At 56.8% G+C, this 53,793-nt stretch carries 68 protein-coding genes, 1 tRNA gene and 2 pseudogenes; 17 read left to right on the top strand and 54 right to left on the bottom strand.

The window, feature by feature from the left end:
* Positions 1-310: 310 nt before the first annotated feature.
* The 4 genes from AC2FIS_RS21295 to AC2FIS_RS21280 all read right to left on the bottom strand — a co-directional run bounded on the left by AC2FIS_RS21295 (position 311) and on the right by AC2FIS_RS21280 (position 4,007).
* Positions 311-387, bottom strand: a tRNA-Arg gene (locus AC2FIS_RS21295).
* A 64-nt stretch (positions 388-451) separates the two neighbouring features.
* Entirely contained in the window at positions 452-1,834 is a 1,383-nt protein-coding gene (locus AC2FIS_RS21290; RefSeq protein WP_282120566.1) for an ATP-binding protein, read from the bottom strand.
* An 18-nt stretch (positions 1,835-1,852) separates the two neighbouring features.
* The gene (locus AC2FIS_RS21285) at positions 1,853-3,271 is read right to left on the bottom strand and encodes a dihydrolipoyl dehydrogenase family protein (RefSeq protein WP_496775262.1); all 1,419 of its coding nucleotides are present in this window, start codon (positions 3,269-3,271) and stop codon (positions 1,853-1,855) included.
* Positions 3,272-3,275: 4 nt separating this feature from the next.
* Positions 3,276-4,007 carry a TVP38/TMEM64 family protein gene (locus AC2FIS_RS21280; RefSeq protein WP_058276315.1) on the bottom strand — a complete coding sequence of 244 codons (732 nt, stop codon included), beginning with the start codon at positions 4,005-4,007 and terminating at the stop codon, positions 3,276-3,278.
* Between the two features lie 296 nt (positions 4,008-4,303).
* Between AC2FIS_RS21280 and rpmH the strand changes: the two genes are divergently transcribed.
* From rpmH to AC2FIS_RS21210, 14 genes and pseudogenes are all read left to right on the top strand, one after another.
* On the top strand, positions 4,304-4,438 hold the full coding sequence (rpmH, locus tag AC2FIS_RS21275; RefSeq protein WP_005632162.1) for a 50S ribosomal protein L34: 135 nt from the start codon (positions 4,304-4,306) through the stop codon (positions 4,436-4,438).
* Positions 4,439-4,463: 25 nt separating this feature from the next.
* Positions 4,464-4,890, top strand: a pseudogene (gene rnpA / locus AC2FIS_RS21270) (ribonuclease P protein component).
* Positions 4,887-5,126, top strand: coding sequence for a membrane protein insertion efficiency factor YidD (gene yidD / locus AC2FIS_RS21265; protein ID WP_282171074.1), 240 nt, complete (start codon positions 4,887-4,889; stop codon positions 5,124-5,126). Before rnpA ends, yidD begins: the two are co-directional and overlap by 4 nt.
* Positions 5,127-5,202: 76 nt before the next feature.
* On the top strand, positions 5,203-6,819 hold the full coding sequence (locus AC2FIS_RS21260) for an acyl-CoA dehydrogenase family protein (RefSeq protein WP_496775261.1): 1,617 nt from the start codon (positions 5,203-5,205) through the stop codon (positions 6,817-6,819).
* Between the two features lie 44 nt (positions 6,820-6,863).
* A complete protein-coding gene (gene ttcA / locus AC2FIS_RS21255) occupies positions 6,864-7,757 on the top strand; it encodes a tRNA 2-thiocytidine(32) synthetase TtcA (protein WP_496775260.1) in 894 nt (297 codons plus the stop codon).
* A gap of 71 nt (positions 7,758-7,828) precedes the next feature.
* A complete protein-coding gene (locus AC2FIS_RS21250) occupies positions 7,829-9,361 on the top strand; it encodes a putative bifunctional diguanylate cyclase/phosphodiesterase (protein ID WP_496775259.1) in 1,533 nt (510 codons plus the stop codon).
* A 123-nt stretch (positions 9,362-9,484) separates the two neighbouring features.
* Positions 9,485-11,314 (top strand): membrane protein insertase YidC, encoded by a 1,830-nt coding sequence (gene yidC, locus AC2FIS_RS21245; RefSeq protein WP_058276195.1) that lies wholly within the window; start codon positions 9,485-9,487, stop codon positions 11,312-11,314.
* On the top strand, positions 11,311-12,048 hold the full coding sequence (locus tag AC2FIS_RS21240; RefSeq protein WP_496775257.1) for an MOSC domain-containing protein: 738 nt from the start codon (positions 11,311-11,313) through the stop codon (positions 12,046-12,048). The genes yidC and AC2FIS_RS21240 overlap by 4 nt, the downstream gene beginning before the upstream one ends.
* Positions 12,045-12,698, top strand: coding sequence for a ribosome biogenesis GTP-binding protein YihA/YsxC (gene yihA / locus AC2FIS_RS21235; RefSeq protein WP_058276193.1), 654 nt, complete (start codon positions 12,045-12,047; stop codon positions 12,696-12,698). The genes AC2FIS_RS21240 and yihA overlap by 4 nt, the downstream gene beginning before the upstream one ends.
* The gene (locus tag AC2FIS_RS21230; RefSeq protein WP_496775256.1) at positions 12,695-13,063 is read left to right on the top strand and encodes a DUF2946 family protein; all 369 of its coding nucleotides are present in this window, start codon (positions 12,695-12,697) and stop codon (positions 13,061-13,063) included. The genes yihA and AC2FIS_RS21230 overlap by 4 nt, the downstream gene beginning before the upstream one ends.
* Positions 13,064-13,130: 67 nt before the next feature.
* Entirely contained in the window at positions 13,131-14,534 is a 1,404-nt protein-coding gene (locus AC2FIS_RS21225) for a PepSY-associated TM helix domain-containing protein (protein ID WP_496775255.1), read from the top strand.
* Between the two features lie 105 nt (positions 14,535-14,639).
* A complete protein-coding gene (argB, locus tag AC2FIS_RS21220) occupies positions 14,640-15,503 on the top strand; it encodes an acetylglutamate kinase (RefSeq protein ID WP_496775254.1) in 864 nt (287 codons plus the stop codon).
* An 18-nt stretch (positions 15,504-15,521) separates the two neighbouring features.
* Positions 15,522-16,208: a ferredoxin gene (locus AC2FIS_RS21215; RefSeq protein ID WP_496775253.1), complete on the top strand. Its 687-nt coding sequence runs from the start codon at positions 15,522-15,524 to the stop codon at positions 16,206-16,208.
* Positions 16,205-16,702 carry a SixA phosphatase family protein gene (locus tag AC2FIS_RS21210; protein WP_496775252.1) on the top strand — a complete coding sequence of 166 codons (498 nt, stop codon included), beginning with the start codon at positions 16,205-16,207 and terminating at the stop codon, positions 16,700-16,702. The genes AC2FIS_RS21215 and AC2FIS_RS21210 overlap by 4 nt, the downstream gene beginning before the upstream one ends.
* Positions 16,703-16,750: 48 nt before the next feature.
* On the opposite strand, the gene AC2FIS_RS21205 is transcribed toward AC2FIS_RS21210, so the two are convergent.
* From AC2FIS_RS21205 to AC2FIS_RS21165, 9 genes are all read right to left on the bottom strand, one after another.
* Positions 16,751-17,542 (bottom strand): amino acid ABC transporter ATP-binding protein, encoded by a 792-nt coding sequence (locus tag AC2FIS_RS21205; RefSeq protein ID WP_058272392.1) that lies wholly within the window; start codon positions 17,540-17,542, stop codon positions 16,751-16,753.
* A 12-nt stretch (positions 17,543-17,554) separates the two neighbouring features.
* The gene (locus tag AC2FIS_RS21200; protein ID WP_282153886.1) at positions 17,555-18,859 is read right to left on the bottom strand and encodes an amino acid ABC transporter permease; all 1,305 of its coding nucleotides are present in this window, start codon (positions 18,857-18,859) and stop codon (positions 17,555-17,557) included.
* Position 18,860: 1 nt separating this feature from the next.
* Positions 18,861-20,129, bottom strand: coding sequence for an amino acid ABC transporter permease (locus AC2FIS_RS21195; protein ID WP_282120551.1), 1,269 nt, complete (start codon positions 20,127-20,129; stop codon positions 18,861-18,863).
* Between the two features lie 126 nt (positions 20,130-20,255).
* Positions 20,256-21,272, bottom strand: coding sequence for an amino acid ABC transporter substrate-binding protein (locus AC2FIS_RS21190; RefSeq protein ID WP_282153884.1), 1,017 nt, complete (start codon positions 21,270-21,272; stop codon positions 20,256-20,258).
* Between the two features lie 208 nt (positions 21,273-21,480).
* Positions 21,481-22,188 carry an ATP12 family chaperone protein gene (locus AC2FIS_RS21185; RefSeq protein ID WP_496775251.1) on the bottom strand — a complete coding sequence of 236 codons (708 nt, stop codon included), beginning with the start codon at positions 22,186-22,188 and terminating at the stop codon, positions 21,481-21,483.
* A 4-nt stretch (positions 22,189-22,192) separates the two neighbouring features.
* Positions 22,193-22,864: an HAD-IA family hydrolase gene (locus tag AC2FIS_RS21180; protein WP_496775250.1), complete on the bottom strand. Its 672-nt coding sequence runs from the start codon at positions 22,862-22,864 to the stop codon at positions 22,193-22,195.
* Complete coding sequence (locus AC2FIS_RS21175; RefSeq protein WP_496775249.1) at positions 22,861-23,904, bottom strand: RluA family pseudouridine synthase; 1,044 nt, start codon at positions 23,902-23,904, stop codon at positions 22,861-22,863. The genes AC2FIS_RS21180 and AC2FIS_RS21175 overlap by 4 nt, the downstream gene beginning before the upstream one ends.
* Positions 23,905-24,110: 206 nt before the next feature.
* A complete protein-coding gene (locus AC2FIS_RS21170) occupies positions 24,111-25,421 on the bottom strand; it encodes a replication-associated recombination protein A (RefSeq protein WP_496775248.1) in 1,311 nt (436 codons plus the stop codon).
* A 4-nt stretch (positions 25,422-25,425) separates the two neighbouring features.
* Positions 25,426-26,805, bottom strand: a complete 1,380-nt coding sequence (locus AC2FIS_RS21165) for a trypsin-like peptidase domain-containing protein (RefSeq protein ID WP_496775247.1) — start codon at positions 26,803-26,805, stop codon at positions 25,426-25,428.
* 144 nt (positions 26,806-26,949) lie between these two features.
* Between AC2FIS_RS21165 and budA the strand changes: the two genes are divergently transcribed.
* Positions 26,950-27,738 carry an acetolactate decarboxylase gene (gene budA / locus AC2FIS_RS21160; RefSeq protein WP_496775246.1) on the top strand — a complete coding sequence of 263 codons (789 nt, stop codon included), beginning with the start codon at positions 26,950-26,952 and terminating at the stop codon, positions 27,736-27,738.
* Between the two features lie 84 nt (positions 27,739-27,822).
* Here the strand turns inward: budA and rplQ are convergent, their stop codons facing one another.
* From rplQ to AC2FIS_RS21105, 11 genes are all read right to left on the bottom strand, one after another.
* Positions 27,823-28,245 carry a 50S ribosomal protein L17 gene (gene rplQ, locus AC2FIS_RS21155; protein WP_058276182.1) on the bottom strand — a complete coding sequence of 141 codons (423 nt, stop codon included), beginning with the start codon at positions 28,243-28,245 and terminating at the stop codon, positions 27,823-27,825.
* Between the two features lie 118 nt (positions 28,246-28,363).
* Positions 28,364-29,380 (bottom strand): DNA-directed RNA polymerase subunit alpha, encoded by a 1,017-nt coding sequence (locus AC2FIS_RS21150; RefSeq protein WP_113791474.1) that lies wholly within the window; start codon positions 29,378-29,380, stop codon positions 28,364-28,366.
* Between the two features lie 114 nt (positions 29,381-29,494).
* A complete protein-coding gene (gene rpsK, locus AC2FIS_RS21145; RefSeq protein ID WP_037311698.1) occupies positions 29,495-29,884 on the bottom strand; it encodes a 30S ribosomal protein S11 in 390 nt (129 codons plus the stop codon).
* Positions 29,885-29,898: 14 nt separating this feature from the next.
* Positions 29,899-30,267 carry a 30S ribosomal protein S13 gene (gene rpsM, locus AC2FIS_RS21140; RefSeq protein ID WP_058272383.1) on the bottom strand — a complete coding sequence of 123 codons (369 nt, stop codon included), beginning with the start codon at positions 30,265-30,267 and terminating at the stop codon, positions 29,899-29,901.
* A gap of 201 nt (positions 30,268-30,468) precedes the next feature.
* Positions 30,469-31,137 (bottom strand): adenylate kinase, encoded by a 669-nt coding sequence (locus AC2FIS_RS21135; protein WP_496775245.1) that lies wholly within the window; start codon positions 31,135-31,137, stop codon positions 30,469-30,471.
* A complete protein-coding gene (gene secY / locus AC2FIS_RS21130) occupies positions 31,134-32,498 on the bottom strand; it encodes a preprotein translocase subunit SecY (protein WP_058276180.1) in 1,365 nt (454 codons plus the stop codon). Before secY ends, AC2FIS_RS21135 begins: the two co-directional genes overlap by 4 nt.
* Positions 32,499-32,607: 109 nt before the next feature.
* Positions 32,608-33,081, bottom strand: coding sequence for a 50S ribosomal protein L15 (gene rplO, locus AC2FIS_RS21125; protein ID WP_058272380.1), 474 nt, complete (start codon positions 33,079-33,081; stop codon positions 32,608-32,610).
* 138 nt (positions 33,082-33,219) lie between these two features.
* On the bottom strand, positions 33,220-34,062 hold the full coding sequence (locus AC2FIS_RS21120) for a hypothetical protein (protein ID WP_496775244.1): 843 nt from the start codon (positions 34,060-34,062) through the stop codon (positions 33,220-33,222).
* 186 nt (positions 34,063-34,248) lie between these two features.
* Positions 34,249-34,464 (bottom strand): DUF1127 domain-containing protein, encoded by a 216-nt coding sequence (locus AC2FIS_RS21115; RefSeq protein WP_113791477.1) that lies wholly within the window; start codon positions 34,462-34,464, stop codon positions 34,249-34,251.
* Positions 34,465-34,655: 191 nt separating this feature from the next.
* Positions 34,656-35,102 (bottom strand): hypothetical protein, encoded by a 447-nt coding sequence (locus AC2FIS_RS21110; RefSeq protein ID WP_496775243.1) that lies wholly within the window; start codon positions 35,100-35,102, stop codon positions 34,656-34,658.
* A 21-nt stretch (positions 35,103-35,123) separates the two neighbouring features.
* Positions 35,124-35,492: an antibiotic biosynthesis monooxygenase family protein gene (locus AC2FIS_RS21105; RefSeq protein ID WP_496775242.1), complete on the bottom strand. Its 369-nt coding sequence runs from the start codon at positions 35,490-35,492 to the stop codon at positions 35,124-35,126.
* A gap of 77 nt (positions 35,493-35,569) precedes the next feature.
* Here AC2FIS_RS21105 and AC2FIS_RS21100 point away from each other — a divergent pair, with 77 nt between their 5' ends.
* Positions 35,570-36,001, top strand: a complete 432-nt coding sequence (locus AC2FIS_RS21100) for a MarR family winged helix-turn-helix transcriptional regulator (RefSeq protein WP_496737490.1) — start codon at positions 35,570-35,572, stop codon at positions 35,999-36,001.
* Positions 36,002-36,103: 102 nt separating this feature from the next.
* Here AC2FIS_RS21100 and rpmD read toward each other — a convergent pair whose 3' ends face one another.
* The 14 genes from rpmD to AC2FIS_RS21030 all read right to left on the bottom strand — a co-directional run bounded on the left by rpmD (position 36,104) and on the right by AC2FIS_RS21030 (position 42,287).
* Positions 36,104-36,292, bottom strand: a complete 189-nt coding sequence (gene rpmD / locus AC2FIS_RS21095) for a 50S ribosomal protein L30 (protein WP_008757946.1) — start codon at positions 36,290-36,292, stop codon at positions 36,104-36,106.
* A gap of 12 nt (positions 36,293-36,304) precedes the next feature.
* Positions 36,305-36,874: a 30S ribosomal protein S5 gene (gene rpsE, locus AC2FIS_RS21090; RefSeq protein WP_058272455.1), complete on the bottom strand. Its 570-nt coding sequence runs from the start codon at positions 36,872-36,874 to the stop codon at positions 36,305-36,307.
* Positions 36,875-36,989: 115 nt separating this feature from the next.
* Complete coding sequence (rplR, locus tag AC2FIS_RS21085; RefSeq protein ID WP_010437103.1) at positions 36,990-37,349, bottom strand: 50S ribosomal protein L18; 360 nt, start codon at positions 37,347-37,349, stop codon at positions 36,990-36,992.
* Positions 37,350-37,360: 11 nt separating this feature from the next.
* Positions 37,361-37,894, bottom strand: a complete 534-nt coding sequence (gene rplF, locus AC2FIS_RS21080) for a 50S ribosomal protein L6 (protein ID WP_058272374.1) — start codon at positions 37,892-37,894, stop codon at positions 37,361-37,363.
* 12 nt (positions 37,895-37,906) lie between these two features.
* Positions 37,907-38,299 (bottom strand): 30S ribosomal protein S8, encoded by a 393-nt coding sequence (gene rpsH, locus AC2FIS_RS21075; protein ID WP_008757119.1) that lies wholly within the window; start codon positions 38,297-38,299, stop codon positions 37,907-37,909.
* 13 nt (positions 38,300-38,312) lie between these two features.
* The gene (gene rpsN / locus AC2FIS_RS21070; protein ID WP_010437098.1) at positions 38,313-38,618 is read right to left on the bottom strand and encodes a 30S ribosomal protein S14; all 306 of its coding nucleotides are present in this window, start codon (positions 38,616-38,618) and stop codon (positions 38,313-38,315) included.
* 19 nt (positions 38,619-38,637) lie between these two features.
* Positions 38,638-39,198 carry a 50S ribosomal protein L5 gene (gene rplE / locus AC2FIS_RS21065; RefSeq protein WP_472724504.1) on the bottom strand — a complete coding sequence of 187 codons (561 nt, stop codon included), beginning with the start codon at positions 39,196-39,198 and terminating at the stop codon, positions 38,638-38,640.
* On the bottom strand, positions 39,191-39,502 hold the full coding sequence (rplX, locus tag AC2FIS_RS21060; protein WP_058272372.1) for a 50S ribosomal protein L24: 312 nt from the start codon (positions 39,500-39,502) through the stop codon (positions 39,191-39,193). Before rplX ends, rplE begins: the two co-directional genes overlap by 8 nt.
* A 2-nt stretch (positions 39,503-39,504) precedes the next feature.
* A complete protein-coding gene (gene rplN, locus AC2FIS_RS21055) occupies positions 39,505-39,873 on the bottom strand; it encodes a 50S ribosomal protein L14 (protein WP_008757934.1) in 369 nt (122 codons plus the stop codon).
* Between the two features lie 76 nt (positions 39,874-39,949).
* Positions 39,950-40,180: a 30S ribosomal protein S17 gene (gene rpsQ, locus AC2FIS_RS21050; protein ID WP_058272371.1), complete on the bottom strand. Its 231-nt coding sequence runs from the start codon at positions 40,178-40,180 to the stop codon at positions 39,950-39,952.
* A gap of 4 nt (positions 40,181-40,184) precedes the next feature.
* Positions 40,185-40,391, bottom strand: a complete 207-nt coding sequence (gene rpmC / locus AC2FIS_RS21045; RefSeq protein WP_037311745.1) for a 50S ribosomal protein L29 — start codon at positions 40,389-40,391, stop codon at positions 40,185-40,187.
* Positions 40,392-40,520: 129 nt separating this feature from the next.
* A complete protein-coding gene (locus AC2FIS_RS21040) occupies positions 40,521-40,949 on the bottom strand; it encodes a hypothetical protein (RefSeq protein WP_496775241.1) in 429 nt (142 codons plus the stop codon).
* A 253-nt stretch (positions 40,950-41,202) separates the two neighbouring features.
* Positions 41,203-41,409 carry a cold-shock protein gene (locus AC2FIS_RS21035; RefSeq protein ID WP_010437077.1) on the bottom strand — a complete coding sequence of 69 codons (207 nt, stop codon included), beginning with the start codon at positions 41,407-41,409 and terminating at the stop codon, positions 41,203-41,205.
* Positions 41,410-41,666: 257 nt separating this feature from the next.
* Positions 41,667-42,287, bottom strand: a complete 621-nt coding sequence (locus AC2FIS_RS21030; RefSeq protein ID WP_496775240.1) for a 2OG-Fe(II) oxygenase family protein — start codon at positions 42,285-42,287, stop codon at positions 41,667-41,669.
* A 144-nt stretch (positions 42,288-42,431) separates the two neighbouring features.
* Between AC2FIS_RS21030 and AC2FIS_RS21025 the strand changes: the two genes are divergently transcribed.
* Positions 42,432-42,977, top strand: a complete 546-nt coding sequence (locus tag AC2FIS_RS21025) for a peptidoglycan-binding domain-containing protein (RefSeq protein ID WP_496775239.1) — start codon at positions 42,432-42,434, stop codon at positions 42,975-42,977.
* 197 nt (positions 42,978-43,174) lie between these two features.
* Here the strand turns inward: AC2FIS_RS21025 and rplP are convergent, their stop codons facing one another.
* The 16 genes and pseudogenes from rplP to AC2FIS_RS20945 form a co-directional block, all read right to left on the bottom strand.
* Positions 43,175-43,588 carry a 50S ribosomal protein L16 gene (gene rplP / locus AC2FIS_RS21020; protein ID WP_085823145.1) on the bottom strand — a complete coding sequence of 138 codons (414 nt, stop codon included), beginning with the start codon at positions 43,586-43,588 and terminating at the stop codon, positions 43,175-43,177.
* Between the two features lie 12 nt (positions 43,589-43,600).
* Entirely contained in the window at positions 43,601-44,311 is a 711-nt protein-coding gene (gene rpsC / locus AC2FIS_RS21015) for a 30S ribosomal protein S3 (protein WP_113791490.1), read from the bottom strand.
* Positions 44,311-44,691: a 50S ribosomal protein L22 gene (gene rplV / locus AC2FIS_RS21010; protein WP_039538267.1), complete on the bottom strand. Its 381-nt coding sequence runs from the start codon at positions 44,689-44,691 to the stop codon at positions 44,311-44,313. Before rplV ends, rpsC begins: the two co-directional genes overlap by 1 nt.
* A gap of 3 nt (positions 44,692-44,694) precedes the next feature.
* Complete coding sequence (gene rpsS, locus AC2FIS_RS21005; RefSeq protein ID WP_010437056.1) at positions 44,695-44,973, bottom strand: 30S ribosomal protein S19; 279 nt, start codon at positions 44,971-44,973, stop codon at positions 44,695-44,697.
* 3 nt (positions 44,974-44,976) lie between these two features.
* Complete coding sequence (gene rplB, locus AC2FIS_RS21000; protein ID WP_271951974.1) at positions 44,977-45,819, bottom strand: 50S ribosomal protein L2; 843 nt, start codon at positions 45,817-45,819, stop codon at positions 44,977-44,979.
* A 194-nt stretch (positions 45,820-46,013) separates the two neighbouring features.
* The gene (locus AC2FIS_RS20995; protein WP_496775238.1) at positions 46,014-46,625 is read right to left on the bottom strand and encodes a hypothetical protein; all 612 of its coding nucleotides are present in this window, start codon (positions 46,623-46,625) and stop codon (positions 46,014-46,016) included.
* Positions 46,615-47,673, bottom strand: coding sequence for a ParA family protein (locus AC2FIS_RS20990; protein ID WP_496775237.1), 1,059 nt, complete (start codon positions 47,671-47,673; stop codon positions 46,615-46,617). The genes AC2FIS_RS20995 and AC2FIS_RS20990 overlap by 11 nt, the downstream gene beginning before the upstream one ends.
* 256 nt (positions 47,674-47,929) lie before the next feature.
* On the bottom strand, positions 47,930-48,106 hold the full coding sequence (locus AC2FIS_RS20985; protein ID WP_050605905.1) for a hypothetical protein: 177 nt from the start codon (positions 48,104-48,106) through the stop codon (positions 47,930-47,932).
* Positions 48,107-48,252: 146 nt separating this feature from the next.
* A pseudogene (locus tag AC2FIS_RS20980) lies at positions 48,253-48,324 on the bottom strand (50S ribosomal protein L23); the annotation flags it as partial.
* Positions 48,325-48,351: 27 nt separating this feature from the next.
* Complete coding sequence (locus AC2FIS_RS20975; RefSeq protein WP_496775236.1) at positions 48,352-49,386, bottom strand: fatty acid desaturase; 1,035 nt, start codon at positions 49,384-49,386, stop codon at positions 48,352-48,354.
* 272 nt (positions 49,387-49,658) lie between these two features.
* The gene (locus AC2FIS_RS20970) at positions 49,659-50,669 is read right to left on the bottom strand and encodes an aldose epimerase family protein (RefSeq protein ID WP_496775235.1); all 1,011 of its coding nucleotides are present in this window, start codon (positions 50,667-50,669) and stop codon (positions 49,659-49,661) included.
* A 134-nt stretch (positions 50,670-50,803) separates the two neighbouring features.
* Complete coding sequence (locus tag AC2FIS_RS20965) at positions 50,804-51,100, bottom strand: 50S ribosomal protein L23 (RefSeq protein ID WP_058272362.1); 297 nt, start codon at positions 51,098-51,100, stop codon at positions 50,804-50,806.
* Positions 51,097-51,714, bottom strand: coding sequence for a 50S ribosomal protein L4 (rplD, locus tag AC2FIS_RS20960; protein WP_050605826.1), 618 nt, complete (start codon positions 51,712-51,714; stop codon positions 51,097-51,099). The genes AC2FIS_RS20965 and rplD overlap by 4 nt, the downstream gene beginning before the upstream one ends.
* Positions 51,711-52,436 carry a 50S ribosomal protein L3 gene (gene rplC / locus AC2FIS_RS20955; protein ID WP_058272361.1) on the bottom strand — a complete coding sequence of 242 codons (726 nt, stop codon included), beginning with the start codon at positions 52,434-52,436 and terminating at the stop codon, positions 51,711-51,713. The genes rplD and rplC overlap by 4 nt, the downstream gene beginning before the upstream one ends.
* An 18-nt stretch (positions 52,437-52,454) precedes the next feature.
* On the bottom strand, positions 52,455-52,769 hold the full coding sequence (gene rpsJ / locus AC2FIS_RS20950; protein ID WP_008756422.1) for a 30S ribosomal protein S10: 315 nt from the start codon (positions 52,767-52,769) through the stop codon (positions 52,455-52,457).
* Between the two features lie 947 nt (positions 52,770-53,716).
* A partial coding sequence (locus AC2FIS_RS20945) for an EF-Tu C-terminal domain-related protein (RefSeq protein ID WP_211198660.1) occupies positions 53,717-53,793 on the bottom strand: 77 nt, incomplete at its 5' end.

Below are 53,793 nucleotides of genomic sequence, written 5' to 3'. Positions count from 1 at the left end.
GATGTCGAACGTTCGCTGCTTTTCTGGTCCAACTATGACGGTTGGGTCAGATTCGTGTGACGTTCAACACCTGCGGGCCGCACCACTATTGTCGAATAGCATTGCCTCGCCCCCATCCGCGTTCGCCACGTGGCAGATCAGCAGGAACAGGCGCCTACGGCGTCTGATCTGCAAATCAGCCCTGATTTTTCCGAAAGGAGGTCAGGATCAACGAAATCGGTTTGGGCGATGGATGGAAGGTGTGAGGCCAGAAAAAGGAAAGGTTCTGTCGCTGGTGGCAGAACTATGTGTCGCCTCACAAGGGTTTAAATGGCGGACCGAGGAGGATTCGAACCCCCGACCCCTTGATTCGTAGTCAAGTACTCTATCCAGCTGAGCTATCGGTCCGCGTTGGTGAGGCGGTATTTAGACCCGGTGTTCGGGACACGCAAGTCGATTCTTCAAAAAGTTTTCAAAAAGTCCCATCGCCCCGCGGAAGCCTGATTTCAAAGGTTGTCCCCTCGGGCCCGGTATGCGCCAGTATCAGGTCTCCGCCATGCCCACGCACCAGCTCCTGCGAGATGGCAAGCCCCAGCCCAGAGCCTCCCTTACGCACCCCTCCCTGAAATGGAGTGAACAGGTTCTCACGTGCTTTGGGCGGTAATCCGGGGCCGTCATCCCTGATCTCGACGCACCAGTCGTCTTTATACTCGCAGCCGGCGATCGTGATGCTTCCCGGCTTCCCGGATGCCACCAAGGCCTGACGCGCATTGCGCACAAGGTTCATCATGACACGGAATATCTGCTCTGGGTCTGCCCGGGCCACAAGGTCTTTGGGCACGTCGTTCACGATCTCGACGCAGGCATCTGCAACAGCCAGCTGTTCGCTGGCGACGACATCTGCGGCGACATCGTGCATGCGCACCATGGTCAGTGTCGGCGCAGGTTCTTCTGCGCGTCCGAAGGCCAGCGTGCTTTCGCACAACGACACTGCCCGTGTGATCGAGTTCACCAGCTTGGGCGCCATACGCCGCACCAAGGGATCATCGCTGGTCTCAATCCGGTCGGTGAAGAGCTGTGCCGAAGTCAGTATGTTCCGCAAATCGTGGCTGACCTTGGCCACCGCGCCGCCCAGTTGCGCCAGCCGTTCACGTTGCTTCAAGGCCTGCGTCAGCTCGGTCTGCAATTGCTGCAATGCTTCCTCGGCCTCGCGAAGTTCGGTCACTTTGGAGTTGGGCGAGATGATTCCCCTCGCGTCTTCGGGCGCCCCTGCATAGCGCTGCATATAACCAACAACACTTTTGATCGGTTTCACCAGAACGACGCGCACGGCCAAAAACAAAAAGAACGCGGTGATGATGGAAATTACGAAGGACAGCCCCAGAATGCGCAGGCCATAATCGGTCATCGCCATTCGCAGCGGCATGCTTTCTATGGTGACTTCAATCAGCAGACCTGCCCCTTTGACGGGTTCGCCAATAACGCGGATGACTTCGTTCTCAGTAGTGAACAATCGCGCCAGCGCGTCGCGGATCAACACCCAAGGCCCTGCGTCGCGCAGATCGTAGGTCTTGGTGATCTGTTCCGGAATCGGCGAAGAAAGCATAAGCTGGCGCACCTCATCGCGGCGCAGCACGACGTTATAGACACCCGCGTTGGCCAGCAATTCGGCCTCAAGGTCTTCGGCCAGCATATCGTCAGCCAGCAGCGCCAATGACGCGATCTGCGCGCGCTCAAGCCGGTTCAGCAGGAAATCTTCGCGAAAGCGCGCGATTGAAGGAACAAAGATCAAAATCTCGGCCAACATCACGAAGACCGTCGTCAGGATCAGAAATCGGCCCGACAGCGAATTCAATCTGCTCTCCCTTCTTGGTTAGGGCATCCAGCGTTGGACGAACCTGACCACTTGTTTAACCATCTGATTCTCAAACAGCCTTGGCGAGAAATAGGCACCCGCCACCCGTTTGTTAAGCTCTCCGATCGTCGGATAGGGCGAAACCATCGCGGCGATCTGCCCCATCTTCAGGTTATTGGCCAACGCAAGCGACCACAAGTTGATCAGTTCTCCGGCCTGATGCCCCACGATTGTAGCCCCCACAGGCCGGCCCTTTACGACCATGACCTTGATGAACCCTTTGGTTTTACGCTCAGAAATTGCGCGGTCGTTATGGTGGTAGTCAAAGCGCGCGATTTCGACCTTGTCACCATGGTGTTCGCGAACCTGAGCCTCGGTCAGGCCTACCTGCGCCAATTCCGGGTCGGTGTAGGTCGCCCAAGGGATATGTGCGGTTTTTGCCTTCGAGGGTAGGCCAAACAACGCAGAACGGATGATGATCCCTGCGTGATATCCAGCGACATGAGTGAATTGAAGACCACCAGCAACATCGCCAATGGCGTAAACTTTGCGGTTCGTCGTGCGCAGCGTATCGTCGACCTTGATCCCGTTGCGGGTTGGTTCAATCCCGGCAGCCTTTAGGTTCAAACGGTCTGTGTTGGCCTTACGCCCGGCGGCCAACAACAGGTGAGACCCCGAATAGATCTCACCTGCCTCGGTCACAATTTCTATGGTCCCTTTGTTGTCGCGGATCTGGGCGACCATAGCCTGTTCATGGATAACCACCCCTTCGGCGCGCAAGCTGTCCAGAACGACCGCGGCGGCCTCTGGGTCATCCTTGCCCAGCGCCTTCAGGCCTTCGACAACCGTGACCTTACAGCCGAGTCGGACATGCGCCTGCGCCATCTCCATCCCGATCGGTCCGCCACCAATGATCAAAAGATGTTCAGGCTTGTCGCGCAGGTCAAAGATCGTCTCGTTGGTATAGAATGGCACCTGATCCAACCCCAGAATCGGCGGTACCAACGGCGAAGAACCCGTCGCGATCACCACGCGCCGTGCGGTGATCAAATTGTCGCCCGCCTGCACCTGTGTCGGAGAGACGAAGCTGCCGAATTCCCGGATCACATTTACGCCGAAACCTTCAAACCGTTCCTGACTGTCCATCGGCTCGATCTGAGCGATAACATCGTGAACGTGGTCTTTGGCGGCGGCGTAGTCGACCTGCGGTACTACGTCAGCCACGCCCAGCGCGGCAGAGTGTGCCTGACCGTAAGCTGCCTTGCCGCTGGCAATAAGGGCCTTGGACGGGACACAGCCGAAGTTGAGGCAATCGCCACCCATCTTGTGACCTTCCAGCAGGATCACATCGGCCCCCATCTGGCTGGCGCCCGCAGCGACTGACAGCCCCCCGGACCCGGCGCCAATCACCAGGATGTCGGATTTCAATTCTTGCATGATTTCAGCGGTCCTTTCGGCCACGCAGGGATTTGATGACAATTGGCAGCGTGGCCAGCACACACAAGCCGATGATCGGGCCAATCACAAATGGTTCCCATAACAGCGATACATCAGGTGTTTCGCCCCGGTCGAACACACCACCCAGCCCGACACCGATCCAGGTGTAGACGATTCCGCCAGGGATAATGCCCAGCGCGGTGGTGATCAGGAAATTGCGGAACCTCACGCCAACCAGCGCAGGCACCAAGTTGGCCACAAAAAACGGCACAACGGGAACAAGACGCAATAGAAACAGCACCGAGATCTCATTCTCGCGTAGCCCGTCTTTCAGTTTCCTGATCGTCCCTTCCGAGGACTCAAGCCGTTTGGTCAGGGATTCGCCCAACCCCCAGCGCGCCGCCAGAAAGATAGCAGAGGCTCCGATGGTTGCCGCAAACACGTTGAACACAGTTCCGGCGAACAGGCCGAAAAGAAACCCGCCGGTCATTGACGCCACTGCGGCACCCGGCAGCGAAAACGCGACGATGACAATGTAAATGCCAACGAAAGCTGCCGCCATTGCCCAATAGTTGGCGTCGCGCCAGGTCAATAGCGCCTCACGATTGTCGCGCAGGGTCTCAAAAGTCAGGTAGTCGCCCAGTGTGAAGAATCCCACCGCAGCGACGGCGAGAATCACCAGCAATGGAATATGCCGCGCCAACCCGTTGCGCGGTGCCTGAGTCGTTTCGCTCATAAGGCTGTCCGGTTTGTTACGTTTCATTCTGACCCCAACATGCGCTGCTTGCGCCCTACGCAACAGGGGGCTCACGCTGCCTTGATGTTTTTGGTAGGGAATGTGAGGGTTTGGGGCGATAATCCAGCTGTTTTGAAACCTTTTGCCCTACCCGATTACAGAATTGTTGCAAAAGCCACGAAAACCCCCACCTAGGGGTTTGACTTACCCCCCACTACCCAGTAGAGGACGGGCTTCGAACACCACGGGCAGGCGAATCCGCGCTGCACCCGACCGCATAGATTGGAGACGGAGCGATGAAACGCACCTATCAGCCTTCGAACCTGGTTCGCAAACGCCGCCACGGTTTCCGCGCGCGCATGGCCACTAAGGCCGGCCGCAAAATCCTGAACTCGCGCCGCGCACGCGGCCGCAAGTCGCTGAGCGCGTAAACCGCTCACCGATCAGGTTATGAACATGACGCCGCCGGAGGCCCCTCGTGGATGGTAAGAACCAGCCCGGGGAAACGCCCCCGGCGGCGTCCGTTTGCGCGCCTGAAACTTTGACCGTTCTCAGGAAACGATCTGATTTCCTTAAGGCAGCGCGTGCCCGCAGGCAGGGCACATCTTCGATGATGGTGCAGGCTCGCAAACGTACCCCGGACGAGGCGACCGGAATTCGGGTAGGCTTTACCTGTTCCAAAAAGGTTGGCAATGCCGTTGCCCGCAACCGCGCCAAGCGCAGATTGCGCGAAGCCGCGCGAGCTGTTCTGCCCGTCAATGGCCATGACGGGTGGGATTACGTCCTGATCGGCCGGGCTGAAACGACGGCCGCTCGACCATATGAGGCGCTTCTGGACGATCTGCGTTATGCGCTTCGCAAAGTGCACAGCGGGCGGAAATGACCCTCTTCTCTCATATCGTGGCTTTGCCTGTCAGGGCCTATCGGCTGGTCTTCAGTCCCTGGGTTGGCTTCAATTGCCGATACCAGCCCACCTGCTCGGCCTATGCGCTGGAAGCATTGGAAAAGCATGGGGCCATCAAGGGAAGCTGGCTGGCGGCACGGCGGATTGGCCGATGCCATCCCTGGGGCGGCGATGGGTACGACCCCGTGCCAAGCCGCAAGGAAGATGACAGCTGATCTTTATGACCCTCCGTCAGCCTTGACCCATTCGGACATGCGCTGAACACTTGAACCCGTACTGCCCGAGGTTCAGATGACATCCGACGCCCGCCATTCCCTGCCGACACATGACGTATTGAATCAGCCGCCTGTGCGCGGGGATTCTAACCTCTGGTCTTCAGATCCCGTTCTGCGAAACGCCGTTCATTTCACGGGCGGTCGCGAAGCGCCTTTAGCGGCTTACGGGGAAACGTTGGGACGGGTGGAAACCCGCGAGCTGGGGCGTGAGGCCAATCGGCACCTCCCCGAACTTCGATTGTTCGATCAGGGCGGTAGGCGCCTGGACGAGGTACGGTTTCACCCCGCCTATCATGAGATGATGCAGATCAGTCAATCTGCCGGCTATGCGGCCTTGGCCTGGGACGGTCAGTCCGGCGGCCACACGACCCACGCCGCGATGATGTATCTGGCCAGCCAGGTTGAGCCGGGCCATTGCTGCCCATTGACCATGACCTACGCGGCAATCCCGGCTCTTGCCGCAAATGAACAGATCGCCTCGGTCTGGCGGCCAAAGCTCATGGCGCGCAGTTATGATCCGACGACGAAACCGGTCGAACAAAAATCCAGCGCCACTCTGGGCATGGCAATGACCGAAAAACAGGGCGGTTCGGACGTGCGCGCCAATACCACCATCGCTACTCGAGACGGAGAGCACTGGCGTCTGCGCGGGCACAAGTGGTTCTGCTCGGCCCCGATGTCGGACGGATTTCTGACCCTAGCGCAAGCGCCGGGCGGGCTGACCTGTTTTCTCGTCCCACGCTGGCTGGACGGTGAACGCAACGCCATTCACCTGATGCGGCTCAAGGACAAGCTGGGCAACAGATCCAACGCCTCATCCGAGATCGAATATCACGATGCACTGGCTTACCAAATGGGCGACGAAGGCGCGGGTGTTCGGACAATTATCGAGATGGTCCATCATACCCGGCTGGACACGGCCGTGGCCCCGGCAGGCCTGATGCGCGCAGCGCTCACCGAGGCGCATCATTGGGTCACCCATCGCAGCGCTTTTCAGCGCCGGTTGGTCGACCAACCACTGATGCGCGCTGTTCTGGCGGATCTCGTGTTGGACTGGGAGGGCGCGCTGACGCTGGGGATGCGCGTCGCACAAGCCTTCGACGGCCAGTCACCCGAAGACAAGGCCTTTGCCCGTATCAGTGTCGCCTTGGCCAAGTTCCTAAATAACAAGCGATGCCCGGCCGTAGTCGTTGAGGCAATGGAGGTGCTGGGTGGCATGGGCTATGTCGAAGACACGCCCCTGCCCCTGCTGTATCGCGAAGCCCCGCTGAACGGTATTTGGGAGGGGTCGGGCAATGTGATCTGTCTCGACATTCTGCGCAGCCTGTCTCGCGACCCGCTGGCCGCTGAGGTCCTGCAGGCCGAACTGGATATAGCAACGGGTGTCGACCACGGCTATGACGCCGCGCTCAAGGCGCATCGTGATCGGTGGCCCGGGCTGCCGCCTGAGAGTGAAGCCCGTTGGTTTGCCGAACGTACTGCATTGCTGCTGACAGCAGCTCAGCTATTGCGTCGCGCACCCGCGGCCGTTGCAGACGGGTTCATCGCCACAAGGCTTTTGGGCAACAGCGGTCGCATTTACGGATCGGTATCCGGGCTGGACACGGACGCCCTGCTTGCCCGACTGGGCTGACCCGGCCACTTGCCCGGTTGGCTTAACTGCTGTAGGGGCAGCGCATGTTTGACGAAGCTGACGATATCCACCCGCTCTTTGCAGGCGCGCCCTCGACCACCGAGTTCAAAAAACTGCGCAAACGCATTGTGCGGCAGACCCGTGAAGCCATCGAGCACTATGGGATGGTGGACCCGTCCGCGCATGACAAGGACGGGAAACCGCCCCGCTGGCTGGTATGCCTGTCCGGCGGTAAGGACAGTTATACTCTGCTGGCCGTTCTGTACGAACTGAAATGGCGTGGCCTGCTGCCCATCGATTTACTGGCCTGCAACCTCGACCAGGGCCAGCCCGGATTTCCGGCCACTGTCCTGCCCGAGTTCCTGGAACGAATGGGCGTTCCGCATCGCATCGAATATCAGGACACCTATTCCATCGTCATGGACAAGGTTCCGCAGGGCCGCACTTTTTGCGCCCTGTGTTCGCGCCTGCGCCGAGGCAACCTGTACCGCATTGCGCGGGAAGAGGGATGCTCGGCCGTCGTACTGGGCCATCACCGCGACGATATCCTCGAGACGTTCTTCATGAACCTGTTTCACGGCGGGCGCTTGGCCACCATGCCGCCCAAGCTGGTGAACGAAGAAGGCGATTTGTTCGTCTTCCGCCCCCTCGCCCATGTGGCTGAGGCCGATTGCGAGAAATTCGCGACCTCGATGAACTATCCGATTATCCCCTGCGACCTCTGCGGCAGTCAGGATGGGTTGCAACGTCAGCAGGTCAAACAGATTTTGGATCAGTGGGAAAAGAACAGCCCCGGACGCCGTCAAGTGATGTTCCGGGCCCTGACAAATGCGCGTCCGTCGCATCTTTTGGACCAAAAATTGTTTGATTTTCAAAATCTTGCACTCAAACCGAATGAAAATGACGAAAATTCGGGCGAAATTCCGCAGCTCCGTTAACGAGTGACTCAGATTGGTTTCCTAGGGTCGACCTGAGCGTTTCAGACGCAAAGTAGAGGCCCGAAGATCCGATGTGGAAACATATCTCAGTCAGCAGAATTTTTGACTCTCTTGCCATGGTGCTAAGCGGCCCGCCCGCCTTGGCCTTCGCGCCTGCGATCAGTCTGGCCGCGTATTGGATTGGTGGTGAGCGGGCATTGGTTGTCGTGGCACTTACCCTGCCACTTGTGTTTGCCGCGGTTTCAACCGCGCACAGTGCCAGCAACCGGGAAAAAGACGATAACGGCCTCATGTCTCTCGATAGATTTGCCGCCGAGATGGAAACGCTGTTCACGGAAAACCAACGCACCGGTCACGAAGCTGCCTGCATGGTTGTCGAATTGGACGGGTTTTCTGAATGTCTTGATCTGCACGGCAATGCGGCCGGAAACCTGATGGCTGAGCAGTTCCGCGATCGCGTTCTCTCTGTCATCCGCTCCCATGATATTGCCGCGGGTCTGGACCAAGGCAAGATTGCAATCGGCCTGCATGCCGCACAGAATCTGGACCTGGAGGCTTGCATTCAGATGTCAGGGCGCATTCAGGCCGCTGTTGACGAGCCAATCATGCTGAATGGGACCAGCGTTTACATGTCATGTTCAATCGGGTTTTGTTTGCAATCCACTTTGCCCGACATCACCTTTGCCGAGTGGATCGATGCCGCCAACGCAGCCTTGGCCGAAGCGCAAAGAAACGGCCCTGCAACCATCCGCGCCTTTTCATCTGAAACGCAGCGGAGGGCTCGCGTGCGCGCCAACCTGCGCAATGAGTTTATTGCGGCATTGGATAGTGGCGAAATCCGCCCATGGTTTCAGCCGCAGATTTCCACCGACACCGGCCACGTTACCGGGTTCGAGGCGCTTGCCCGTTGGGAACACCCGCAGAAAGGCGTGTTGGGACCGCAGGTTTTCCTGCCTTTTGCCGAGCAAGCAGATCTGATGGAACGCTTGGGTCAGGTGATGCGCCATCACGCTTTCGCCGCCATGCACCAGTGGAACCGTGCCGGTGTCGTCGTGCCCCGGATTGGCGTGAATTTCTCATCAGAAGAACTGCGCGACCCGGCGTTGATCGACCGTCTGAAATGGGAGCTGGATCAAAATGACCTGACGCCCGACAGATTGACCGTCGAGATTCTTGAAACAGTGTTTTCCAGACGGCCCGATGACGTGATCACACGCAACGTGATAAGCATGTCCAAGCTCGGCTGCTGCATTGACCTCGATGATTTCGGCACCGGCCACGCGTCCATTGCGTCGATCAAGCGCTTTGACGTCTCACGCATTAAAATCGATCGGTCCTTCGTTGCAAAAGCGGATCGGGACGCAAGCCAGCAGCAGTTGGTCAGCGCGATTTTGACCATGGCGGAACGGCTGAATGTCGAAACTCTGGCCGAGGGGGTCGAGACACAAGGCGAACATGCACTTATGGCGCAATTGGGTTGCGACCACGTGCAGGGGTTTGGAATTGGCAAGCCCATGCCATTTGAAAAGACGTTGGACTGGATGGCCGCACATCAGAACAAACTCAACGGAATGCCAAAAATCGGGCGTCAGGCACGTCCTTAGGCGCGAATTAACGCCACAGAACCCCAATCGGTGATGAATTACAGGGCGATTCCGCTTGACCTTTGGGCCCGCACTCTGTTGAACCCAGCGGGTGTCTTTCACTGCTTAAGGTGGCTGTCCCCGATGGACGATCAGAACAAGAACCTCATCCTCGCAACCGCGCTCAGCTTTCTCGTGATCCTGGTTTGGTTCGTGCTGTTTCCACCGCCCGAGCCGACGACCGCACCGGAATCTGCCGAGATCAGCGCGACTGATGGTACAGAGGTTCAGACCCCAAGCGCTGCTGGCACCAATACAGTTGGTGAAGCAACCGCAGACGCCACCGAGATCGAGCCCGACGCCCAAGCACCTCGGGTCGAGATTGAAACACCGCGCCTGAAAGGCAGCCTGTCCCTGTCCGGCGGTCGTATCGATGAACTGTTCCTGAAAGATTACAAAGTTTCGATCGAAGAAGGCGCACCCATTGTCGAACTGCTGTCGCCCGTTGGTTCGGAATCGGCTTACTATGCCTTGTACGGATGGGCACCGGGCGCAGGCGTCGCCGGCGCTGACGTCCCCGGCCCTAATACACTGTGGACCGTCGAAGACGGCGAAACCCTGGGGGTCGATACTCCGGTCACTCTGAAATGGGACAACAGCAAGGGCCTGACCTTCCGCCGCACTATTGAGGTTGACCAGGACTACATGTTCACCGTCACCCAGTCGGTTGAGAACAATACCCAGGCCGAGGTCGGCATGGCCCCATATGGCATCCTGGCCCGTCACGGCATTGGCGAAGACGGTGACCTGCCCGATCTGAAAAACTTCTTCATCCTGCATGAAGGCGTTATGGTTATGGCTGACGGCGTTCTGGACGAGATCGACTATGGCGATGTGCGCGACTTTGACATTGACCCGAATGAGCGTGCGCAAGCCGAAGTCTTTCAGGTCAAGGAAGGTGGCTGGGTCGGCTTTACCGATCACTACTGGATGACCACTCTGATCCCTGCAGAGGGATCGGCATTCAAGGCTGCGGCAAAATATGACGCCCGCCGCAAGATTTATCAGACCGAAACGGTTCTGCCGACGCTGACTGTCGCGCCCGGCGCAACTGAAGAAGTCACTACCCAACTGTTCGCGGGTGCCAAAGAATGGGAAACCATCCGCGAGTATCAGGCTGACGGTGTACAGAAGTTCGTCGACAGCATCGACTGGGGCTGGTTCTACTTCCTGACCAAGCCGATTTTCTGGCTGCTGCACAACATCAACGCCCTGATCGGCAACATGGGTTGGTCGATCATTGGCCTGACGCTGATCATCAAGGCGATCCTGTTCCCGCTGGCGTACAAATCCTACGTCTCGATGGCGAAGATGAAAGAGCTTCAGCCGCAGATGGAGGCCATGAAAGAAGCCGCAGGCGACGATCGCCAAAAGATGCAGCAGGGCATGATGGAGCTGTACAAGAAGGAAAAGGTAAACCCCGCCGCGGGCTGTTTGCCGATCCTGATGCAGATCCCGATCTTCTTCTCGCTGTATAAGGTGATCTTCGTCACTATCGAACTGCGTCAGGCCCCCTGGTTTGGCCCGTTCCAGGACCTCAGCGCACCTGATCCGACTTCGATCATGAACCTGTTTGGTTTGCTGCCCTTTGCCGGTCCGCAGCCAGATACCTTCATGGCACTGATCTTCATCGGCATCCTGCCGTTGCTGTTGGGGATCTCGATGTGGTTGCAGCAAAAGCTGAACCCGGCACCAACTGACCCGACTCAGGCGATGATCTTTGCCTGGATGCCTTGGGTGTTCATGTTCATGTTGGGCAGCTTTGCCAGCGGACTGGTTGTTTACTGGATCGCGAACAACACGATCACCTTCACGCAGCAATACCTGATCATGCGCAGTCAGGGCTATAAGCCTGACGTGTTCGGCAACATCAAATCCGGCTTCAAGCGGACGCCCAAAACGGACGACAAATGAATGCTGAAGTAACCCATATGTGGCGGCATCCGATCAAAAGCCATGGTCGCGAGGCCCTCCAGACCGTATCAGTGACCCCCGGGCAGACCATGCCCGGGGATCGCGTTTGGGCAGTCGCGCACGAGGCGTCGAAGGCGGATGGCTCTCAATGGGTGCCTTGCGCCAATTTCAGTCGCGGGGCGAAAGCACCGCAACTGATGGCTATCTCGGCCCGGCTGAACGGCGACACGATAACTCTGACACATCCAGATCGTCCGGATCTGACTTTTGATCCGGATGGCGAACAGCAGGTCTTTTTGGACTGGGTCCAGCCGTTGATGCCTACGGATCGGGCGGCGTCAGCCCGGATTATCCGAGTGCCGGGTCGCGGCATGACTGACAGTGACTACCCCTCGATCAGCCTGTGCAACATGGCATCGCACCGCGCGGTCGGGCAAAAGCTTGGCAGCGATCTGTCGATCCAGCGCTGGCGTGGCAACATCTGGTTCGATGGCCTGCCCCTGTGGGAAGAATTCGACTGGCTGGATCGCGAAGTACAGATCGGTGAGGCCGTGTTCCATGTCAAAGAACGCATCCGACGCTGTTTGGCGACAACGGCAAATCCGAAAACCGGCGTGCGCGATGCGGATACGCTGGGCACATTGAACAGCTGGGGTCATCAGGATTTCGGCGTTTACGCCGAGGTTGTCCGAGGCGGCGCAATTTCAGTTGGCGATAAGGTTCATCCGTTATGAGCACCCTACCCTTCCCACTGGTCGAAGACCCGGACAAGTTTGCGCTGGAACGCGGCCGCAAATTGTTTGCGGGACAATCCGAGTTTGTCAAAGGCGTGGTCGCCATGAATGGCCTGCCGACCCCTGACCGGCTTGAGGTCTGCTTTGCCGGACGTTCAAACGTCGGCAAGTCTAGCCTGATCAATGCGCTGACCGGCACCAAAGGTCTGGCACGCGCGTCCAACACTCCGGGCCGCACGCAAGAGATCAACTTTTTCACCCAAGGTCCCGAGCTTTATCTGGTTGACCTGCCCGGGTACGGCTACGCCAACGCCCCGGTGAAGGTCGTTGAAAAATGGCAGCGGCTGCTGAAACAGTATCTAAGCGGCCGCCAGACCCTGCGACGGGCCTTTGTCCTGATTGACTCGCGCCATGGGGTGAAGCCGGTCGATGCCGAGATCATGAAGCTGCTGGATTCCAGCGCTGTTACATTTCAATGCGTGATGACCAAGGCGGACAAGGTCAAGGCCAATGACCGGCAGAAGGTGTTGGATCAGGTACGCGGCGCATTGTCCAAGCACCCGGCGGCATATCCGGAAATCGTGCTGACGTCGTCCGAAAAGGGTGACGGTATTCCGACCCTTCGTTCGATCATCGCACATCTGGAATGATCCGGATCGGCCGCATTTTCCCAATCCTTACGTTGCTGGCAGTTGTGCTGACCGGCATGATCCCGCAGGGCTGGATGCCAGCGATGGGCAGCGATGGGAAAGTGCTGCTGGTGATCTGTACTGGCGATGGAACAGTCGAACAATGGGTTGACCTGAACCCCGGCGATCCTGGGCACGACGACACGGATTCGCGCGCAATGTGCCCATTCGCGGGCCTAACGGCGGATACACACTTGCCGTCAGTCGGCGAGATCGTCCCTTTTACGGCGAAAATCCAGCCACGCTGGATCCATCGTGATTTCACCCATCGCAGTGCCGGGTTCTACGCCCGCTATGATGCGCGGGGGCCACCCTTCTTTTCCTGATTCAGCTCAACACTTTTGAACCCGTGCACGCGCTGCGCGGGGCAATAATCGAATCCGGAGAACAAAAATGGCACTGGACAGCCAAAACCTGGGGGATACCCCGGCGCAGAACACTGCTGCGCAAAAATTCTATTTCGCCGCCTGGCGGTGGCACTTTTATGCCGGGATCTTCGTCATCCCGTTCCTGATCATTCTGGCAGTAACCGGACTAATGATGATGTTCATCACTCAGTTCGACGGTCGCGACGGCGAAAAAATCGCCGTTGATGTCCACGGGCAAGCGTTACCGGCCTCACAACAGGCCCTTATCGCCCTTGATGAGGTGCCCGGCACGGTTGTGGAATGGATCGGTCCGAAGGCTGATAATCTGGCCACTGTATTTCGCATCAAAACCGAAGAAGGTCAGCGTCTTGTTGCCGTCGATCCTTATGCCGGAGAGGTTCTGCAGGTCTGGGATCGTCGCGCCGGGTGGTATGATCTGGCCGACAACATCCACTCGACCCTTCTGATTGGCACGACCGGAGACCGCATCATTGAAATCGCAGCGGGGCTGAGCCTGCTTTTGGTCTTTACCGGCCTTTACATGTGGTGGCCGCGTGGAAACACTTTGGCCGCTATTGTTCCCAACCTGCGCGCACGCGGCCGCGCATTGTGGCGGTCGCTGCACGCTGTGATTGGGTTCTGGATGTCCGGGCTGTTGGTGGTCTTCCTGATTTCGGGCCTGTCCTGGGCGGGCGTCTGGGGCGGCATGATCGTTCAGCCATGGAGCAGCTTTCCGGCCGAGAAATGGGACAATGTCCCCCTGTCCGATGACATCCACGCCAGCATGAACCACGGCCACCAGAATGACGCCCCATGGGCGTTGGAACAAACGCCCATGCCCGCCTCTGGGTCCGAGGCCGGGACCCGCGGCGTCCCACAAGGCACGCCGGTCGATATCGACGCGCTTGTGGCCCTTGGCACCGCCTTGGATATGACAGGCAGGTTCCGCGTAGCCTATCCCAGCGGCGAGGATGGTGTCTGGACCCTGAACCGCGACAGCATGAGCAGCGACTCGACCGATCCGGTGAACGACCGCACCGTTCATGTCGACCAATTTACCGGCAAGATTCTGGCGGATGTCCGGTATGAGGATTACTCGTTGATGGGAAAATCCATGGCCATTGGGATCCCGTTTCACATGGGTCTGATGGGCATGTGGAACTTTGTCCTGAACCTGGTGTTCTGCCTGTCGGTCATCTTTGTCTGCGTCTCAGGTGTTGTGATGTGGGTTAAGCGCCGGCCTCAGCGGGCCGGGCGTCTGGCTGCACCGCCGATGCCTGCAGAACTGCCATTGTGGAAAGGGGCTGTCCTGATCGGGTTGTTCACCGCGATGGCCTTCCCGCTGGTGGGCCTGACCTTGCTGACCGTACTGGCCGTCGATTTGCTGCTGATCAGCAACATCCCGGCGATGAAACGCGCGATAAGCTGACACGCAAATAGCCGCATCCGGGCAACCGGTGCGGCCCTATACGCGATCCGGTCTTGGCAGAGCTGTGCAAAGGCCCTAACACGGGTTCCCAGAGGGACTGCAGCCATGAAGACAAGAGACATGAACCGGGACTGGATCGCCACCGCCGCAACGCTGAACAGCGCACTGCCATACCTGCAACGCTATGACGGCGCTATTGTCGTCATTAAACTTGGCGGCCACGCCATGGGCAGTGACGAAGCCATGGAAAGCTTCGCCCGCGATGTCGTCCTGATGCGTCAGGTCGGGGTGAACCCGGTTGTCGTGCACGGCGGCGGTCCAATGATCAACGCGATGCTGGATAAGCTGGATATCCAGTCCGAATTCGTGAACGGCAAGCGTGTCACCGACAAAGCAACCGTTGAAGTAGTTGAGATGGTGCTGTCCGGCCTCGTGAACAAGCGCATCGTTCAGGCGATCAACGGTCAGGGCGGCTCGGCCGTGGGCCTGTCGGGCAAAGATGCGCAGTTGATGACTTGTGATCAGACCGATGAATCCCTGGGTTTTGTCGGAAGTCCCGCAGAGATGAACCCGAAAATCCTGCATGACCTGTTTGCGCATGATGTAATTCCTGTCATCGCCCCGCTGGGTGCGGGCCGGAACGGCGAAACCTTCAACGTCAATGGGGATACTGCCGCTGGCGCTATTTCATCCGCGCTAAAGGCCGATCGACTGCTACTGTTGACCGATGTCTCGGGTGTTAAGAATGCCGCCGGGGACGTCGTGACCGAACTAAAGGCGGGTCAGATCCGCGAGATGACGCTGGACGGCACCATTGCGGGCGGCATGATACCCAAGACCGAAACGGCTCTGGACGCGCTGCACAGCGGGGTCCGTGCCGTGGTTATCCTTGACGGACGCGCGCCCAATGCCGTCTTGCTGGAACTTTATACGGAACACGGCGCCGGGTCGCTGATCCGACCGGACTGAGCCTTTGGCGGAGGAGACATGACCAAACGCCATCACCCCTCCTCTGACCCGGCAGCGCATAGCTATGCTGACATCGAAAAGGCTGCACAGGACGTTGGCCTGATCATCATGGGCGCGCTGCACCCTCGCGTTACAGACGCCAAGCAGTTGGAAGGCGGCACGCTGATCCTGCTAGGTGCTGGGGGTGCATTCTGGCCTGCCCTGAAATCCTCGCCTGAATGGCAAGGCAAGGATCCGGTCGACCGCTGGTCGCTGCGTGTGGTGGGGCAGATGGCACAGGACTTATCCGCCACAGCCTATTTTCCGTTTGGCGGCCCGCCCTATACGCCCTTTATCGATTGGGCATTGAAATCGGGACGCACGTTCAGCAGCCCGGTGGGCGCTTTGGTGCACGATGAGGTCGGCATGATGATCTCATTCCGGGGTGCGCTGCATTTCACCAACGAAATTCCCATACCCGCACCACCTAGCGCGTCCCCCTGCATCACCTGCGCCGCCCCCTGCACCCAGACATGCCCGGTGGGCGCTCTGAACAGTCGGGACTTTTATGATGTGTCGACCTGCCAGGGACACCTGTCCACTCCTGAAGGGCAAACCTGCAGGACCGGCGGTTGTCTTGTGCGGCTGTCCTGTCCTCTTAGCTCGGGTGCAGGGCGTGATCCCGAACAATCCGCGCATCACATGAGAGCGTTTCACCCATCATGACACGCACACTGATCCTGACACGCCACGCGAAATCCAGTTGGGACAGCCCGGCCCTTACCGATCATGATCGCCCGCTGAACAAGCGCGGGCGCAGGTCGGCCCCGGCGATTGCGGCGTGGCTGCGTGAAAACGACTGGCTGCCGGACGAAGTTCTCAGCTCAAGCTCGGTCAGAACCCGCGAGACGTGGGAGAGGATGGGCCTGCAGGCAGATAGCGTTTGCTTTCACCGAACGCTTTATCATGCGGACCCCGCAGATATGCTGCTTGAATTATCGGGCGCGACGAAACAAACCGTTTTGATGCTGGGCCACAATCCCGGCATTGCCGCTTTTGCGAACCAAATCGTTAAGCACCCGCCGGATCACGCCCGGTTCTACGACTACCCAACCTGTGCAACAGCTGTGATCCGCTTTGACATTGCGGATTGGTCCGGCGTCCGGTGGCACAGCGGCGATGTGCAGGGGTTTGTTACTCCACGCGAGTTGCTGGAATAGAAAAAGGCGAGGCCAAAGCCCCGCCTTTTCCTGAATTGGTAACCGGGTTCAGTGCCCCAGAATCTGGCTGAGGAACAGCTTGGTTCGCTCGCTCTGCGGGTTGTTGAAGAACTCTTCCGGTTCGTTCTGTTCCACGATCTGACCGGCATCCATAAAGATCACGCGGTTGGCGACCTGACGAGCAAAGCCCATCTCGTGCGTGACGCACAGCATGGTCATGCCTTCCTCGGCCAGCTCGATCATGGTGTCGAGCACCTCTTTGATCATCTCGGGGTCCAGCGCCGATGTCGGTTCATCGAACAACATGATACGCGGCATCATGCACAGCGAGCGGGCAATCGCCACACGCTGCTGCTGACCACCTGAAAGCTGACCGGGATACTTATCCGCCTGCTCGGGGATTTTCACCTTTTCCAGGAAGTGCATCGCGCGCTCTTCGGCCTCTTTCTTAGGCGTCTTGCGCACCCAGATTGGGGCCAGCGTGCAGTTCTCCAGAATGGTCAGATGCGGGAACAGGTTGAAGTGCTGGAACACCATGCCAACCTCGGACCGGATCTTGTCGATGTTCTTGAGGTCATTCGACAGCTCGGTCCCATCCACCATGATCGTGCCCTGCTGGTGTTCCTCCAGCGCGTTCAGGCAACGGATCAATGTGGATTTTCCGGACCCGGAAGGACCCGCAATAACAATCCGCTCGCCCTGATTGACGGTCAGGTTGATGTCGCGCAGCACGTGGAAAGATCCGTACCACTTGTTCATATTGTTGATTTCGATGGCGACCTCGTCGCTCACCTGCATCTTCGAGCGATCGATTTGACGGTCAATTGCAAGTTCAGACATATGTTGAACTCCTTAATGGTGGCCAGTTTGAAGCTTGCGCTCCAGATACATGGAGTAACGGGACATGGAGAAGCAGACGACGAAGAACAGCGCCGCGATGAACGCGAACAGTTCCCAGTAGATGCCGTTCCAGGCGGTGTCGGCGCGGATGGCAGATGCCAGTCCGATCACGTCGAACAATCCGATGATCGACACCAGTGTGGTATCTTTGAAGATCCCGATGAATGTGCTCACGATGCCCGGAATTGAGATTTTCAGGGCTTGCGGCATGATGATCAGTCGCTGTGCTTGCCAGTAGTTCAGGCCGAGACTGTCGGCACCTTCATACTGACCCCGTGGCAGGGCAGCCAGACCACCCCGGATCACCTCGGCCATATAGGCGGCTGAGAACAGGGTCATCATGATCATCACCCGCAGGATGATGTCAAAGTTGGTGCCCGGCGGCAGGAACAGGTTCAGCAGCAGCGAGGCCACGAACAACAGCGTGATCAGCGGCACACCGCGGATGAACTCGATAAAGCCCACGCACAGGTACTTGACGATCATCAGGTCGGACTGACGGCCCAGCGCCAGAACAATTCCGATCGGCAACGAGACACCAATGGCCACGACACCCAGCAGGATCGCCAGCATGAAGCCACCGAACTGGCGGCTTTGGACGGCTTCGATACCGATTGGCAGGATCGAGTCCAGGGCACCGACGAAATAGCTGGACAGAACCAGCCACCAGATAACCGACGCTGCGACACCCGCAATCATGCCAAACAGACCGCTCAGTTGTTTGCTGACAAGGGTGTAGGCACCCCAGCCGACAACAAATCCCAACGCTGCCGCGATCGGTCCCCAAATGGTGCCGCCCCACATCAGGAATGGCATCAGGAACGGATAGATCGCCGTGACGATCAGCATCTTGGACGGCACACGATCCGAGTACAGGACCGGCGCCAATGCGACCAACAGCAGGATCAGCGATACAATCGGACGCCAGTACAGGTGGCTCGGGTAGAACCCGAACAGCAACTGCAGCCAACGGTCATTGATCACCGCCCAGCAGGCATGGCCATGGGTTGAACCCCAGGTGGCGATCATGATCTCGCGGCATTCGTTAAGCGAGTTGGCGTTCCAGACGGACTGAAAGATCCATGGCAGAACGCCCGACAACACGTACCAGATCGCGTAAAGCGAAACCAACGTCAGGATCGAGTTAAACCAGCCTGAGAACAGATTGTGCCTGATCCAGCCGATTGCTCCGACTTCGGACGCTGGCGGGGCTTGTTCCGGCAACATTTCCGTGCGGACAAATGAAACATCACTCATATTACCGCTCCACCAGTTTGACACGGTTGTTGTACCAGTTCATCACCGCTGAAATGCTCAGCGAGATGGCCAGATAGACCAGCATCAGCAGCAGAACGCATTCCAGCTCGCGGCCGGTCTGGTTCATGGTGATGCCACCTAGGGTCCCCGTGATGTCCATGTATCCGACCGCAATCGCCAGCGACGAGTTCTTGGTCAGGTTCAGATAGTTCGAGATCATCGGCGGGATGATCACCCGCAGCGCCTGAGGCAGGATAACCAGCCGCATGGTGCGACCCGGGCGCAAGCCCAGCGCAGACGCAGCTTCAGTCTGACCCTTGGAAATAGCCAGAATGCCGGCGCGTACGATCTCGGCGATGAAGGCCGCCGTATATAGCGACAAAGCCAGCCATAGCGCGATCAGAGAGTTGCGCATATGCGTGCCGCCTCTGAAATTGAATCCTTTCAATTCCGGGTATCCAAGGTGTAAGCCCAGTGCAGTCATCAGGATGATCATCGGGACGAACAGAATGCCCAGCTGGATATGCCAGATCTTAGGACGGTCGCCGGTTGATTCCTGTTTGGCGGCGGCCCAGGCGGACACTTTGCGCATGGTAAAGATGCTGCCACCCAGAACGACCAGAAACGCGACCAGATCCAGCGAAATATCAAACCGAAGGCTTGATGTACCGAACAAGTGGATGTCACCCAAGCTACGCGAGAACAAAAACTCAGGGATGTAAACACCCCGATTGGTAACGGCGACAGTGTTGAACAGATCCATCGTTGCCGTTGGGTTATCACCTCGGAACGCATTGGGTGCCGGCAAGCCTTCGATCAAAATGGCCATGGCCAGAACGATCCAAAGCAAGACAGGCACGTTACGGAAAATCTCGACATAGAAGGTCATGATGCGCGCGACCAACCAGTTGTTCGACAGACGCAGCACGCCAACAAAAACGCCAACAATCGTCGCTGTGATACACCCGAGAACTGCAACAACCAGCGTGTTCAGCAAACCGATGAACGCGGCGCGAAGATGGCTGTCCTGTGAGGTGTATTCCAGCAATCGCTGGTTAATGTCATAACTTGCGGATTCTGCAAAAAAACCGAATTCGACCGGCTTTCCCAACCCTTCAAGGTTTTGAATGGTATTCGAGATGATCCAGGCTGCCAGAAGCATGAAACCGATTAATGCAATGACCTGAATGGTCGCTGATCGGTACCGCGTATCGTAAAGGAGCATGGACAGCCGGAACTGCTCCTTCGGCGGGTCAGTGAGAGTCGTCATGACCTATGTATTTCCCCGTGCATCCCGTTTTTTGCCGGCGAAGTTGATCTTCGCTCAATCCATCCGGGAGTGTTTCTTATTTATGGAAAAAGGGCGCAGGTTGCCCCGCGCCCTTTCCCGTGGATTTTAGCGGAACGGCGGCGAATACAGCAGACCACCATCGGTCCACTGGGCATTCAGGCCGCGTGCAAGACCAATCGGAGTTTCTTCACCGATGTTCTTGGCAAATACTTCGCCGTAGTTACCACCCGCCTTGATTGCGTTTGCTGCCCAATCTGCGTTCAGACCCAGCATCTCGCCCAGAGTACCTTCGGTACCCAGCAGACGGTTTACTTCCGGGTTGTCGGTGCCAGCGCTCAGCTCGTCGATGTTTGCCGAGGTCACGCCCAGCTCTTCAGCCGAAACCAATGCGTTCAGGGTCCAGCGGACAACGTCGCCCCACTCGTGATCGCCATGACGGACCAGCGGGCCCAGCGGCTCTTTCGAGATGATTTCAGGCAGCAGGACGTGATCACCGGGGTTTTCGAACGTGGCGCGGGTTGCAGCCAGGCCCGATGCGTCGGTGGTGTAAACGTCACATGCGCCAGCCAGATACTGCTGTTGCGCTTCGGCGTTGGTTTCGATTGGAACCGGCTCGTAGCTGATGTTGTTGGCACGGAAGAAATCGGCCAGGTTCAGCTCGGTGGTGGTGCCGGTTTGGATGCAGACGGTCGCGCCGTCCAGTTCCTTGGCCGAGCTTACGCCCAGTGCTTTTGGAACCATGAAACCCTGACCGTCATAGTAGTTGACGCCAGCAAATTCGAACTTGAGGTCGACATCGCGGCTGAAGGTCCATGTGGTGTTACGTGCCAGCATGTCGATCTCACCCGAAGCCAGCGCAGTAAAGCGCGTCTTACCGGTGGTCGGCACAAACTCGACAGCGCTGGAATCGCCCAGAACGGCCGCAGCGACGGCACGGCAGACTGCGACGTCAAAACCTTGCCATTCGCCATTCGCGTCAGGCAGCGAAAAGCCGGCCAGTCCCGAGGACACGCCACAGTTCAGCTTGCCGCGCGCTTTGACGTCGTCAACAGTGCCCGCTGTCGCTGCCGCAGCAGCCAGACCGGCAACTGTGGCCACGCCCAAAATTACGGATTTTTTCATTTTTACCTCTTCCTGTTTACCCGCCCCTATTCCGGGACGGCTCTGTCCGGCACCTCTGGCACCAGAAAGGTTACTCCAAAGGTGTCTCCCCTTTAGTGGGCATGAGTTTGCTCGCATTCATAAACAAACGTCAAGGGTCGGATCAGGGAAAACGATGAGTCAACTCAGCGATGACCGGATCTGTGTCAAAATTTGATGCTCAATAGGCTCAGATAGAGATTTCAATGAACCGTTTAGCGTGTAGAAACGCAGCTTTTTTGATCTCGGCAACCGCATGCGCCTCGTCATCATGGCCCCATTGTTCGGTTTGCCAGGCCTCGTCGAGCCTTGAGATTTCCCAAATCTCCTCCGCCGCGCGCCAGTCCAGAGCGGCGGCAAATCCCAGCACCAACGAGCCAGACAGGCTGACCAGATCGTGGAAGGCTGCAAGCTGGAAGTCGTTGAATTCGTGTACGCGGCCTCGAAGTGTGCTGAGCGCTTCGGCTGACTGTGGTTGATGCAGCACACCAACCACAGGAACCAGTCGCGCAGCCAGCGTTTCAGCGGCCCAATCCAAGGCCGGATCCCATTGATCCGCCTGTCGTTGCTGCAACGTTTGCGGGTGTGTCGCCCGATAGCACAGCAGGTCCGAATCGCCGTAATCGGCCAGCATGTCTGCAACCTCGGCGTGCTGATGACGCACTTTGTCTATTGCTGCATTTGCAGACCGGGTAAACGGCATCAAGGTCGGATCGACCTCTTTTTCCTGCGCATCCCATTCTGCAGCAACCGCGTCGGCCAGTGCCTGCGTCGGCAGGATCAATGCGGCCTTGGCCGGTGTCTTGACCCGGCGACCGTCCAGTTCGACCGTGTATCCGTCTTCCGCCTGGACAACCGTGCTTGCGGTCCAAAATCGCTTGGGCTTCCAGTCGCTCATGTCTTCAGGTCCAGATATCATCCAGCGCTCGGGGCAACTGGTCAAAATTTTCAATTATACAGGCCGCGCCGTTCAGGGCTGATCGGTCATGATATCCCCAGGATACGCCGATCCCTGTTACTCCGGCAGCCCGCGCCATATCCATGTCGAACCGGGTATCGCCAATCATCACCGTATCTTCCGCATCAACGCCGGTTTCAGAACGGGCCGTGTCGATCATCGACGGATGCGGTTTCGAGGGGTGATGGTCCGCAACCTGCCGGGTCACGAAATAGCGCTCCAGATCATGTGCTTCGATCAAAGCGTCCAGGCCGCGTTGGGATTTTCCGGTGGCCACACCCAGCAGCACCTCGGGGATGGCATGCAGGGTTTCGATTACGTCCCTCGCACCGGGATAGAGCGGTGAGCTTGCGGCCCCCTGCTCTAGACGGTTTGCGTGATAGGCCTGTTTGTAGCCCTCAACCAGATTGTGTTGAACCGTTTCGCTCTGCTCGGGCGCCAGTTGGGCCATGGCATTGGGCAAGGACAGACCGACGATGGACAAAATCGCCGTGCGGTCGGGGACCGTCAGTGACAGGGCCCCAAAACTGGCGGTCATCGCCGCAACAATGCTGCCCTGGCTGTCGACAAGGGTTCCGTCCACATCGAAAAGCACCAAACGCAAGGGTGCGCTCATTGCAGTTCCTCGAACGGGTCTTCTGCGGCCAGATCCTCGGTCCAGCCGAACGTGTCCCAGCTGTGTTTCATATGCTCAGGCAACGGAGCTTTAATGGTTATGGTCTTGCGCGTGACCGGATGCTGGAATGAGGCCTGCCGCGCGTGCAGGTGCAGCTTCTTGCTGATGACCCCGCCCAGTTGCGCGCCCCAACCGTCGCCCAGATTTTCCTGCCCCGAGCCACCGTATTTGCCATCGCCAACGATTGGGTGACCGATTGCCGCCATGTGTACCCGCAGCTGGTGCGTACGGCCGGTGATCGGCTCCATCGCCACCCATGAGGCGCGCCCTGCCACGCGATACAGCGTTGCATACAGCGTATGCGCCCGTTTCGCGCCCGGCGTGTCGTTGATTTCGTTCAGATGCACGGCGATCATCTTTTCGCCCTCACCCTGTTTACCGTGACCGGATGCCTTGACCAAACCAGTCTTGATCTCGCCCAGATACGGGGTCGGCACGCCAGCAACCAGTGCCCAATAGATCTTGCGTGTATCGCGGTGCCGGAAGGCGGCTGTCAGCCCCTTGGCGGCCTCGCGGGTGCGGGCCATCAGCAATACACCCGATGTGTCCTTGTCCAAGCGGTGCACGAGGCGCGGGTTTTCGTCATAGCCAAAGCGCAAAGCCTCAGACAGGCCGTCCACGTGGCGGGTCTGGCCACTGCCGCCCTGCACCGGAAGACCCTGTGGCTTGTTCAGGGCCAGAACATGATCGTCGCGATAGATCACGCAGGACTGGATCATCTTGGCGTCGGCATCCGAGATGCCTCGTTTGACTGCAACCGGCTTGTGATCAGCATCCGGCAAGGGTGGTACGCGCACGACCTGCCCGACCTCAAGCCGGGTCGAGGCTTTGACCCGCCCGCCTTCTACGCGCACCTCACCCTTGCGGCACATCTTTTCGATGCGGCCCTGGCTGACATGCGGAAACAGGCGGCGCAGCCACCGATCCAGCCGCTGGTCGCCGTCACCCTCTACCACGGTGATCATCTGTACGCCGCTCATGCCGATATCCTCTGCGTCGCGCGGAATATCCGCCCGCTAAACAAGTGTGTAAGTGCCCTAGAAAACATGCGCGTCTGTGCCGTGCAAAAGGCCAAGAGTCAAGCCGGTCAAATGCCCGGGAAACCCAGGCGCCTACGTTGTCTCGGCGTCGGATCACCTCTTGGTCGTTTGCGCATTCGTTCTTCAACGCATCACGCAGTGGTGTGCTACTCGTTCCTCTGTGCCCGCAGCTTGGCGAAGTAGTCCAGACGCTTCTTCAATTCACGCTCGAACCCACGCTCCACGGGTTTATACAATTCTGGCCGCTTCATGCCGTCGGGGAAATAGTTTTGTCCGGAAAAGCCATCTTCGGCGTCATGGTCATAGGCATAGCCTGTGCCATAGCCCTGATTTTTCATCAACGATGTCGGCGCGTTCAGAATGTGTTTTGGCGGGGGTTCGCTGCCTGACTGCTTGGCCAATCGTATCGCCGCCTTGTACCCAACATAAGCGCCGTTCGATTTCGGGGCCAACGCCAGATAAACCAGCGCCTGCGCTATGGCCAATTCACCCTCTGGGCTACCCAAACGTTCGTAAGTTTCCCACGCGTGCAGGCAAATCGTCTGCGCCTGCGGATCGGCGAGACCAATGTCTTCGACCGCCATCCGCGTGATCCGCCGCGCCAGATAGCGCGGATCCTCCCCACCCGTCAGCATCCGCGCAAACCAATAAAGCGCCGCATCTGGGTCAGATCCGCGTACGGATTTATGAAGGGCCGAGATCAAATTGTAATGCTCGTCCCCGGACTTGTCGTATTTGGCCGCACGGCGCATCAGCCGCGTGGACAGCGCGTCGAGGTCCAGAGGTGCATTAACAGTCCAAGCCGCCACCTGTTCGATCAGGTTCAAAAGCGCGCGACCGTCGCCATCCGCCATCTCTTGCAAACCCTCTCGGGCCGCGCCTGTCAGTGGCAGGGCGCGGTCCAGTTCTTTCTCTGCGCGCTGGGTCAGACGTTCCAGATCCGCAAGGCTAAGCCGCTCAAGGACAAGTACCTGAGCCCGGCTAAGCACAGCGGCGTTCAGCTCAAAAGACGGATTTTCGGTCGTGGCCCCGACCAGCAGGATAGTCCCGTCCTCCATATGTGGAAGAAACCCGTCTTGCTGTGCCTTATTGAAGCGGTGAATCTCATCGACAAACAGCAACGTGCCCTGCCCGTTCTGTCGCCGAATCTTTGCCGCTTCGAACACTTTCTTTAGGTCTGGCACACCGGTGAAAATCGCACTGATCTGAACGAAATGCAGATCGGTTTCCTGGGCCAGCAAGCGCGCGATCGTGGTTTTCCCAACACCCGGCGGGCCCCAAAAAACCAAACTGGACAAACTGCCCGAGGCCAACATGACGCCCAGCGGAGCATCCGGGCCCAACACCTGCTGCTGTCCGATGACCTCGGCCAACGACTGCGGGCGCAGCCGGTCCGCCAACGGGCGGTGCGGGGATGGTGCAGGCTCGCTCGCCCCGGTATCGAACAGATCGCTCATGCGGTTACAGCCGGAACCGCAGAGATACGGCCTGTCCACCCCGCAGAACATCCAAATTCAATCTGCGCCCCGGATCGGTCATCGCATCCACCACGTCTTTAGGATGTTGGACTTCCGTTCCGTTGATGCTTAGGACCACGTCACCCGCGCGCAATCCGGATCGTCCACCGTACCGGTCTGCGTCCACAATCACCACGCCAGTTTGCGACAGCAAAAGCCCCATCTGGGTAATGATCGCAGGGTTGATGCGCGACACCTTCAGGCCCGGCATCACGGTGCTATCGTTCAGAACGGTTTCATCAGCCGGTGGAGTTTCCGGGACCTTGATCAGGGCAACCTCGATATCCGCTCTGTCCTGACCCCGCAGCCGGGTCAGGACCGAAGTGCCACCAACGCCGGCAACGGACATGCGGAACTTCATCTCGGCTGGGGAATTCACCTCATCCCCATCCACATGAGTCACCACATCCCCCACGCGCAGCCCTGCCTCACCCAGCGGACTCAGGGTGTGCAGGTCCGAGATCACAACACCCATAGGGAATACCAATCCCAGAGATTCGGCGATATCCGCGCTCATGTGCTGACCAGAGACCCCGGCCCAAGGGCTGACAAAGCTGTCATTCCCGGCCTTGGCCTGGCGCAAAAATTCGGCCACCAGATTCGCCGGGATCGCAAACCCGATGCCGTTGGAGCCGCCGGATCGCGTCAGGATCGATGTGTTAATCCCGATCAGATCGCCATTCACGTCGATCAACGCCCCGCCGGAATTGCCCGGATTGATCGCGGCATCGGTTTGAATAAAGTACCCACGCGCGTTGCCAGTGGCCGTCCCGGTCCGCGCCAGACCTGAGATGATCCCGGAAGATACGGTTTGTCCCACACCAAACGGATTACCGATCGCAAGCGCCAGTTCCCCTACCTCAATCTGATCGGAATCGCGGAAGTTCAGATGCGGCAAATCCTTGGCGTCTTCCAACCGCAGGATGGCAATGTCGCTTTCCTTGTCGCCCAGCACCACTTGCGCTGAAAATTCACGCCGGTCGGTCGTCACCACGCGGATTTCGGTGGCTGTTCCAACAACGTGGTAGTTCGACACGACATAACCGTCCTCAGACAGAATGACGCCAGAGCCCAGCGAGTTCTGTACACGTGGGCGCGGCTCAGAGAAGCCCCGACCAAAGAACTCTTCAAAAAACGGATCCGAGAAGAATGGATTCGCCCGCCCCTGCCGAACAATCTTGGCATAGATGTTAACGACCGCCGGAGAGGCCTGTTTGACCACAGGGGCAAATCCAAGGGAAATCTCGGCCTGGGATGTTGGAACACGGGTGTCCGCAGTGGCCGCGCCCGTTAACAACAAAAGACAAAACAGGATTCGCAACATAAACACCCCTCCGGAAAAGTCGCAAAATGGATATGCGGGGCAGTGATCGGGATTGCAAGTGATCACGCCATGTCGCTTTGTGCCAATTCTGATACGTTGGACTAACATACTTACCATGCAACAGAACCAGTGGGACGGCACCTCATGCATCAGGACCATGAATTGACTTTTGCAACAGCCGTCGCCAGCCACCGGCAGGCTGCGCTGTCAAATGCAGAAGAGACCGCGCACGAATACTATCAGGCCTCACTACTCAGTGCGATAATGCAGGGGGTCTATGACGGTACCCTTTCTATCGGTGAGCTGCTTGAACACGGTGATTTTGGTTTGGGTACTTTCAACGCCCTGGACGGTGAGATGATCGTTCTGGATGGCGTCGCCTATCGTCTGGACGGCGAAGGGAAGGCTAACGTAGCAAGCGACACGGATTTGACCCCCTACGCCGCAGTCATCAAGTTCCGTCCTACTGATGCCTTGGATCCAACTAACGATGTCAGCAAACAGGCATTTGAAGCGCAATTGGATGCCAGAGCTGCGGAAAGAAACCTGTTCTACGCAGTGTGCTTTACGGGCCGGATTAAGCACATCAAATATCGAAACGTTCTGCGGCAAGACCGTCCCTACAAGCCATTGCTTGAAGTCGTAAAATCGCAGGCTGAGTTTGAATTGGACGACGTGGACGGCATTATTCTTGGGTTTCGCTGTCCGGATTACGCTGTGGGGATTGGGGTTCCCGGCTATCATCTCCACTTTATTTCCAGTGATCGAAAAACTGGCGGGCATGTCTTAGACTATACCTTGGCCAGCGGGCGGATCGAAATCGACCACACATCGTCACTGCATTTGGAACTGCCGGAAACACCCGCGTTTTCCGAAGCGAACCTGACTGCCGGTGCTTCGGAAGACAGCATTCAAAAGGCTGAAGGCAACTAAGAGCGTTGTCACCAGCCCTTGTCTTCCAACAAAAAACCCCCGCGTCCGAAACGCGGGGGTTTGAATTCAGAAAGCCGGGCTTTCTTATTCTTCGTCTGCGGCCTCTTCGGCGGCAACGCGGGCTTTGTCAGCCGCGCCTTTGGCGTCCAGATCACGGTCAACGAATTCGATGATCGCCATCGGTGCCATGTCGCCATAGCGGAAGCCAGCTTTCAGGATACGGACATAACCGCCCTGACGCTCGGCGTAGCGGGGGCCCAGGATTTCGAACAGCTTTGCGACGTCTTTGTCTTGCTTCAGCTGCGAAGCGGCCTGACGGCGAGCGTGCAGGTCGCCGCGCTTGCCCAGAGTGACCAGCTTTTCGATGATCGGGCGCAGTTCTTTTGCCTTGGGCAGAGTTGTTTTGATCTGCTCATGTTCGATGAGCGAGCCAGCCATGTTTGCAAACAGAGCCTTACGGTGCTCATGAGTACGGTTCAGGCGGCGGTAACCACGTGCGTGACGCATTTTCTAGTTCCTTCTTCAGCGTTTTGCTTTGTCTGGCCGGCGATGCGTGTCACCGGCTCTCCTTGGGGCGGATGTGCCCATTTTGTCCCCGGAAATCCGGGCATTTGGGAAGACGCGTTTAGAACGCGTCTTCGAATTTCTTTGCCAGATCTTCGATGTTGTCAGGCGGCCAGTCCTCGACATCCATGCCGAGGTGCAGACCCATGCCGGACAGCACTTCCTTGATCTCGTTCAGCGACTTGCGGCCGAAGTTCGGGGTGCGCAGCATCTCGGCTTCGGTCTTCTGGATCAGGTCGCCGATGTAAACGATGTTGTCGTTCTTCAGGCAGTTTGCCGAACGGACCGACAATTCCAACTCGTCTACTTTCTTCAGCAGCAGCGGGTTGAACTCCAGACCATCGTCTTCGTCCTGGCGACCAGCCGCTTCGGGCTCGTCGAAGTTGACGAAGATCGACAGCTGATCCTGCAGGATGCGTGCGGCAAAGGCCAGCGCGTCTTCCGGCGTGATCGAACCATCGGTTTCGATCTTCAGGGTCAGCTTGTCATAGTCCAGAACCTGACCTTCGCGGGTCGGCTGAACGTCATAGGCAACCTTTTTGACCGGCGAATAGATCGCGTCGATCGGGATCAGACCGATAGGCGCATCTTCCGGCTTGTTCTTCTCAGCCGAAACATAGCCCTTACCGGTGTTGACGGTCAGTTCCATGAACAGGTCGGCGCCATCGTCCAAGTGGCAGATGACGTGATCGCGGTTCAGAACCTCGATACCAGCGCTTTCGCTGATGTCACCTGCGGTGACAACTGCTGGGCCTTTGGCATTGATCGACAGGCGCTTGGGGCCTTCGACTTCCATGCGCAGGGCAACCTGCTTGAGGTTCAGGATGATGTCGGTGACGTCTTCACGAACTCCGGCAACGCTCGAGAACTCGTGCAATACGTTGTCGATCTGGACGCTGGTGATGGCCGCACCTTGCAGCGAGCTCATCAGAACGCGGCGCAGCGCGTTGCCCAAGGTCAGACCAAAGCCACGCTCCAGCGGTTCAGCAACCAAGGTTGCCTGACGCGCAGGGTCGTTGCCCGGCTTGCCTTCCAGCTGTGTCGGCTTGATCAATTCAGCCCAATTCTTATGGATCATGTAATCCCTCCATTCCTGTCCGCGCCCCATGACCAACAAGGTGCAGACGCCCGAGGTTCAAAATGACGTGCTGGGGCCGTGCGAAAACACAGCCCCAGCTCAATTCAAAATCGCTTAGACGCGGCGGCGCTTCGGCGGGCGGCAACCGTTGTGAGCAATCGGTGTAACGTCACGGATCGACGTGATGTTGAAGCCCACAGCAGCCAGCGCGCGCAGAGCCGATTCACGACCCGAACCGGGGCCCTGAACTTCGACTTCCAGCGTCTTGACACCGTGATCCTGCGCCTTCTTGCCTGCATCTTCTGCAGCCATCTGAGCGGCGTAAGGTGTCGATTTACGCGACCCTTTGAAACCCATGGTCCCGGCCGACGACCACGCAATGGCGTTGCCCTGCACGTCCGAGATCAGGATCTTGGTGTTGTTGAAGGTCGAATTCACATGGGCGACGCCCGATGCGATATTCTTGCGCTCTTTTTTCTTGGTACGAGTCTTTTCGCGTGCCATCAGTCAGACCCTCCTTATTTCTTCTTACCAGCAATGGCCTTTGCGGGGCCTTTGCGGGTACGAGCATTGGTGTGGGTACGCTGACCGCGAACGGGCAGGTTACGACGGTGACGCAGACCGCGGTAGCAGCCCAGGTCCATCAGGCGCTTGACGTTCATCTGAACTTCACGGCGCAGGTCACCTTCAACGGTGAAGTTTGCGTCGATATGTTCGCGGATGGCCAGAACTTCGGCGTCGGACAGTTCATTAACGCGACGGGTCGCGTCGATGCCTACGGCTTCGCAGATCGCTTTGGCCGAGGTGTTTCCGATACCGGTGATATATGTGAGGGCGATAGGTACCCGCTTTGCAGTCGGGATGTTTACGCCGGCAATACGTGCCACGTGTCACTTTCCTTTTTTGTTGCGGTTCCGTAGCTCCGGAACCTTTTTTCACAACACTCGATCTTGGCAGTGACGCCAGAGGATCCAGTATTATTCGAGGTGGTCGGGGCATCCGGAACGAATCCCGCATGCGGTCGTGATTCCCGTTAGGGATGGGGGTCGATATGGGCTTTTCTTACTCAGGTCAAGGGCAGAAATGGATCAGCCGTTTCCGACGTCGACGCCACCATCCAAAACCTGCGAAATCTCGTTTTGAACGGCGTCAATTTCACCCAGACCGTCAACCCAGGACAGGTTGCCCTTGGCATAGTAATAGCCGATCAGCATCGAGGTCTTTTTGTAGTATTCCATCAGACGAGTCTTGAGGCTTTCCTCATTATCATCTGCGCGGCGTTTGAAGTCGTTTTCCTTGCCGCAGTTGGTGCATTTTCCGTCCGCCGGGATCGGCTTGGTGACGTCATTGTAGACCTCGCCGCAGCCACCACAGGTCGAGCGTGCGGTGATCCGTTCGACCAGCGCGTCATCGTTGACTTCCATCGCGATGACCGCATCCAGCGTTTCGCCGGTGCTTTTTAGCAGATCTCCCAGTGCGTCAGCCTGTGCCAGCGTGCGCGGGAAACCGTCGAAGATGAAACCGCCCTTGGCACCCTGTTCCAGCTTTTCACGGATCAGGCCGATGACGATCTCGTCGGTTACCAGCTCACCCTTGGCCATCACCTCGGCCACGCGGTTGCCCATTTCGGTTCCGCTGTCTTTGGCTTCTCGTAGCATGTCACCGGTGCTCAGTTGCACCATGCCGCGCGTTTCTACCAGGTGACGCGCTTGCGTTCCTTTGCCCGCACCTGGCGGGCCCAACAAAATGATGTTCATCGACGAGCGGGTCCCTTCCTGCCGCGTTTCTTGCTCTTACCGCGCAGCTGGGACTTTTCGATAAGCCCTTCGTATTGATGCGCCAGCAAATGGCTCTGGACTTGCTGGATCGTGTCCATGGTCACAGAGACGATAATCAGAACCGAGGTACCGCCGAAGTAGAACGGGATGGCGAATTGGTTCCGCAGAATTTCAGGCAGCAGACATACCAGCGCCAGATAGGCCGAACCCAGAACCAGCACGCGGTTGACCACGTATTCCAGATACTCGGCGGTTTTCTTGCCGGGACGAATGCCGGGCACAAAACCATTCTGTTTTTTCAGGTTGTCCGCAACATCATCCGGTTTGAACGAGACGTTGAACGTGTAGAAATAGGCGAAGAACACGATCATCGACGCGAAGAACAGCAGATACAGCGGCTGACCGGGGCCAAAGTTGGCCAGTAGCCACGACATGACCGGGCCGTTTGTGGCACCCGACGAGAAGGTCGAGATCGTCACCGGCAGCAATAGCAACGAGCTGGCAAAAATCGCAGGGATAACGCCCGCCGGGTTCACTTTGACCGGCAGGTGGCTGGAGCCGCCCTCGTATACCTTCATACCGGCCTGACGGCGCGGGTACTGAATGTGGATCTTGCGCAGCGCGCGTTCCATGAACACCACGAAGGTAATGACCACGATAACCATGACGATCACACCGATGATCACAGCGGGGCTGATTGCACCCGAGCGACCCGACGCAAAGAACTGCGCCAGAGCGGCCGGAACCTCGGCAATGATGCCGACGAAGATGATCAGAGAGATACCGTTGCCGATGCCGCGCGCGGTGATCTGTTCACCCAGCCACATCAGGAACATCGTGCCGCCCACCAGAGTGATCATGGTCGACATGCGGAAGAAAAGCCCAGGATCGGTGGCCAGATCGCCCGATTCCAGCGAAACCGCCAGACCATAGGCCTGCACGGTGGCCAGGGCCACAGTGCCGAAGCGGGTGTACTGGTTGATTTTCTTGCGCCCCTGCTCGCCCTCTTTCTTGAGCTGTTCGAGCGCGGGAACCATGGATGTCAGCAGTTGCACGATGATCGAGGCTGAAATGTAAGGCATGATGCCGAGGGCAAAGATACCCATCCGCCCCAGCGCCCCGCCGGTGAACATCGAAACCATGCCGCCGATGCCCTGCCCCGCTTGTTCCATGAACTCGCGCAGTGCTTGTCCGTCAATCCCCGGCACCGGAATAAAGGTGCCCAGACGATAGACGATCAGCAATGCAAGCGTGAACAGGATGCGGTTGCGCAGATCGGTGGCTTTACCAAGGGCAGACCAGCTTGTGTTGGCTGCCATTTGTTCTGCTGCTGATACCATAAATCGGTCTCTCTTATGAAAACACCGCCCGGAACCGTTTTCCGGCTCGGGCGGCGTCTTGGAAAACTCTGAGGACTATGTAAGCGGGTCTTGGCCCGCTCACAAGCGCTTACTCTGCCGCAGCAGCTTTTGTGACCGTAAGTGAGCCGCCCGCTTTCTCAACTGCTTCAACAGCAGCCTTCGAAGCACCGGTAACTTCCAGGTTTAATTTGGCGCTGATTTCGCCTTTGGCCAGAACGCGGATACCGTCCAGCTTGCGACGAACCAGACCGGAGGCAACCAGTGCATCCTCGGTGATCGCAGCTTTGGCGTCCAGTTTGCCGGCGTCGACGAATTTCTGGATCAGGCCCAGGTTGATAACGGCGAATGCCTTGCGGTTTGGCTTGTTGAAGCCACGCTTGGGCAGACGCTGGTACAAAGGCATCTGGCCGCCTTCGTAACCGTTGATGGCCACACCCGAACGGGATTTCTGGCCTTTGATACCACGGCCACCCATTTTACCTTTGCCGGAACCCGGACCACGGCCAACGCGGGTGCGTTTTGGTGTGGCGCCAGGATTGTCGCGCAATTCGTTCAGTTTCATTTCGCTTCTCCTAAGCCGGAAATGACCCCGAAGCGTGATGGGTCAGACACGGCATTTTTTGGTTTTGATTCTCGTGGACAGACTGCCACCGGAGCCCGATACAGCTTTGCGCGCCAGTATGCAAGTTTTGATGTCCGTCTATTGCGCCGCGACTTTTTCGCCATGCGGGGTAATGGGCGCTTCTTGTGGGTCAATCTCGTGTTTTGCGAGCAGTTTTCCCACTAGGCTGTCTGGATTTGGGATCCCACCATATTTGTGGGCGAGGATGGACCGCATCCGGCGACCGTAAAAATGAATTGAAACCGTGTCTTCTTTTATGAACCGGGACAGATCCACGCCCGGACGAGCCAAAGCCCTCCGCCGCGTAAAGTTTAATGGGTAAAAGACGTGTTCGGGCAGCGCAAAGCGAACTTCCTTGGACTTGTTGAGCGCCCACGTTATGGCCTTAGGCCCCCAAACGCCCCAATATGTTTCCGGTATATTGACGGGTTCGCCCGCATCCTGAGCCGCTTGCAGCGGCCGCATGATCCGTCTGGGCAACCATGGAGGGATACGGAAAGGGTCATTTGTGTATTCATTCAACAAACCGAGCGTTTCGCTGTCCGCTGGCAGACCCAAAACCCCGATTGCGACCTCGCCTTCGAGATACCCATAGTAGTGTCCGTTCAGCGTGGAAAACGGCTTGACGCAATAGGCGTCCGTATCAGCCCAAATTAGCCCCGGTTCCTTCGCCAGCATGCGATACCGAAACTTGTCCGAGTGCGGCGCTGGACTGCCTGTTCGACCATGCGTAACGAATTCACTATCCGGCAGGATTTCCCTCGCGTCACGGCAATCTACACCGTCCGGAATCTTTGTGACATTTCCGTAGGTATAAAGGCGAACCGGTTGACCGGCGTCCAGAAAGGACTTGATGCACAGTTGCTCCAGAAAACTCAGCGGGCCATCGACCCATAGCATCCCGATCTCTTGGTCTTGCACGTCGCCCGGCCTTGTTTCGTTTAGACTGATGCGGCCTTTTGCGGCTGCCTTACTCGGACATGACGGATTTCAGACCCACCCGCAATAGCTGCGATCTGGTTTTCGAGAAGTTGTGTCATGCGCATCACCGCAACCAAAAAAGGCGCCAAATTGGCGCCTTGGGTTCGGGTTGTTCTTAACTATTGCTTACGAACAATATGCGTGCTCGCGGGCGATGTCCGCGATATCGCAGCGGCGGATTCCGATGTCGTCCAATTCGCGATTGGTCAAGCGCTGAAGCTCGCCGTAGGTACGGTTATACTCGTTCGCACGAGCACGGTTCTCTTTCACACGCTCAATCAGGTTTGCAAAACGGGCGCTCAGGTTGAAGCCGCCATGGGTCAGTGTTGCTGTGTGTGCCATATTTCTTTTCCTTTCTCTGACCGGGGCGAATTCCCCGGAAACTGTTTACGTTCCTTGTTCGGACAGGGTTGAGATAGGTCCAAGCGATATCGCTAACAACCGAAGTTTAGGTCTAGCCGCTATGCATGTATTGAATAGCTAGGCAGCAGGTCGCGCTGCGGCGAGATCGATTGCATGGGCTTAAACGGCAGCTACCTTCCCGCACGTCTTCTGCGGGCAGTCATCGCCCGACCGTCGCGTATACTCAGCCCCATCAAAGTGAGATTGGTGGCACCAGCGAGCAGCTCAACGACCTGCACAGCGTAGAAACTGATATCAAAGGACCCAGCGCTCGCTTTCGCGTTCAGGAAGATTGCAGCAGGAACAAGGATCAACAGGCCGTTCATCGCGATGAACGGCATTCGCTTCTTCTTGGCAAGGGTCGGCGCATCTTTGCGACGACGCCCAAGGGTCATTCCCGATGCACCCACGATCACCATCGCAGGCACAAGGATAAACAGCCCGTTGACGATCATGGACTTTACGGTCGCGACAGTCGCATGGGTTGAAAACAATTCGCTGTACAAAGTGGATGTCCAGAACACGAATATTGTCAGGAATCCTATTACACCGGCGATAGGGTGAATTGATTTTATCATGTGGCTACTCCGCTTTTGGCATCAGGCGACGCAGTGGTTTTCGACTGTGAGCTTTCTTAGAAGATGTGGACGCGCCACGGCGCTTTCGGGGTAGTCTGCAATTCGACGCTGGAACTCTGGGTGGGTGAAGGCATCGCGAAAGCTTTTGACGTCCTGCCAGATCGCATAGTTCACGAGGGTCGAACTGCCGGCGATCCCCTGATGAAGCTGGGTCGAGATATATCCCGACTGGGACTTCATGAAGTCCGCATCATGTGCCCAGGCCTTCAACAGCGCCTCTTCGTCTTTCGCGTCCACTGTAAACACGTTGATCAGCACCACAGGGCCTTCCTCGGCCTGCATCTGATCAGCCAGTGTGACGACTTTATCCATCTCTTCGATATGAGCCATTTCGATTCCTTTCCATTCGCTTGCATAGCTTGCTATATATTATTGCATAGCTTGCTATTCAAGTGTAAATCTCAACCATGGATTTCGAAAAAGAGAACTCGGCCGGATATCTGGTCAATCACATGGCGCGATTGTTCGCGAAAGAGCTGCAACACCACATTGCGCCTTTGGGCATCGTTGTTGGACAGTTCCCAGTCTTGCTGGAGCTTTGGCTCAAGGACGGGGTCACCCAAAAAGATCTGCTGGCCAAAATTGACGTCGAACAAGCGACTCTGGCCAACACGCTCAACCGTATGGAGCGCGACGGCTTGATCAAAAGAACGAAAAACCCCGCTGACGCCAGAGCCCAATTGATCTGGTTAACCGAAAAGGCCGCCGCACTTAGAAACAGCGCCTATGAGTCGGCCCAGAACGTTAATTCCCAAGCCTTGCAAGTTCTGACTGAGCCTGAGCGGGCGCAGTTCATGGACTATATGCGGCGGGTAATAAGCGGAATACGTACAAGTTGAACTAAAACCACATCGGGTGAGGCGACAGCCAACACTGCCCTTAAACAAAAAAAACGCCCCCGAACTGATCGGAGGCGATTCTAGCTCTTAGAAGCAAGGCGCTTAGCCGCGCTCTTCGATGATCTCAACCAGATGCGGGATCTTGTTGACCATGCCGCGGACCGAGGGGGTATCCTCAAGCTCGCGGGTTTTGTGCATCTTGTTCAGGCCCAGGCCGATCAGAGTCGCGCGCTGTTCAGCGGGGCGACGGATCGGGGAACCGATTTGCTTGACGACGATGGTTTTTGCCATGGGTCGCTCTCCTTATGCTTCTGCTTCAGCAGCAGCTGGTGCTTCGTCCCGCTTGGGCAGGATGTCAGCAACCTTTTTGCCACGACGCTGGGCAACCGAACGCGGGCTCTGCTCTTTCTGCAGGCCGTTGATGGTGGCGCGGATCATGTTGTACGGGTTCTGCGAGCCCAGCGACTTGGACACAACGTCCTTCACGCCCAGCATTTCGAACACAGCACGCATCGGACCACCGGCGATGATACCGGTACCTTCAGGTGCGCTGCGCATAACCACTTTACCGGCGCCATGACGGCCTTCGATGTCGTGGTGCAGGGTACGACCTTCGCGCAGTTGCACGCGGATCATCTGACGCTTGGCTTGTTCAGTCGCTTTGCGGATGGCTTCAGGTACTTCTTTCGCTTTACCTTTGCCAAAGCCGACGCGGCCTTTCTGATCGCCTACGACCACCAGAGCGGCGAAGCCAAAGCGCTTACCACCTTTTACGGTTTTCGATACGCGGTTGATCGCAACCAGACGATCTGCGAATTCCGGAGTTTCGTCGCGGTCACGTCCACGGCCCCGGCGGTTATCACGTTCTGCCATTTTGGCATCCCTTTTCTTTGGTGACGCTTGCGGCGTCGTTTGTTCAATCCAAGTGGGCCCCGGCATTGCCAAGGCCCCCGGATCATCGGGGCGGATCGAAACCCGCCCGCAAGTCTTAGATCTTCAGACCACCTTCACGCGCAGCGTCGGCGACAGCCTTCACTTTGCCGTGGAACAGGAAGCCGCCACGATCGAAATAGGCCTCTTCGACGCCCGCCTTTTTGGCACGCTCGGCGATGGCCGCGCCCACTTTGGTGGCCGCTTCGACGTTGTTCTTGCCAACAACACCCAGATCTTTTTCCAGGGTTGAGGCCGAGGCCAGGGTCACGCCACGTACGTCGTCGATCAGCTGAACAGAGATGTTCTTGTTCGAACGGTGTACGGACAAACGCGGACGACCCGCGTTGACCTTGCGAAGTTTGTTCCGAACGCGCAGGCGGCGCTTCAGAAACAGGGTTCTTTTGCTGTTTGCCATTGTTTGCGTCCTTACTTCTTCTTGCCTTCTTTGCGGAAGATGAACTCGCCCTTATAGCGGATGCCTTTGCCCTTATAGGGCTCGGGACGGCGCCATTCACGGATTTTCGCCGCGACTTCGCCCACCTGCTGCTGGTCGTTACCTTCCACAATGATCACGGTCTGCTTCGGCGCGGTGATGGTGACACCTTCCGGAGCAACGAAATCAACGTCATGGCTGTAGCCCAGGTTCAGCTTCAGGGTGTTGCCCTGCATCTGAGCCCGGTAACCAACACCCTGGATCTCCAGCTCTTTCTTGAAGCCTTCGGTCACACCGGTCACCAGGTTTGCGACCATTGTGCGGCTCATGCCCCACTGCTGGCGCGCGCGCTTGGACATACCGCGAGGGTTGATCTGAACCACGTTATCTTCGACCGACAGCGTAACGTCGTCAGTCGCAGTGAAGCTGCGGGCGCCTTTCGGGCCTTTGACTTCGATGGTCTGGCCGGATACCGAGGCAGTTACGCCGCTGGGCAATTCGACCGGACGTTTACCAATACGAGACATTGACAGACCTCCTTAGAAGACGGTGCAGAGCACTTCGCCACCAACATTGTTGGAGCGTGCGTTCTGGTCCGACATCACACCTTTCGGAGTGCTGACAATCGACACACCCAGACCCTGACGGACCTGCGGGATGTCATTGACGCCCATGTATACGCGACGACCGGGCTTAGAGACCCGCTTCAGTTCACGAATGACAGGGGTGCCTTCGTAGTATTTCAGGCTGATTTCGATGGCCGGATGACCGTTTTCACCGGTCGTCGCTTCGTAGCCACGGATGTAACCTTCGTCCGCCAGCACGTCCAGAACCCAACCACGCAGCTTGGAAGCCGGGGTGGAAACGGTGGACTTGCCACGCATTTGCGCGTTGCGGATACGGGTGAGCATATCGCCGATAGGATCGTTCATATCATTCTCTCCCTTACCAGCTCGATTTCACCATGCCGGGGATCTGACCAGCAGAACCCAGCTCGCGCAGCGCGATACGGCTGACCTTCAGCTTACGGTAGTAAGCGTGGGGACGACCGGTCAGCTGACAGCGGTTGTGCAGACGAGTAGCCGAGCTGTTGCGCGGCAGTTTCGCCAGTTTCAGACGCGCTTTGAAGCGCTCTTCCATCGGCTTGCTCTCGTCATTCGCGATTTCTTTAAGCTCGGCACGCTTTGCGGCATATTTGGCCACCAGGCGTTCGCGCTTCTTCTCGCGTTCGATCATTGCTTTTTTAGCCATGTCTCAATCCTCCCGGCGCTTACGCGTTGAACGGCATGTTGAAAGCTTTCAACAGTGCCTTTGCTTCAGCGTCGGTTTTCGCTGTGGTGGCAATTACGATGTCCATGCCCCAAACTTCGTCAACTTTGTCGAAGTCGATTTCCGGGAACACGATGTGCTCTTTCATGCCCATGGCAAAGTTGCCCTGACCATCGAAAGACGGCTTCACGCCGCGGAAGTCACGAATACGTGGCATCGCGATGGTGATCAGGCGATCCAGAAATTCGTACATCCGGTCACCGCGCAGGGTCACTTTCGCACCCAGCGGCATGTCTTCACGGACGCGGAAGCCAGCGATCGACTTCTTCGCCTTGGTCGAAACAGCCTGTTGACCAGCAATCGCAGTCAGATCCTCGACAGCAGCTTTCGCTTTCTTCGAGTCTTTGACCGCTTCGGCACCACAACCGATGTTCAGAACGATTTTGTCCAGCTTGGGCAGCTGCATGTCGTTCTTGTAGCCGAACTCTTCTTTCAGAGCGGCACGGATGGTTTCAGCGTACTGAGCTTTCAGACGCGGGGTATAATTTGCGGTATCAAGCATCGATCACGTCCCCCGTGGTCTTGGCGAAGCGCACTTTCTTGTCACCTTCCATGCGGAAGCCAACACGAGTTGCTTTGCCGTTCTTGTCCAGCAGAGCCAGGTTCGACAACTCGATCGGGTTTGCCTGAGGCAGACGACCGCCCTGAGAGTTCTGAGTCTGGCGAGTGGCGCGGATGGCGATGTTGATGCCGTCAACAACAGCTTTTCCGGCAGATGGGTTAACCGAGGTGATAGTTCCCTCTTTGCCCTTGTCCTTGCCGGCCAGCACGACGACTTTGTCGCCTTTGCGGAGTTTAGCAGCCATGATTACAGCACCTCCGGAGCGAGCGAGATGATTTTCATGAAGTTCTTGCCACGCAGTTCACGAACAACCGGGCCAAAGATACGTGTACCTACGGGCTCGTTGTTGTTGTTCAGGATGACGGCGGCGTTGCGATCAAAACGGATCGCGGTGCCGTCTTCGCGACGGACTTCTTTGGCGGTGCGTACGACGACGGCCTTACGGACGTCACCTTTCTTTACGCGGCCGCGCGGGATGGCTTCCTTCACCGAGACGACAATGATGTCGCCGACGGAGGCGTATTTACGCTTGGAACCACCCAGGACCTTGATGCACTGAACTCGGCGTGCGCCGGAGTTGTCAGCGACATCCAGATTGGTCTGCATCTGGATCATGTGGTTTCTCCCGACCTGTGGGGGCTGGTCTGGTTAGATCCCCCAGGGTTTCGACAAATGGAAAAATCCTGAAAGCTTACGCTTCCAGAACTTCCCAACGTTTCGTCTTCGATTTCGGCGCGCATTCGATGATGCGAACAGAGTCACCGACCTTGAAGGCGTTCTTTTCATCGTGAGCCCGGTATTTCTTGGACTTACGGATGGTTTTCTTCAGAACCGGATGCGTAAAGCGGCGCTCGACGGACACGGTTACGGTTTGTGCGTTGGCATCGCTGGTTACGGTGCCGGACAGGATACGCTTGGGCATAGGATTACTCCTCCGATGCCGCAGCAGCGGCCTTTTCGTTCAGAATGGTTTTGACGCGGGCAGCATTGCGGCGGGCCGCTTTGATGCCGGCGGTGCTTTCCAGCTGACCGGTTGCCTGTTGAAAGCGCAGGTTAAAGCTTTCTTTCTTCAGGTTGGCCAGTTCCTCGCGGAGCTGGTCCGGGGTCTTGTCACGCAGTTCTTGGGCGTTCATCGCCTTTTTCCTTTGCTCAAAACACCAGAAGGCCCCTTACAGGGTCACCTTTGACCTGGTGGATGAATGATAGACATACGAATCCCCCGACTCGGCCGGGGGAACGCAAGATGCCGCTCTATAGGGGGTTCAGCAGTGGGTGGCAAGAGGAAGTTTGGCGGGTGTGTGAGCGTGGGCATTCGCCCACAACTTTCTGTGACTCACTTTAGCCATAACCCGAGTAATGATTTCTTCAAAGTGCCAGGCATCTGGAAGGCGTGGCAACCACAATCTAGTGTCCGCACCCATCAACATCAAAGCAGAACGTGACCCACGGATTCTGTCGATGTCACTCAAACGCGCCTCGCCGATTACACCACCCGCATCTAACACGAGAACTCTTTGCGTAGTGATGACGTAATAGGTTCTTCGAAAAGCGAAATGAAATACAAGCCATGGAAACATCATTAGTGCCGGCGCGAAAATCAAAATCAAAATCGCATCCGTAAGCGTTGGTAGAACGCGTGCTTTGACCGCGTAGACGGCTTTCTCATCCTGATTCAACAAAATCGGTGACACCAAACTTGCGTACAATACGCCACCTGTCCTCAAATACTAAATACTTATAGCTTCTTCCCTTTTTCACGCTTTATCGATGAGGTCGCAAGCTGGTATTCCATTCAGCTACCTAGTCAATTGGCAACAGGTGACTGCAACCGCTGTTTTAGAGTGGAGTAGCGGCGTAGTTGAGTACGGCCCAATTTCCCCACAAACGCAAAACGCGGCCTCGTTTGCACGAGACCGCGTCTGCAACTGTCTAAGTCTGTGTGACTTATGCCAGAGCGATGTTCACAGCCGACTCGCGACCGTCACGGCCGGGCTCGATGTCGAATGTTACTTTCTGGTCGTCGGCCAGGCCGGTCAGACCCGAGCGCTCGACAGCAGAGATGTGTACAAACACGTCTTTGCCACCGGTCTCCGGTGCGATGAAGCCAAAACCTTTAGTTGTGTTGAACCATTTTACGGTGCCATTGGCCATATCCGTAGTCTCCTATTAAATTGCTGTCCGCGGAATTGCGACAGCGCGGCGTTGTAGGTCTGGATCGAGAGACTGAACGCCGAAGATTCGGGAGACAGTGGTCGAAAAAGAAAAACGTAAGCGTGCCTCACATGGTTCATGACGAAACATATTGCAAGGTTTTTCGACAACTCGAAGTGAAAAGTGATTGGCGGGGGCGCCGCCCATTCGTCTCGCGATCGCTACATTAGTACAATTGCTGTGTCGTGAACCGGGGCTCACTCCCACTTGTAGTTAAAGCTGACACTGATGCGCTCATCCTCAGCCATATTCATCGGAACCTCATGGCGCAGCCAGCTTTCCCACAGCAGGACATCCCCCACCTGCGGCTTCATATAGATGAACGGCTGCAAATCCCGGCGCCCGCCCTTTAGCCGCGTCGGAGCCGCCATCATGCGGGCCGAGCGGGGGTCTTCCAGTTTCAACGCACTCGCCCCTTCGGGCATCGCCACATAGGTCGTGCCGGAAATCACGCTGTGCGGGTGCAGGTGGCTGGAGTGCATTCCACCTTCGGGCAGAATGTTGATCCACAGGTCTTCAAGCTTCAATTCGCCCTCGCCAAGATCGAACTCCAGATCCTTGGCAAAGGCTGCCACATGCTGATCCAAAGACTTGACCAGATCGGCAAAGATCGGGAACCGCCAGGGCAGATCGGTCAGCGAGGCATAGCTGGTGTAGCCGGGATAGCCGTTTTCTTCGCACCATTCCTGCCCGGCCTCATCATCCTCGGCGATGACAAGACAAGAGTTTTCCATTTCCTCGGGATCGATCTTGGGATCGAATTCGGAAAGGGCTGCGCGATAAAGACGGGTAACGAAGAGTGATTCAATCTTTGCCATGGTCGTTCTCTTACCCCAACTAATTTTGGGATGCGAGGACCGGTTATCAACCCGGAAACTTTCCCCTTCGAACCGACATGGTCAGCCTGCTAGGAATTGTGCGCAGGGGCACTGCCCTTAGATTTTGAGCGAGAGAGGAATAGCATGTCCATATTGAAAAAGGGCCTGACCGGCGCCCCGATCAAACGGCTTCAGGAAAAACTTGGCGTCGATGCTGACGGGATTTTTGGCGCAGGCACTGAAAAAGCCGTTCGGGATTTCCAGCAATCCGCCGGTTTGTCTGTAGACGGAATTGCCGGCCCCGACACATTTACAGCACTTGGTCTGCATGAACTGGTCCTGCTGCGTCAGGGATCTCGCGGAGATGCGGTGAAAAAACTGCAAGAGGGTCTGGGCATTGGCGCGGATGGCATCTTTGGTGTTGGAACTGCCGCTGCCGTGAAAGAGTTTCAATCCGCCAACAGTCTGGATGCGGATGGTATGGCTGGCCCGGAAACTCTGGCCAAAATCGGCAGCTTTACCGAGATTACTGCCGAGACGGTTCAGAAAGCTGCCGTACAACCAGATGAAGCGCATTTCGAAAGCGAGCCCCTGCCCGAACTGAAGGGCAGCGAAGTCGTGGCCGGAAACGCCGTGGAAGTGCCCGAGGAAAAATCCGTGTGGGGCAAAGTCAAAGGCTGGTTCTCTTAAGTACCGGCGAAAAAGCCCCCGCGACACGACCAGTGGGGGCTTTCTCCCGCGGTACGGGGCTATCTCTTTGTTTGCCGCAAGACACAAATGACACTGTGATCTGTTAACCTGTTTCGACCCGAGAAAAATGCAAAAAACCCCCGCCAGTTTCCTGACGGGGGCTTCAATATCTAAGAGTGGGGATTTACCCCAGTCTCTTACCAGTCTTCGCGAACCACGACGCGGGTCTTGATCGGCAGCTTCATCGCGGCCAGGCGCAGGGCCTCGCGGGCGATGTCGTCATTGACGCCGTCGATCTCGAACATCACGCGGCCAGGCTTGACTTTACATGCCCAGCGGTCGACCGAACCTTTACCTTTACCCATACGAACTTCGATCGGCTTTGCCGTGACCGGAGTGTCGGGGAAGATGCGGATCCAGACACGGCCCTGACGCTTCATGTGACGCGTCATGGCACGACGTGCAGCTTCGATCTGGCGTGCAGTTACACGCTCAGGCTCAAGAGCTTTCAGACCATAGGTGCCAAAGTTCAGATCAGAGCCGCCTTTGGCTTCACCCTTGATCCGGCCTTTGTGCATCTTGCGGAATTTAGTACGCTTTGGTTGAAGCATATCTTTCCCTCCTTAGCGACGACCGCCACCAGCACCACGAGGTGCAGGGCCGTCCTGGAGTTCCTGTGCTTTACGGTCACGTGCCTGCGGATCGTGCTCCATGATCTCACCTTTGAAGATCCAGACCTTGATCCCGATGATCCCGTAGGGGGTCATCGCTTCGGCTTGTGCGTAATCGATGTCGGCGCGCAGCGTGTGCAGAGGCACACGACCTTCGCGGTACCACTCGGTCCGTGCGATTTCAGCGCCGCCCAGACGGCCAGCGACGTTCACCCGGATACCCAGAGAGCCCATACGCATGGCGTTCTGAACAGACCGTTTCATCGCGCGACGGAACGAAACCCGGCGCTCCAGCTGCTGAGCGATGGACTCGGCAACTAGCTGCGCGTCAAGCTCGGGCTTGCGCACTTCGACGATGTTCAGGTGCAGTTCGCTGTCGGTCATGTTAGCAAGCTTTTTGCGCAGAACTTCAATGTCTGCACCTTTCTTGCCGATGATGACACCAGGACGCGCGGTGTGGATCGTAACGCGGCACTTCTTGTGCGGACGTTCGATGATCACACGGGCAATACCGGCCTGCTTGCACTCTTTGTTGATGAACTCACGGATCTTCAGATCTTCCAGCAGAAGATCACCGTAGTCCTTGGTATCAGCGTACCAGCGGCTGTCCCAGGTGCGGTTCACCTGCAGGCGCATGCCGATCGGATTTACTTTATGACCCATTAGGCTTGCTCCTCAACTTGACGCACCTTGATGGTGATCTCCGAGAACGGCTTCATAATCTTGCCGAACCGACCACGGGCACGCGGGCGACCGCGCTTCATGACCAGGTTCTTGCCAACCCATGCTTCGGCGACGATCAGCTCGTCAACGTCCAGGTTGTGGTTGTTCTCGGCGTTGGCGATTGCGGACTGCAGGCACTTCTTGACGTCCTGCGCGACACGCTTGTTCGAGAAAGTCAGGTCGGTCAGAGCCTTCTCGACTTTCTTGCCGCGGATCATTTGCGCAACCAGGTTCAGTTTCTGCGGGCTAGTGCGAAGCATGCGCGTTTTCGCCATTGCTTCGTTTTCAGCCACGCGGCGGGGGTTCTTTTCCTTGCCCATGACTTACTTCCGCTTCGCTTTTTTGTCAGCGGCGTGACCGTAATAGGTACGAGTTGGCGAATACTCACCGAACTTCTGACCGATCATGTCTTCCGAGACGTTGACGGGGATATGCTTATGGCCGTTGTAAACACCAAAGGTCAGACCCACGAACTGGGGCAGAATGGTGGAACGACGCGACCAAATCTTGATGACTTCGTTGCGGCCCGACTCGCGCGCTGCTTCGGCTTTTTTAAGCACATAAGCATCGACGAAAGGACCCTTCCAAACAGAGCGAGACATAGATTAACGTCCCTTCTTCTTGGCGTGCCGCGAGCGGATGATCAGCTTCTGGGACGCTTTGTTTTTGTTGCGGGTACGCTTACCTTTGGTGTCCTTACCCCAAGGCGTAACCGGTGTACGGCCACCCGAGGTACGACCTTCACCACCACCGTGCGGGTGATCGATCGGGTTCATTGCAACACCACGAACCGACGGACGCACGCCTTTGTGGCGCATACGACCGGCTTTACCGAGGTTTTGGTTGCTGTTGTCGGGGTTGGACACGGCACCGACGGTGGCCATGCATTCCTGACGGACCATGCGCAGCTCGCCCGAGCTCAGACGGATCTGAGCGTAGCCGCCATCGCGACCAACGAACTGAGCGTAAGTACCGGCCGCACGTGCGATCTGACCGCCTTTACCAGGCTTCATCTCGATGTTGTGGACGATGGTACCGATGGGCATGCCCGAGAACGGCATTGCGTTGCCCGGCTTGATGTCGGCCTTGGCGGATGCCACGACTTTGTCACCAATAGCCAGACGCTGCGGAGCCAGGATATATGCCTGCTCGCCGTCTTCGTATTTTACCAGTGCGATGAATGCGGTCCGGTTCGGGTCATATTCGATCCGTTCAACGGTTGCCGCGACATCAAATTTATTCCGTTTGAAGTCAACGATCCGGTAGAGACGCTTTGCGCCACCGCCGCGGCGGCGTGAAGTGATCCGTCCGGTGTTGTTCCGGCCGCCCGATTTGGTCAAACCCTCAGTGAGAGACTTGACCGGACGTCCTTTCCAAAGCTCCGAACGGTCGATCAGCACCAGCCCGCGCTGGCCCGGCGTCGTCGGCTTGTACGACTTGAGTGCCATGCTTTCTGTCTTCCGTTTAGCAAGTGCGGGGATTTCCCCGCTATGTGATAGGCCCCCGTAGGTGCCAAAGGTATAGGGCCCCGAAGGTCCCCGGTTTCAAATATCATAGGCCCCGGAACGAATCCGAGGCCGTAAGATTGGGTGCATATAGCCGTGTTGGGGGTGGGTGGCAAGAGCTTTTGAGACGTGCCACCTCAAGCATTTCTTACTATTAGGTGCTCTGACACGACCCGCTGTAATACACGACCAGTTAAACGAAGAAATTCCAGTTCATCAGCAACATCTTCTTCAAAAATACCCCAGCGCTCAAATCGGTCATTGCTTGGAACGTAGTCAGCCTCATGGGCGATCCTATTCCTCCAGTTCCATATCCTATCCAATCTTAGCTTTACCTCTTTCTCCCGCTGATTAGCAAGATTTGCCACCTTGCTCCAAACGTTTGAGACTACTGGCTTCAAGGCAACCTTGACGTTCGCGGACGAAACAAACGCCTTGTAAGAATTGGATCTGCGCAAGTGCATATCCAATTCTGTAAGGCGGGCATCACCGTTCGCGACAAGGATAGAAATGGGCACATCAATACCCTCAAGCCGCGATCCACATTCAGCTTGGAACAATACAGCATTTCTTAGAAGTTCATGAACCAAGAAATCGAATGCACTGACACCAAGCATCAGGCTTCCGCGCAACGCCGTTTCGCCCGCCGCATCGAGCAAATAGCTTTGTTGTGCAAGCGTTAAGGCATCACTGATGCTTTCCTCGAAGGCTTGGCTGCAAAAACCAAAACGATCTCCGTTAACGAACATCAGAAATTGCGATAATTTCGTCTGCGCCGCGACTGTAAGTTTCGCTAAATCCGTCAACACTTGCGAGTTGATTTTGCGCTACAGATCCCGAAGTAAGAATGTCATCTTGTGTCAAAGCAAACACTGGCTTCGACAAGTCTTGGGAAACCGCAATCAAGCCGTTGAAGTCTGATACTTCAAGTGTGAAGCGCTTGGGATCAACTCCTGCATCTTCGTAATCTTTGGGAGACAACAGCATTCCAGCACTTGCTAGTGCTGCGTGGAAGTCGTTGTGCAAGATACTGGCCAAGTCATCGAACCATTTTTGAAATGCGCGAGTTGGACGCGCCTCGCCACCGTCACGCGACCGCTTTCGGTAATTTTGAACAATTGTTCCAAACAACTTGGGTGTAGTGCCGTGCCAAGGGTAGTCCGCATTCTTAAATGCAGAGTTTTTCCCAGCGTTCGTTGACCATTCAGCCCACTTAGGCAAAACATCTGCCAGAGATCGCAGCGCCATTGACGAAAAGAAATCTGGCGCCATAGGTACGACAAAACCATCAGAACCCATCAACAAATTTTGGTTTAGTGAACCAAGACTTGGACTGAGATCAATAAGTACATAGTCAATAGAGTTTTCTGTGGCAGCTAGATCAATTGCGTAATGCAGAGCACCAGGAATATTCTGTAAAGTCGTTAAGGAACCGGACAAGTCATGAGCAATCGCTAGCCGACTTTCGTACTCCGACAAGCCTACATGACCCGGCAGTAAGAAGAGATCAGGTCTGTCGATGATTGTTTGAATTTTTGGCCCAACTATAGGTTTGGGGCGACCTTCAAACGCTGGCTCAACACAATCCCTAATATTCATAGGTTGTGAGCCATTTGGCGTTTCGAATGGATATTCATCGTCGTAGTCGTATTCCAATACCAAGCCAGTCAAATTGCACTGGGGATCACAGTCCACCATTAGGACGCGATGACCTTTTTCAGCCAACTTCCAACCTATATGAAATGCTGAGGTCGTCTTAGATACACCACCCTTGTGGTTAAAGAACGAAATTTTCACACAATCGACCAATTCCCGGATCTCCCCTAGGGTGCAATTTTCAACAAGAAATCAATACAAGCGAGAATCCCTCTATACAACTGGAAACGCTGGAATTCTTTTTCAAATCGCAAAAAACCCGCTTGCGCGGGGGCATTTATCTCTTTCCAAAGACGGGTTCGATCCGAGACCGGCGGACACGTCGCTGGTGTCACCCTCTTCCCGGGTCACATGCGCTATTGGACGTCTTTCCGCCCGCACAACCGACCTCGCAAGATCACTTCTTGTCGCGCGCGGCCTTCTCTTCCTTGGTCAGCTTGGCGTTCCAGACATTCTTGCTCAAACCCAGCTCAGCGGGCGCGGGTTTGGTCTTGCCGACGCTGACTTTGCCTCCTTTATCCAGGAACTCCTGAATAAGGGCCTCATCTGTTGTTTCTTTGGGAACATGTTTCATACGTGTATGCCTATCTGCTCCGCGCATTCGAAGCAACGGCAGCTTCGCGGGGCCAACCTGACAGAGCAGGTTCAGAACAGACATTCAAATAACAAAAGACCCCCGCTTGCGTGGGGGCTTTCATCTTTTTCCAAGGGCAGTTCCGATCAGAGGCCGGTGGGCACGTCGATGGTGTTACCCTCTTCAAGGGTCACATGTGATTTCTTGACGTCTTTCCGGTTATGCTCCACCCGGCTGAACACCCCTCACCCATACAGCGCGCGCGCCTCTGCGAAGGACAACAAACGGCGGTTATTTTCGTCCCACAGGTGCAACCGCGCGTTGGCGAGGCTCTCACGGATGGTCATCTTGTTGCTGTTGGCCAACTCATCATGATCGCGCAGCACTTCGGTCAGGCGATAGAACGGAATGCGGCTGTACAGGTGGTGCACGTGGTGGATGCCAATATTGGCGCTGAACCACTGCAATACAGACGGCAGGATGTAATGCGAGCTGCCGTGCAAGGCAGCCTCATGCAGTTGCCAGTCCTTATCAGCGTCCCAATGCGTATCCTCGAACTGGTGCTGTACGTAAAACAGCCACACGCCCGCGGTCGCGGCAATCAGGGTTGAGGGCAGAAAGATCAGCAGCACCGGCATCAGGCCGCCAAAGTAATAGACGGCCACGAGGGCAGCCAGAATGGCGAGATTGGTGCCCATCGCGCTGATCCAGAACCTGATGCTGCCTGTCAAGCCCAGCGGGACGCGGTTCTGGAACAGAAACAGATAGCCGGGGCCAAGGACAAAAAGAGTAATGGGGTTGCGATAAACCCGATACCAGAACCGGTTCATGGGCGTCTTTGACCGGTACTCGGCGACTGTCAAAGTGTGGATATCGCCCATTCCCCGTTTGTCCAAATTGCCCGAGCTGTTGTGATGATTGGAATGCGTGCGGCGCCAGACGTCATAAGGCGTCAGGGTCAATACACCGATGACGCGCCCAACCCAGTCGCTGACCGACCGGTTCTTGAAGAACGCTCCGTGCCCGCAATCATGCTGGATCGCGAACAAGCGCAGCAGGAAGGCCGCGTTGAGAACGGCAATCGCAAAAGCCAACCAATAGCTGACCGAAAGCGACATCCAGGACAGCGCCCATAGCACGAAAAAGGGGATAATGCTGACACCCAGCTCAAAGGAGCTGCGCCACTGGTTCGGTTCGCGGTATCTGGCAAGTGTCGTGACCCAATCCCGCGCGGCGGTCACATCCGGTTTGTCCGGGGTCGAGAGATAGGGTTTTGTCATACGCCTGCCATGTCACTTACGTTTGTAGAAACCGCATAGACTACCGATCCGGCATAGCAAGCGAATTCTGGCTGAGGCGATTGTGTCGCGCTCATTTTCTCTGGTTTTGTTGCTCAAGAAAACCTCCGCCTTCGCGGGGGCCTTCAGGCTTGTCCATAGATGGATCCGATCACAGATAGGTGCTCGCGTCGATGGTGTAACCCTCTGCCTAGATCAAAAATGCTTTTTTGTCTCTTTTCCGGCGACCCAACTGGCTATGGAACCGCCTGACCTTAAACCTCGCTCTGAAACACGTATCGTGAAACATGGCGATAGGTTGGACCCCTGCGCAGTACCGCACTGGGAAACCCCTGCTGATTGATTGAATCGGGCCAGACCTGTGGTTCTAACGCAACGCCGGAATAAGGGCCGTAGGGTTGGCCACCCAAGCCAACGCGTGGACCTTCATCAAAAGACGCACCGGAATAGACCTGGAAACCCGGCTCGGTCGTCTCGAGCTGCATCGAAAGACCTGAGGACGATCCGGTCAGCGTCGCCACAGGACGACAAGGCAGACGCTGATCGGACAGGCATAAATTGTGATCGTATGCCCAACCCCCCAAAGGTCGCGGTGACCGCAGATCAAAGGGCGTGCCCTCAACGCTAAGCGCTTCGCCTGTGGGAATGAGGTCCCCGTCAACAGGGGTGTAGTGTTCTGCGCGCACCATTAGTTCGTGCTGGCGGATGTCTGCGCCGCCGTCGAGGTTGAAGTAGATATGCGGGGTCAGATTGCAGAGGCTTGCCGACGTTGTCCGCGCTTCCATTTCGATACTCAATGTAGCCTCCGCCTCGACTCGGAAGGTCACCGTCACTTCCAAGTCGCCGCCAAAGCCCATATGGCCATCAGGCAGGGTCAGCTGCAAAGTGACCGCGCCCGGTGTAACGCTGGAAATTTCCCAGACCAAACAATCCATACCTTGCGTTCCGCCGTGCAACGTATGAGTGCCCAAATAATTGCGATCCAGCTGGTAGTTTGCACCATCCAAACTGTATGACGCGCGCGCGATCCGATTGGCACAACGGCCCACCATGGCTCCTAGGTAAGCAGTGCTGTCTTCATAGCCTGCAATCTCTGGCCACCCCAATATCAGAGGATGCTCAAAACCCTGCAAACGCAGATCCTGCAGCGTTGCGCCATAGGTCAGGATACGCGCAGAAAGCGTCCCCTGCCCGATATCGATGCTTCTGACGATCTGACCATCCCGGGTTTTCCCGAAATCGCGAACCTGCTGTTCAGCCTGCATATCACCCGTCTCACTGCCTAGAGGTCACTGTGCACAGGTCCGGGCCAAGTTCAACGCGGCCAGATGAGCTGCGCCAACAAAAAAGGCCCCTGCATCAGCAGGGGCCCCATGTTTTTTCCCAAAGACGAGTCCGATCAGAGACCGGTGCTTACGTCGATGGTGTTACCCTCTTCCAGGGTCACATATGCTTTTTTGACGTCTTTCCGCTTGCCCAACTGGCCGCGGAACCGCTTGACTTTGCCTTTGGTGATGGTGGTGTTGACCGCCTTCACCTTGACACCAAACAGCGATTCAACCGCTTCTTTGATCTGCGGTTTGTTGCTGTCGATCGCCACTTCAAAGACAATCGCGCCGTTCTCGGACGCCATGGTCGACTTTTCAGTGATGATCGGCTTGCGGATCACGTCGTAGTGTTCTGCCTTCGCGCTCATTTCAGACGAGCCTCCAGTGCTTCGACAGCCGCTTTGGTGAGCACCAGAGTGTCACGCTTGAGGATGTCATAAACGTTTGCACCCATCGACGGCAGGATATCCAGACCTTCGATGTTGCGCGACGCCTTCAGGAAACCTTCGTTCACGGTCGCCCCGTCGATGACCAGAGCGCGCTTCCAGCCCAGGTTTGCAACCTGTTTGGCCAGTGCAGCGGTCTTGCCTTCGGCTTCGGCGTTTTCGATCACAACCAGTTCACCAGCTGCCATTTTGGCAGACAGCGCGTGGCGCAGACCGAGTTTACGGAACTTCTTCGGCAGGTCGTGACCATGCGAACGCACGACCGGACCCTTGTAAACGCCACCACCCCGGAAGATCGGTGCCGAGCGAGCGCCGTGGCGTGCGCCACCGGTGCCTTTTTGGCGATAGATCTTCTTGGTCGAGTAGGACACTTCCGAACGGGTCTTGACCTTGTGGGTGCCAGCCTGCGCGTTGTTGCGCTGCCAACGGACCACACGGTGCAGGATGTCCGCGCGCGGCTCAAGGCCGAACAGATCGGCGTCCAGCTCGATGTTGCCGGCTTTGCCGCCGTCCAGTTTGATTACATCAAGTTTCATGCTTCACCACCTTCCGCGGGAGCTTCTTCCGCAGGTGCTTCAGTTGCAGCACCTTTTACGGCTGCCGGGAAAGGCAGGCCTTCCGGTGCTTTCTTCTTGACGGCGTCCTTGACGGTAACCCAGCCCGATTTTGGTCCGGGAACGGCGCCTTTGATGAAGACCAGACCACGGTCGGCGTCGGTTTTGACGACTTCTAGGTTCTGGGTGGTTACACGGGCAGCACCCATGTGACCGGCCATCTTCTTGCCTTTGAAAACCTTGCCCGGATCCTGACACTGGCCAGTTGAACCGTGCGAACGGTGGCTGATCGAAACACCGTGCGAGGCGCGAAGACCACCGAAGTTGTGGCGCTTCATTGCACCGGCAAAGCCTTTACCGATCGAGGTGCCCGATACGTCAACTTTCTGACCTTCCAGGAAGTGTTCTGCCGAAATCTCGGCGCCCACTTCGATCAGGCCATCTTCGGAGACGCGGAACTCGGCCAGCTTACGCTTGGGCTCGACCTTTGCAGCGGCATAGTGACCGCGCATGGCCTTCGAGGTGCGTTTTGCTTTGGCAGCACCTGCGCCCAGCTGAACGGCGGTGTAGCCGTCTTTGTCAGCGGTACGCTGTGCAACGACCTGCAGGCCGTCCAGGTGAAGAACGGTTACAGGGATCTGCTTGCCGTCTTCCATGAACAGGCGGGTCATGCCTACTTTTTTTGCGATAATACCAGAGCGCATAATCTATACCCTCCGATCTTACGACTGCAGCTTGATCTCGACGTCCACACCAGCGGCGAGGTCGAGCTTCATCAGCGCGTCAACGGTCTGGGGGGTCGGATCAACGATGTCGAGCAGACGCTTGTGCGTGCGGATCTCGAACTGGTCGCGGGATTTCTTGTCAACGTGAGGGCCACGGAGAACCGTGAACTTCTCGATCTTGTTCGGCAGCGGGATCGGGCCGCGCACGTTCGCGCCGGTCCGCTTGGCAGTGTTGACGATCTCTTGCGTGCTGGCATCCAGAACGCGATAGTCAAATGCCTTCAGCCGAATACGGATGTTTTGGCTTTGCATAATAACAGCCTTTTATCAGGCGTTGAGGTTGAGAGGAGGACAAGCGCGCATCGCCAACCCTCTTCGAACCCAAAAGGCGGGAATCACCCCGCCTCGATGTTCTTGTAGAGAACTCGCGCGATCTACAGGGGTTGGTGGGGTTTGGCAAGGGGGATTTCAATTGACCTCGAGAAGTAACAATTTAGAAGCTTGAGAGATATCAATACAACCCACCACGAGAACCGTCCCCACCAGCCATCCTACTCAGAAACTCTTCAAGGATTTGGAGTTCTATGTTGGGATTGCGACTGGTTTCTAGAACTTGCTGAATCGCCGTCCCACTTGGGCCCTGCGCGTCAAATATGAACGCTCCAGCACATGGGGCCTGTAGAATTGTAAGTTGCTCCGGTTCTTGGTTCGGAAGTATCGTTGCACTTGGTCCGCGTAGTGGCGGAAGTGGAGAAGCCGGGTCACGAAGCGCAAATACAAAGGTCTTTCTTCGATTGAAACTTTCCGGTTCTCCAAATGTAGAGTTGTCCCACGTAATGGTAAGTCTATTTCCGAGTTTCAACCTCGACGAAACATCTCCTTTTATGGTTTTTTTTACCCGAATCACGAACCTTGCGTAGTCTGGCAGTGGACCTCCATCTCCGACTTCTACGATCTCGTATTTAATGACGCTCCCTACAATCACAGCGTCAGCTTGAAAGACATCGCTCAATTCCATTGGCACAGAAACGATACAAGCATTTCCTGATGCAGCAAAAATCCATGCAAAAACTGCGCTTAACCTGAATAGCATTCGACATTCCAATCCACCAAAGGTTGACTTCACTTTTAACAGCGTGCTTAGAACTCTTCCAAAAGAAAAAGGCCGCCCCGGTGTGGGGCGGCCTTCTTTAGTTCAACCGAGTGGGCTCTCATTGCTCTTTCAGAGCAACTGCCGCCCACCAGTCGGCAAAGCCGACTTACTCGACGATTTTCGACACGACGCCGGCGCCGACGGTGCGGCCGCCTTCACGGATGGCGAAACGCAGGCCGTTTT

Source organism: Ruegeria sp. CDSB113, assembly GCF_059611045.1.
This window is presented reverse-complemented; position numbering and strand designations above follow the sequence as displayed.

Excerpts from the sequence above, each read along its gene's own strand:
- AC2FIS_RS21250 (WP_496775259.1), top strand. The coding sequence starts at position 7,829 with ATGTGGAAACATATCTCAGTCAGCAGAATTTTTGACTCTCTTGCCATG.
- rplD (WP_050605826.1), bottom strand. The coding sequence starts at position 51,714 with ATGAAACTTGATGTAATCAAACTGGACGGCGGCAAAGCCGGCAACATC.
- rpsE (WP_058272455.1), bottom strand. The coding sequence starts at position 36,874 with ATGGCAGAACGTGATAACCGCCGGGGCCGTGGACGTGACCGCGACGAA.
- AC2FIS_RS21030 (WP_496775240.1), bottom strand. The coding sequence starts at position 42,287 with ATGGCAAAGATTGAATCACTCTTCGTTACCCGTCTTTATCGCGCAGCC.
- AC2FIS_RS21200 (WP_282153886.1), bottom strand. The coding sequence starts at position 18,859 with ATGAGTGATGTTTCATTTGTCCGCACGGAAATGTTGCCGGAACAAGCC.
- AC2FIS_RS20985 (WP_050605905.1), bottom strand. The coding sequence starts at position 48,106 with ATGAAACATGTTCCCAAAGAAACAACAGATGAGGCCCTTATTCAGGAG.
- AC2FIS_RS21260 (WP_496775261.1), top strand. The coding sequence starts at position 5,203 with ATGACATCCGACGCCCGCCATTCCCTGCCGACACATGACGTATTGAAT.
- AC2FIS_RS21110 (WP_496775243.1), bottom strand. The coding sequence starts at position 35,102 with ATGATAAAATCAATTCACCCTATCGCCGGTGTAATAGGATTCCTGACA.
- AC2FIS_RS21175 (WP_496775249.1), bottom strand. The coding sequence starts at position 23,904 with ATGAGCGGCGTACAGATGATCACCGTGGTAGAGGGTGACGGCGACCAG.
- rplB (WP_271951974.1), bottom strand. The coding sequence starts at position 45,819 with ATGGCACTCAAGTCGTACAAGCCGACGACGCCGGGCCAGCGCGGGCTG.
- AC2FIS_RS21180 (WP_496775250.1), bottom strand. The coding sequence starts at position 22,864 with ATGAGCGCACCCTTGCGTTTGGTGCTTTTCGATGTGGACGGAACCCTT.
- AC2FIS_RS21280 (WP_058276315.1), bottom strand. The coding sequence starts at position 4,007 with ATGAGCGAAACGACTCAGGCACCGCGCAACGGGTTGGCGCGGCATATT.
- AC2FIS_RS21135 (WP_496775245.1), bottom strand. The coding sequence starts at position 31,137 with ATGAACATCATTTTGTTGGGCCCGCCAGGTGCGGGCAAAGGAACGCAA.
- AC2FIS_RS21150 (WP_113791474.1), bottom strand. The coding sequence starts at position 29,380 with ATGATCCATAAGAATTGGGCTGAATTGATCAAGCCGACACAGCTGGAA.
- AC2FIS_RS21205 (WP_058272392.1), bottom strand. The coding sequence starts at position 17,542 with ATGTCTGAACTTGCAATTGACCGTCAAATCGATCGCTCGAAGATGCAG.
- rpmC (WP_037311745.1), bottom strand. The coding sequence starts at position 40,391 with ATGAACGCCCAAGAACTGCGTGACAAGACCCCGGACCAGCTCCGCGAG.
- AC2FIS_RS21115 (WP_113791477.1), bottom strand. The coding sequence starts at position 34,464 with ATGGCACACACAGCAACACTGACCCATGGCGGCTTCAACCTGAGCGCC.
- rplC (WP_058272361.1), bottom strand. The coding sequence starts at position 52,436 with ATGCGCTCTGGTATTATCGCAAAAAAAGTAGGCATGACCCGCCTGTTC.
- rplX (WP_058272372.1), bottom strand. The coding sequence starts at position 39,502 with ATGGCTGCTAAACTCCGCAAAGGCGACAAAGTCGTCGTGCTGGCCGGC.
- rpsN (WP_010437098.1), bottom strand. The coding sequence starts at position 38,618 with ATGGCTAAAAAAGCAATGATCGAACGCGAGAAGAAGCGCGAACGCCTG.
- AC2FIS_RS21105 (WP_496775242.1), bottom strand. The coding sequence starts at position 35,492 with ATGGCTCATATCGAAGAGATGGATAAAGTCGTCACACTGGCTGATCAG.
- AC2FIS_RS20995 (WP_496775238.1), bottom strand. The coding sequence starts at position 46,625 with ATGTTCGTTAACGGAGATCGTTTTGGTTTTTGCAGCCAAGCCTTCGAG.
- rplF (WP_058272374.1), bottom strand. The coding sequence starts at position 37,894 with ATGTCTCGTATTGGTAAACGTCCGGTCGAATTGCCCAGCGGCGTAACT.
- rplP (WP_085823145.1), bottom strand. The coding sequence starts at position 43,588 with ATGCTTCAACCAAAGCGTACTAAATTCCGCAAGATGCACAAAGGCCGG.
- AC2FIS_RS21285 (WP_496775262.1), bottom strand. The coding sequence starts at position 3,271 with ATGCAAGAATTGAAATCCGACATCCTGGTGATTGGCGCCGGGTCCGGG.
- rpsJ (WP_008756422.1), bottom strand. The coding sequence starts at position 52,769 with ATGCAAAGCCAAAACATCCGTATTCGGCTGAAGGCATTTGACTATCGC.
- argB (WP_496775254.1), top strand. The coding sequence starts at position 14,640 with ATGAAGACAAGAGACATGAACCGGGACTGGATCGCCACCGCCGCAACG.
- rplV (WP_039538267.1), bottom strand. The coding sequence starts at position 44,691 with ATGGGCAAGGAAAAGAACCCCCGCCGCGTGGCTGAAAACGAAGCAATG.
- rpsC (WP_113791490.1), bottom strand. The coding sequence starts at position 44,311 with ATGGGTCATAAAGTAAATCCGATCGGCATGCGCCTGCAGGTGAACCGC.
- rplR (WP_010437103.1), bottom strand. The coding sequence starts at position 37,349 with ATGGCAAACAGCAAAAGAACCCTGTTTCTGAAGCGCCGCCTGCGCGTT.
- AC2FIS_RS21225 (WP_496775255.1), top strand. The coding sequence starts at position 13,131 with ATGGCACTGGACAGCCAAAACCTGGGGGATACCCCGGCGCAGAACACT.
- AC2FIS_RS21025 (WP_496775239.1), top strand. The coding sequence starts at position 42,432 with ATGTCCATATTGAAAAAGGGCCTGACCGGCGCCCCGATCAAACGGCTT.
- yihA (WP_058276193.1), top strand. The coding sequence starts at position 12,045 with ATGAGCACCCTACCCTTCCCACTGGTCGAAGACCCGGACAAGTTTGCG.
- rpsK (WP_037311698.1), bottom strand. The coding sequence starts at position 29,884 with ATGGCACGCGAAAAGACTCGTACCAAGAAAAAAGAGCGCAAGAATATC.
- AC2FIS_RS21215 (WP_496775253.1), top strand. The coding sequence starts at position 15,522 with ATGACCAAACGCCATCACCCCTCCTCTGACCCGGCAGCGCATAGCTAT.
- rplO (WP_058272380.1), bottom strand. The coding sequence starts at position 33,081 with ATGAAACTGAACGAATTGCGCGACAATCCTGGCGCCACACCAAAACGC.
- AC2FIS_RS20975 (WP_496775236.1), bottom strand. The coding sequence starts at position 49,386 with ATGACAAAACCCTATCTCTCGACCCCGGACAAACCGGATGTGACCGCC.
- AC2FIS_RS20965 (WP_058272362.1), bottom strand. The coding sequence starts at position 51,100 with ATGAGCGCGAAGGCAGAACACTACGACGTGATCCGCAAGCCGATCATC.
- rpmD (WP_008757946.1), bottom strand. The coding sequence starts at position 36,292 with ATGGCAAAAACCATCGTCGTCAAGCAAATCGGTTCCCCGATCCGTCGC.
- budA (WP_496775246.1), top strand. The coding sequence starts at position 26,950 with ATGCATCAGGACCATGAATTGACTTTTGCAACAGCCGTCGCCAGCCAC.
- rpsS (WP_010437056.1), bottom strand. The coding sequence starts at position 44,973 with ATGTCTCGCTCTGTTTGGAAGGGTCCTTTCGTCGATGCTTATGTGCTT.
- AC2FIS_RS21170 (WP_496775248.1), bottom strand. The coding sequence starts at position 25,421 with ATGAGCGATCTGTTCGATACCGGGGCGAGCGAGCCTGCACCATCCCCG.
- AC2FIS_RS20970 (WP_496775235.1), bottom strand. The coding sequence starts at position 50,669 with ATGCAGGCTGAACAGCAGGTTCGCGATTTCGGGAAAACCCGGGATGGT.
- AC2FIS_RS21035 (WP_010437077.1), bottom strand. The coding sequence starts at position 41,409 with ATGGCCAATGGCACCGTAAAATGGTTCAACACAACTAAAGGTTTTGGC.
- rplE (WP_472724504.1), bottom strand. The coding sequence starts at position 39,198 with ATGCTTGATACCGCAAATTATACCCCGCGTCTGAAAGCTCAGTACGCT.
- rpsQ (WP_058272371.1), bottom strand. The coding sequence starts at position 40,180 with ATGCCCAAGCGTATCCTGTCCGGCACCGTAACCAGCGATGCCAACGCA.
- rpmH (WP_005632162.1), top strand. The coding sequence starts at position 4,304 with ATGAAACGCACCTATCAGCCTTCGAACCTGGTTCGCAAACGCCGCCAC.
- rpsH (WP_008757119.1), bottom strand. The coding sequence starts at position 38,299 with ATGAACGATCCTATCGGCGATATGCTCACCCGTATCCGCAACGCGCAA.
- rplN (WP_008757934.1), bottom strand. The coding sequence starts at position 39,873 with ATGATCCAGATGCAGACCAATCTGGATGTCGCTGACAACTCCGGCGCA.
- yidC (WP_058276195.1), top strand. The coding sequence starts at position 9,485 with ATGGACGATCAGAACAAGAACCTCATCCTCGCAACCGCGCTCAGCTTT.
- AC2FIS_RS21185 (WP_496775251.1), bottom strand. The coding sequence starts at position 22,188 with ATGAGCGACTGGAAGCCCAAGCGATTTTGGACCGCAAGCACGGTTGTC.
- AC2FIS_RS21195 (WP_282120551.1), bottom strand. The coding sequence starts at position 20,129 with ATGACGACTCTCACTGACCCGCCGAAGGAGCAGTTCCGGCTGTCCATG.
- AC2FIS_RS21190 (WP_282153884.1), bottom strand. The coding sequence starts at position 21,272 with ATGAAAAAATCCGTAATTTTGGGCGTGGCCACAGTTGCCGGTCTGGCT.
- AC2FIS_RS21100 (WP_496737490.1), top strand. The coding sequence starts at position 35,570 with ATGGATTTCGAAAAAGAGAACTCGGCCGGATATCTGGTCAATCACATG.
- AC2FIS_RS21210 (WP_496775252.1), top strand. The coding sequence starts at position 16,205 with ATGACACGCACACTGATCCTGACACGCCACGCGAAATCCAGTTGGGAC.
- ttcA (WP_496775260.1), top strand. The coding sequence starts at position 6,864 with ATGTTTGACGAAGCTGACGATATCCACCCGCTCTTTGCAGGCGCGCCC.
- AC2FIS_RS21165 (WP_496775247.1), bottom strand. The coding sequence starts at position 26,805 with ATGTTGCGAATCCTGTTTTGTCTTTTGTTGTTAACGGGCGCGGCCACT.
- AC2FIS_RS21240 (WP_496775257.1), top strand. The coding sequence starts at position 11,311 with ATGAATGCTGAAGTAACCCATATGTGGCGGCATCCGATCAAAAGCCAT.
- AC2FIS_RS21230 (WP_496775256.1), top strand. The coding sequence starts at position 12,695 with ATGATCCGGATCGGCCGCATTTTCCCAATCCTTACGTTGCTGGCAGTT.
- secY (WP_058276180.1), bottom strand. The coding sequence starts at position 32,498 with ATGGTATCAGCAGCAGAACAAATGGCAGCCAACACAAGCTGGTCTGCC.
- yidD (WP_282171074.1), top strand. The coding sequence starts at position 4,887 with ATGACCCTCTTCTCTCATATCGTGGCTTTGCCTGTCAGGGCCTATCGG.
- rplQ (WP_058276182.1), bottom strand. The coding sequence starts at position 28,245 with ATGCGTCACGCACGTGGTTACCGCCGCCTGAACCGTACTCATGAGCAC.